We start from the raw sequence: 57,671 nt of genomic DNA, 5'->3' as shown, positions 1-57,671 counted from the left end.
ATTTAATAACGATCATCATACTTGTTCTGTTATTATGTGGAGGGGTTGTTTTATTCATTTATTATCCGGATTTATTCTCTTCGTCATCCGACAAGAATGCTCTTGATATGCCGCCCGTAACAACTCAGCCTGTCAAGCCGGAAGTACAGTTATCCGACACGATCGAACAAGACTCGGTGAAAGATATAAAACCGGAGACACCCAAAACCGCTATCACTCCGACACCGGTTGTCCCTCAAAAGAAAGAAGCAGTGACACCTGCCAAAACTGAAAATAAAGTTGTCCGGCAGCAGCCTTCAACATCTGTATATTTGGATTCCGCCTCTTATAAAATAACCGGAACCAAGACTAAATATACGGTCAAAGAAGGTGAAACTTTAACAAGGGTCTCCTTGCGATTCTATGGAACCAAGGCTATGTGGCCGTATATTGTGAAACACAATCCGGACGTTATTAAGAACCCGAATAATGTACCGTACGGCACAACAATAAAAATTCCGGAGCTTACAAAAGAATAAGTGATAAGAATTCCATTCACCCGGCCTTACAACCCTGTATCGGCCGGGTGAAGTGTTATGGATGTACAAAAGCGTATGAAAGTACCTTAATCTAAAGACTTCGCATTGTTTTTTAATAAAAATTAGTTGCAATCGTTAATTATATGGCGTACTTTTGGGGGCAAAATAAAAAGCCTTATGCTACTATTGGCAGGGCTTATATAGAAATAATGGGATTTAAATAATAAAATATTAAGTATTTATGGCTGAATCAATTGATATCCGCGAGTTGAATGAGCGGATTGAAAGACAAAGTGCTTTCGTTACCAATCTTACAACAGGTATGGACCAAATCATTGTTGGTCAGAAACATTTGGTTGAATCGCTGCTTATCGGATTACTCTCCGATGGTCATGTTCTTTTGGAAGGTGTACCCGGTTTGGCAAAGACTTTAGCTATTAAAACGCTTGCTTCTCTGATTGATGCGAAATATAGCCGCATTCAGTTTACACCGGACTTATTGCCTGCGGACGTCATAGGTACAATGGTCTACAGTCAAAAAGACGAATCTTTTAAAGTTCAAAGAGGACCTATTTTCGCTAATTTTGTATTAGCCGATGAAATTAACCGTGCTCCGGCTAAAGTACAGAGTGCTTTATTGGAGGCCATGCAGGAACGTCAGGTTACTATCGGTAAAGAAACATTTACATTGCCGGAACCTTTCCTTGTATTGGCTACTCAGAATCCTATCGAACAGGAAGGAACTTACCCGCTTCCGGAAGCGCAAGTTGATCGTTTTATGCTGAAGGTCGTTATTGATTATCCGAAGTTGGAAGAGGAAAAATTGATTATTCGTCAGAATATTAATGGAGAAAAGTTCAACGTAAAACCAATTCTGAAAGCTGACGAAATTATTGAAGCGCGTAAAGTAGTTCGCCAGGTATATCTGGATGAAAAGATCGAACGCTACATCGTAGACATTGTATTCGCTACCCGCTTCCCGGAGAAATATGACCTCAAGGAATTGAAAGATATGATCGGTTTCGGTGGTTCACCCCGTGCATCTATCAATTTAGCATTGGCTGCCCGTACATACGCTTTCATCAAACGCCGCGGTTACGTAATTCCGGAAGATGTACGTGCTGTCGCGCATGATGTTCTTCGCCACCGTATCGGATTGACGTATGAAGCGGAAGCTAATAACATGACTTCGGACGAAATCATCAGTAAGATTTTGAATAAGGTTGAAGTGCCCTAAATGGAAACAAGTGAAATACTAAAAAAAGTTCGTCAGATTGAAATTAAGACACGAGGATTGTCTAATAATATCTTTGCAGGCCAGTATCATTCGGCTTTCAAGGGTAGGGGTATGTCATTCTCGGAAGTCCGCGAATATCAATTCGGCGATGATATACGTGACATAGACTGGAATGTGACCGCGCGTTTCAACAAACCTTATGTAAAAGTGTTTGAGGAAGAACGTGAACTGACAGTTATGTTAATGGTTGATGTTTCCGGAAGTTTGGAGTTCGGTACCGTCAAGCAGTTGAAGAAAGATATGGTGACGGAAATTGCTGCCACCCTTGCTTTTTCTGCTATTCAGAATAATGATAAAATTGGAGTGATTTTCTTTTCAGACCGGATAGAGAAGTTTATTCCTCCTAAAAAGGGACGTAAACATATTCTATATATCATTCGTGAATTGATTGACTTTCAACCGGAAAGCCGTCGTACTAATATCCGTCTTGCATTGGAATATCTGACGAATGTCATGAAAAGACGTTGCACTGCATTTATTCTGTCCGACTTCATTGATCAGGAAAGTTTTAAGAATGCTCTGACTATTGCCAACCGGAAACATGATGTAGTAGCATTACAGGTTTATGACCGGAGAGTGAGTGATCTTCCTCCTGTGGGTCTCATGCGAATAAAAGATGCGGAAACCGGACATGAGCAGTGGATTGATACTTCATCAAAAGCTGTACGTCGAGCGCATCACGATTGGTGGATTCAAAAGCAGACGGAACTGAACGACACATTTACGAAAAGTAATGTGGATTCGGTTTCTGTCAGAACCGATGAGGATTACGTAAAGGCATTGTTGAACTTATTTGCCAAACGAAATTAATGAAATCAAAGATGAGTAGAAATATTATTCTGATAGCATTATTAGGTCTATTATCCATTGATAAAGTAGCTGCACAATCTGTTACGGTAGAGGCGAAGATAGATTCATTGCAAATACTGATCGGTGAACAGGCAAAAGTGCAGTTGCAAGTGGCTATGGATGCTAAACAACATGCTATTTTCCCTGCTTATACTGATACTTTAGTAAAAGGTGTGGAAATTATAGAAACAGTCAAACCGGATACGCAATTTTTGAATGACCGCCAGCGAATGTTGATCACACAGGAATATGTTATCACTTCCTTTGACTCGGCTTTGTATTATCTGCCGCCAATGCCTGTTACGGTAGATGGCAAAGAGTATAAGTCAAAAGCTTTAGCACTGAAAGTCTACTCAATACCGGTCGATACATTACACTCTGACCAATTCTTCGGACAAAAACCTGTAATGAAAGCTCCTTTTGCATGGGAAGACTGGTACGGTTTAATTTCCTGCTCATTCTTAGCTTTACCTTTACTCGGTTTACTGATCTATCTCATTGTTCGTATCCGTGATAATAAACCTATTATCCGTAAGATAAAAGTAGAACCGAAATTGCCGCCACATCAAGCTGCAATGAAAGAGATAGAACGTATCAAAACCGAGAAAGTATGGCAGAAGGGAAGATCGAAGGAATACTATACAGAATTGACTGATGCTCTTCGCACGTATATAAAGGATCGTTTCGGATTCAATGCATTGGAAATGACATCATCGGAAATTATTGATAAGTTATTGGAATTGAAGGATAAAGAAGCTATATCTGACCTAAAAGAACTGTTTCAGACTGCCGATTTAGTGAAGTTTGCCAAGCATGATCCTCAGATGAACGAAAATGATGCAAACTTAATTAATGCAATTGACTTTATCAATGAAACAAAACAACCGGAGGAGGAAAATCAAAAACCGCAACCAACGGAAATTACGATTATTGAAAAACGTTCTTTACGCGTTAAAGTAATGTTGATTTGCGGAATTGCACTTTTGTCTGCGGCATTGATTGGTGTCTTTATATATATAGGTATGCAGATATACAATCTTTTTGTGTAAAGAATGAGTAACTTGAATACTAAAAGTAAACTGTTAAATCATAAATAAAATGGTTTTTGCCAATATAGAATATCTGTTTTTGCTATTACTACTTATACCTTATATTGTATGGTATATCTTGAAGCAAAGGAAAAGTGAAGCTACTCTTCAGATTTCGGACGCTCGGGTATATGCGCATACACCTAAAAGTTATAAGAACTATTTGTTGCATGCTCCTTTTCTTTTACGTCTTTTTGCGTTAACATTGGTAATTCTGGTCCTCGCACGACCGCAAACAACCAATAAGTGGCAGAACAGCGAAATAGAAGGTATTGATATAATGCTGGCCGTCGACGTTTCTACCAGTATGTTGGCCGAAGACTTAAAGCCCAATAGATTGGAAGCAGCCAAAGATGTAGCGGCAGAGTTTATCAACGGACGTCCTAATGATAATATAGGTATTACTTTATTTGCCGGTGAGAGTTTTACTCAATGCCCGTTGACTGTGGATCATGCTGTATTGTTAGATATGATTCACAATATCAAATGCGGTCTTATTGAAGATGGTACTGCCGTAGGTATGGGAATAGCAAATGCTGTAACTCGACTGAAAGACAGTAAAGCAAAATCTAAAGTCATTATTTTGCTGACAGACGGTACTAACAATAAAGGTGATATTTCTCCTATGACGGCTGCTGAAATAGCAAAAAGCTTTGGAATTCGTGTGTACACCATCGGGGTTGGTACGAATGGAATGGCGCCTTATCCTTATCCGGTCGGAAATACTGTACAATATGTTAGTATGCCTGTTGAAATTGATGAGAAAACATTGACGCAAATCGCAGGTACTACGGACGGTAATTACTTCCGGGCTACAAGTAATTCGAAACTGAAAGAGGTGTACGAAGAAATTGATAAGCTGGAAAAGACTAAGCTGAATGTAAAAGAGTATAGCAAACGGGATGAGGAATATCACTGGTTCGCACTAGCTGCTTTCCTTTGTGTTCTATTGGAGGTATTATTGCGTAATTCTATACTGAAGAAGATTCCATAAGGTGGTCAACCGTAATTAGTCAATCGTAAAATAGTTAAGAAAGATGTTTCGATTTGGAGAACCTACATATTTATACCTATTGCTGCTATTACCATTTTTAGCAGCTTTCTACTTGTACTCCAACTACAAGAGAAGAAAGAATATCCGACGTTTTGGAGATCCGGTTTTATTGGCGCAGTTAATGCCCGATGTATCCAAATATCGCCCGGATGTAAAATTCTGGATACTTTTTGCCGCTATCGGTTTGTTTTCAGTATTATTGGCACGTCCTCAGTTTGGTTCCAAACTGGAAACAGTAAAACGTAAAGGCGTGGAAGTCATCATTGCACTGGATATTTCAAATTCTATGCTCGCTCAGGATGTACAACCCAGCCGTTTGGAGAAAGCCAAAAGACTGATATCCAGATTGGTGGATGAGCTTGACAATGACAAAGTGGGAATGATTGTATTTGCCGGTGACGCTTTCACTCAACTACCGATTACCAGTGATTACATTTCCGCTAAAATGTTTCTGGAATCTATCAATCCTTCATTGATATCCAAGCAAGGTACGGCTATTGGAGAAGCGATTAATTTGGCTGCACGTAGCTTTACTCCACAAGAAGGAGTAGGACGCGCCATTATCGTAATTACTGACGGTGAAAATCATGAAGGTGGTGCTGTTGAAGCGGCAAAAGCTGCTGCCGAAAAAGGTATCCAGGTTAATGTGTTGGGAGTAGGTATGCCCGATGGCGCTCCTATCCCGGCAGAAGGTACCAACGATTATCGACGTGACCGTGAGGGTAATGTGATTGTTACCCGCTTAAATGAAGCAATGTGTCAGGAGATTGCCAAAGAAGGAAAAGGTATCTATGTACGAGTAGATAATTCTAACTCAGCTCAAAAAGCAATCAATCAGGAAGTCAATAAGATGGCAAAATCTGATGTAGAATCTAAGGTATATACGGAGTTTAATGAACAGTTCCAAGCTATTGCCTGGATTATTCTATTATTGTTATTAGCGGAAATATTAATTTTAGATCGCAAGAATCCTTTATTTAAGAACGTTCATCTGTTTTCTAATAAGAAGTAGTTATGCGCATGTTAAAAAGTAAATATATTCTATTCGCTGTGTTTCTGCTGTCAGCCGCCTTTGTATCAGCTCAGAAAGCAGAACGTGACTATATCCGCAAAGGAAACCGCCTGTTTAATGACAGTGTGTTTGTGGATGCCGAAGTGAATTATCGGAAAGCTTTGGAGGTGAATCCTAAATCTACAGTATCTATGTATAATTTAGGAAATACACTCTCACAACAGCAGAAAATGCAGGAAGCTATGGAGCAATATGTATCGGCCAGCAATATTGAGAAGGATAAGATGAAGTTGGCTCATATATATCATAACATGGGCGTACTTCTTCAAGCCGGTAAAGATTATGCAAAGGCTGTGGATGCTTATAAGATGTCTTTACGCAATAATCCTGCTGACGATGAGACTCGGTATAATTTGGCTCTTGCACAAAAAATGTTGAAAGACCAACAACAAAATCAACAGAATCAGGATCAAAACCAGGATCAAAATAAAGATCAGCAAAAGCAAGATCAAAAGCAAGACCAGAACAAAGATAAACAGAACGATCAGAAGCAAGACCAAAAGAAGGATCAACAACAACCTCCAAAATCTGAGAAACAAAAGAATCAGATGTCAAAAGAGAACGCTGAACAATTGCTTAATTCTGTGATGCAAGATGAGAAAGACGTACAGGATAAAGTAAAGAAGCAACAGCAGGTTATGCAAGGTGGTCGTTTGGAAAAAGATTGGTAATATAAAGTTGACGATATAAATTTCATAAGCAATGAAGAAACTGATTATCATATTGATAGCATTGATAGTATATAGCACTCAGGCATTTGCCGATAAAGTGTCTTTTACTGCTTCTGCTCCTGACGCAGTAGTAGTAGGCGATCAATTCAGACTATCTTATACCGTAACTACACAAAAAGTAAAAGATTTCCGAGCCCCATCAATCAAAGGATTTGATGTGTTGATGGGACCAAGCCGTTCACAACAAAGTAGTACTCAGATTGTAAATGGCAATGTAACATCTACGAGTAGTATTACATTTACGTATATATTGATGGCCAATACTGCTGGGGAATACACAATTGGCGGTGCTTCAATTGTGGCCGATGGTAACCAAATGGTATCAAACTCCGTAAAAATCAAGGTTTTACCACAAGACCAAAACAGCAATGGTGGACAAGGAGGTTCTTCCGCCCATTCCTCTTCCGGTACGAGTGTATCCGATCAGGATCTATTTATTACTGCGACGGCTAGTAAAACGAATGTATTTGAGCAGGAGGCATTTGTCTTGACTTATAAAATTTATACCAGAGAGTCTAATTTGCAATTGAATAATGCAAAGTTACCCGATTTCAAAGGCTTTCATTCACAAGAGATTGAAATGACAACAAATGCCAGATGGACTCCGGAACATTATCGTGGACGTAATTATTATACAACTGTCTATCGTCAGTTTGTGCTATTCCCTCAACAATCCGGAAAATTGTACATAGATCCGGCACAATTCCAAATGACTATAGGCAAACCAGTACAATCGGATGACCCTTTTGATGCATTTTTTAATGGAGGAAGTAACGTTATAGAAATTAAAAAATCTATTGCTACCCCTAAGATAGCAATAAATGTAAGTCCGCTTCCGGCTGGTAAACCGGCTGATTTCTCAGGCGGAGTAGGAGAGTTTACAGTTTCTTCTTCTATCAATAGCCAAGAATTAAAAACCAATGATGCTATCACTATTAAGTTAGTGATTTCCGGTACAGGAAATTTGAAGTTAATTTCTAATCCGGAAATAAAATTCCCGGAAGATTTTGAAGTATATGATCCTAAAGTAGACAATCAAGTTAGGTTAACTCGGGAAGGACTTACAGGTAACAGAGTAATTGAATATTTAGCTATCCCTAGACATGCCGGCACATATAAGATTCCAGGGGTATCTTTTAGCTATTTTGACATTCGTTCCAAATCATACAAAACTCTGAAAACAGAAGAATATGTAGTGAATATTGAAAAAGGTGCAGGAAATGCCGACCAGGTAATTGCGAACTTTACCAACAAGGAAGACTTAAAAGTATTAGGTGAAGATATTCGTTACATCAAACAGAATGAAGTAACTCTCCAACCTAAAGGAAGTTTCTTCTACGGTTCCATGTCTTATTGGCTTTTCTATATTATTCCGGCTCTTGCCTTTATAATATTCTTTATCATCTATCGCAAGCAAGCTGCTGAAAATGCGAATGTCGCTAAAGTACGAACTAAAAAGGCCAACAAAGTGGCTACCAAACGTATGAAATTAGCAGGAAAACTGCTTTCTGAAAATAAAAAAGATGCTTTTTATGATGAAGTATTGAAAGCTTTATGGGGATATATTAGTGATAAATTAAATATTCCTGTATCTCGTTTGTCCAAGGACAATATAGAAGAAAAATTGAGAAATCACGGAGTAAGCGAGGAATTAATCAAGGATTTCTTGAATGCACTAAATGATTGTGAATTTGCCCGTTTCGCTCCGGGAGACGAAAGTCAAGCTATGGACAAGGTTTATGCATCTTCAATAGAGGTGATAAGCAAAATGGAGAATTCAATTAAACATTAACCTAGAAGAGATTATGTCATGAGAAAAATATTATTTTTTATATTAATGTCAATGTCAATCACTTGTTTTGGACAGGATTCACTGAATGTTGATTCCAAGCAAGTGAATGAAGGAGATTCCATCCATGCAGCAAGTACCACTATGTTCTCCAATAACACATTGGACAATGTTACGAAAACGGAAGGGGATTCTGCATATATAAAAGAAGATTATACCGCAGCCATTCAAATCTACGAAGCACTGCTCAAAAATGGAGAAGCGGCTGAGGTGTACTATAATTTAGGAAATAGCTACTATAAGATAGGAGAAATAGCCAAAGCTGTTCTTAATTACGAACGTGCCTTACTGCTACAACCCGGCAATAGTGATATTCGTGCTAACCTTGAAGTAGCGCGTGCAAAAACAATAGACAAGGTGGAAGCTATTCCTGAGATCTTTTTTGTTTCATGGATCAAGTCGTTGATAAATAGTATGAGTGTAGATGCTTGGGCTACATTAGGAATTATCTCTTTCATTTTATTAATTGTAGCTCTCTATTTTTTCATCTTTTCAAAGCAGATATTATGGAAAAAAACTGGATTCATCTCAGGAATCATCTTTTTAATCATTACTATATGTGCCAATCTGTTTGCTTCTGAACAAAAAGAGCATTTAGTAATCAGAAACGAAGCAATAGTGATGAATCCAAGTGTTACTGTTCGTAGTACTCCAAGCGAAAGTGGTACTAGCTTATTTATTCTTCATGAAGGGAGAAAAGTAAGTATTAAAGATGATTCAATGAAAGAATGGAAAGAAATTCGATTAGAAGACGGAAAAGTTGGATGGGTACCAGCTTCTGCCATTGAAGCGATATAAACAATAATAATAGATTTTATAAATTAAGAAAAAAAGATAAGCAAATAATTTGTTTTATCTTTTTTTTTGCTTAAGTTTATAGCGTGATAAAGATATCACATAGTATTAACCATTAAATTTACGAGACATGAGAACAATAACATTTAATGAACTTCGTAAGATTAAAGATTCATTGCCCAGCGGTAGCATGCATAGAATAGCAGACGAACTTGGTTTACACGTAGATACCGTGCGAAACTTCTTCGGAGGTCATAATTTCAAGGAGGGAAAAAGTGTCGGAATACATCTTGAGCCCGGTCCGGATGGTGGGCTTGTAATGATAGATGATACGACCGTTCTTGATCGGGCTTTAAAAATTTTAGATGAATTAAATCTGAGTATGCAAAAAGAACAGGCTACCGAATCTGTGCAAGTTTAAAATATAACAAACCGAATCCCAATTGAATAAAACAATTGGGATTTCTTATTTGTTCACCTTATAAAATATACATTTATGGAAGATAAATTAGTAACTCTAGCTATTCTGACGTATACTAAAGCTCAGATATTAAAGAATGTCCTCGAAAATGAAGGTATTGAAACATACATTCATAATGTTAATCAAATACAACCAGTCGTTTCTTCGGGGGTTCGTTTACGAATCAAAGAAAGTGATTTACCACGTGCACTAAAAATAACCGAAAGTTCTACCTGGTTATCTGAAAGTATAGTGGGAGAAAAGGAACCTAAAACAGAGAATAAATCAAATAAGATTTTAATTCCTGTCGATTTCTCTAATTATTCGATGAAAGCATGTGAATTTGCTTTTAACTTAGCAAAAACTGAGAACGCAGAAGTTATCTTATTACACGTTTATTTTACACCAATATATGCGTCTTCATTGCCGTATGGTGATGTCTTCAATTACCAAGTTGGAGATGAAGAGACTGTAAAAACTATTATTCATAGAGTTCATTCTGATCTCAACACCTTATCAGCTAAAATAAAAGAAAAAATAGTTTCAGGGGAATTTCCGGATATCAAATATAGTTGCATTTTACGAGAAGGCATTCCTGAAGAAGAGATTCTCAGATATGCAAAGGAAGAACGTCCTATTGTTATCATCATGGGAACTCGTGGAAAAAACCAAAAAGATATTGATTTGATCGGTAGTGTAACCGCTGAGGTCATTGATAGAAGCCGTGTTCCAGTATTAGCTATTCCGGAAAATACTCCATTTAAACAATTTAGTGAAGTAAAGCGGATTGCTTTTATAACTAATTTTGATCAAAGAGATTTAATAGCTTTTGAGACATTCTTTAACACTTGGAAATCGTTCCATTTTTCTGTGTCTTTGATACATCTTACGGAATCTAAAGATACGTGGAATGAAATAAAACTTGCAGGAATAAAAGAATATTTCCATAAACAATACCCAGGTCTGGAAATCCATTATGATGTTGTGATGAATGATAATTTATTGAAAGGGCTTGACCAATACATCAAGGATAACCAAATAGATATAATTACATTGACTTCATATAAAAGAAATATATTTGCTCGATTATTTAATCCTAGTATTGCCAAAAAGATGATATTTCATTCCGATACGCCATTGCTTGTTATTAACGGATGATCGAACAGAAGCAAAAAAAGAAACTATATTGGAGGAATAATCGATATTATGTTTAATATATAAAAGGAGTAAATAATAAAACTTTGCTCCTTTTCTGTTTTATTAGCCCTACTTCAATCTACAAAAAGTTCTGTATCTCCATTTAAACATAAAAAAAGAAGGCCACTAAGGAAGCGGCCTTCTTTACTAATCTCATATGGAGAAAGAATTATTACTTCATCATCTTATCAATTTCTTCAAATTCCGGTCCCATATTCAAGTTATAATAAACACGGTAAAGTCCTTGCAACCACAAATCTTTCTGGTCTGGTTTCAAAGCACGGGCTTTCTCATAAAAAGGCTTAGCTTCTTCATAGAACTTCTTTACTACAGCCTGTGCTTCAGCATACTTAGGATCATTAATATCCGTCGTTGCTTTATCAGCATAATCCTGCGCTTTCATCAAATACACCAAACCTACGTTAGAGTATGCTTCTGCATATTCCGGATCAGCAGCAATAGCCTTTTTATAGAATTCAATTGCATTATCATATTCTTTCATGTTATGATAAAGATATGCCTTTACATATAAATACAGCTTATTATTCGGATCATTAGACAGCATTCTGTCAGCAAACTCCATAGCCTTAGAGGCTTGATTAGAACTATTATAATAATCAACCAAATTGGCAAAGAAATAATCATTTCCTGGAAATTTAAGAATACCTTCTTCCAAAGCTTTGATCCATGCTACTGTGTCCCCCTTAGCTTTATAAGCATCAGCCATTAATTGCATTGCAAACTTGCCACCATCTTTATCTGACAAAGCCATCGGAGCATACTTAATAATCGCATCTTTATTACCTACTCTATCAGCTGCCAATGTTGCATAATAAGCAATCTGCGGAAGAAGAGTATCGTTTTTAGCAATCTCTTTATCAGCTAACATAGGATATGAAGCTGACTCTACGTATGTTGCGAAGAATTTCAACGCTTCTTTATTCTTATCCAAATTAAAATATTGAATACCACCATTGATCAAATTCGGACGTTCGGCCAACATACTAGAAGCATTCGCCTTCCGATATTTGTTTTTAATTTTGCCCTTTTCATTGGGTACTTGAGCCAAATCGTCACACTTAGTATAATACTCATACATCTTCAATATACTATTATACACTTTCAATGTATCATACGGTTTTCTCAAAAAAGCATTTTTCATCTGCTCTTCGTTGATACGTTTCTGGATAAATCCAGCAACATCCCATGTTTCAGCAAGATCCTTTGTTTCAGGATTCTTCATAGCTTCCTTAATAAGCTGTTCAGCCTGCTTAAAATTAGGTTTTACGTCATTAGCTATGCTCTTCGCTTCTTTTACATTTTTCATTTGAGCAAAAGAGAAGCTAACAGCCATCAATAAAACCATAGAAAATAATACTCTTTTCATGATTGTTGTTTGATTAATTATTAATATTATGTCTATTCCTCAATGTTATTACTTTCGTTCTCATTTACATCTGACGTATCATCATTGTCAATATCAGGAGCATCAGTATTAGGATCACTCACAATAGTACCCTCTACTTCTTCTTCCGGTATTTCATCCTCAAGACTTTCAGTCATGACTTTACATACTGAACCAATCTGATCATTGCGTTTTTCCAGATTAATCAAACGGACACCTTGGGTAGCACGCCCCATGATACGAACATCTTCTACCTTCAAACGAATTGTGATACCGGATTTATTGATAATCATCAAATCATTTTCATCTGTTACAGATTTAATCGTTACCAATTTACCCGTTTTTTCAGTAATATTCATTGTTTTCACACCCTTACCTCCACGGTTGGTCTTACGATAGTCTTCAATTTCAGAACGTTTACCATATCCTTGCTCAGAAACAACCATTACAGATTCTGTCTCCAAGTCCTTAATACAAATCATTCCCACAACTTCATCCTGGCCATCGTTATCTAATGTAATACCACGCACACCCGTTGCTGTACGTCCCATAACGCGCACTGCTGCTTCATGGAAACGAATTGCACGCCCATTACGGTTGGCAATGATAATTTCATTATTTCCATTCGTCATACGAACTTCGATAACACTGTCATCTTCACGAATCGTAATAGCATTTACACCATTCTGGCGAGGACGAGAATATTGTTCTAACAATGTTTTCTTTATTACACCTTTCTTAGTACAGAATAATACATAATGGCTATTGATGAACTCTGAATCCTCTAAACTCTTCACACGCAAATATGCCGTTACATTATCATCTGAATCAATATTCAACAAATTCTGAATAGCACGCCCCTTAGAGTTCTTCGTTCCTTCAGGTATCTCATACACTTTCAACCAATAACACTTACCTTTTTGTGTAAAGAACATCATGGTATTGTGCATGGTAGCCGGATAAATATGCTCTACAAAGTCTTCATCACGAGTTTCTGTTCCCTTAGAACCTACCCCACCACGATTCTGTGCGCGGAATTCTGTTAAAGGAGTACGCTTGATATATCCCATATGAGAAATGGTGATAATCATCTGGTCATCAGCGTAGAAATCTTCCGGATTAAACTCTTCAGAAGAATATACAATCTCAGAACGGCGTTCATCCCCATATTTTGCTTTCACTTCCAGCAATTCATCTTTCATTACCTTACGGCATACTTCATCATCAGCCAGAATACTTTCCAAATAAGCAATCTGCTTCATGATTTCCTCGTATTCCGCATGAAGCTGATCCTGCATCAAACCGGTCAACTGGCGCAAACGCATTTCTACAATAGCACGCGACTGAATTTCTGTCAGGTTGAAACGTTCTATCAAGCCTGCTATAGCATCATTGGGCGTTTTAGCAGCACGGATAATACGAATTACTTCATCAATATTATCCGAAGCAATAATTAAACCTTCAAGAATATGTGCCCGCTCTTTTGCTTTACGAAGTTCGAACTGAGTACGACGAATTACGACCTCGTGTCTATGTTCTATGAAATATTTTATTAAATCTCTCAGATTTAATGTCTTTGGACGTCCGTGTATCAAAGCAACATTATTCACACCAAAAGATGTCTGTAAAGCTGTCATCTTATAAAGTTTATTCAGCACTACACTTGCATTTGCATCACGTTTTACGTCAATAACGATACGCATACCATCACGGTCAGACTCATCATTAGCATTCGAGATGCCTTCTATTTTCTTATCGTTAACAAGGTCAGCGATATACTTAATCAATTCTGCCTTATTTACATTATAGGGAATCTCGGTGATTACAATTTTATCATGTGCCTGCCCGCTTTCAATTTCAGCTCTCGCACGCATAACCACACGTCCACGACCTGTCAGATAAGCCTCACGCACACCACTTACACCATATATATATCCACCTGTAGGAAAGTCCGGAGCTTTCACAAACTCCATCAACTCTTCCACTGTAATTTCCGGATTATCAATATATGCATCACAAGCATCTATAACTTCAGAAAGATTATGTGGAGGCATATTGGTAGCCATACCCACGGCAATACCAGATGCACCATTCACTAAAAGATTAGGAATTCGAGTTGGCATTACCTTAGGTTCAACCAAAGTATTATCAAAGTTAGGCTCAAAATCTACGGTTTCCTTATACAAGTCATCCATCATCGCTTCACCCAACTTATTAAGACGTGCCTCCGTATAACGCATAGCAGCAGGGCTATCACCGTCTACCGAGCCAAAGTTACCCTGTCCATCTACCAAAGGATAACGCATCGCCCACTCCTGAGCCATACGAACCATTGCAAGATAAACAGAAAAATCTCCATGAGGATGATACTTACCAAGTACTTCACCAACAATTCTGGCCGATTTCTTATAAGGTTTATCTGAAGTATTACCCAATTCCATCATTCCGTATAAAATTCTACGGTGAACGGGCTTAAATCCATCTCTAACATCCGGAAGGGCACGCGAAACGATGACCGACATAGAGTAGTCAATGTACGATGACTTCATTTCCTCCTCGATGTTAATCTTTATAATTCTGTCTTGTTCAAGCATTTAAAATGATTATTAATTATACATTCTACGGTTTGTAAAAAACCACGCTAAAGTACTACTTTTCCCGGATATACGAAAGTTTTTGGAAAGAAAGTTTTATTATGAATGGAATGATACCCAACTAAGCTTTAAAATACGAAAACAAAAAGAGAAAAATAATAAATTAGGCTATAAAGGCTATGGAATATCGGCAAAAAACATCCAGCCATTTGTTATACCTTATTATATATAACGCAAATGTAGCATTTTTATGGCACGCCATTTGTAGATATAAGAAATAAAGCAAATATTGCAATACAAACTTGATTTAATGCGTATATTTGCGAGTGAATAACCCTTAGAAAAGAAGGAAGAAAGTATGAATAATCAATTCTCACAAAGAGTTTCCGACATTATCGTCTATAGTAAAGAAGAAGCGAATCGGTTGAGAAGTAGGTACATAGGTCCAGAACACCTGCTTCTGGGTATGCTCCGTGACGGTGAAGGAAAAGCTATCGAGATATTGTCTAAACTCAATCCCAATCTGACTACCATCAAACAGCAGATTGAAGCTCAGCTAAAGGTAGAAGCTGATGATATGTTATTACCTGACGCAGAGGTGTCGTTGTCTAATGACGCGGCAAAAATATTAAAAATGTGTATTTTAGAAGCACGTGGAATGAAAAGTAACATCGCTGACACAGAACATGTTCTGTTGGCAATTTTAAGAGAAAAGAAGAATGTAGCAGCCTCCATACTTGAAGCAAATAACATCAATTATGCAAAAGTATTGGAACAGGTGACATTGCAACCAGACATAAATGCTGGAATGTTTACTGAAGATGACGATGAAGACGAAGAAATGTCTTCCCCCCGCTCAAGCGGAAGAGACAATTCTGAAGAGCGCCAACAGGCACAAACAGCTTCGAAAAAGCCATCTAATGACACACCTGTACTTGACAATTTCGGTACGGATATGACAAAAGCGGCAGAAGAAGGAAAATTAGATCCAGTAGTCGGCAGAGAAAAAGAAATTGAACGTTTGGCTCAAATCTTAAGCCGCCGTAAAAAAAACAACCCTATTCTAATAGGTGAACCGGGTGTAGGGAAATCAGCTATTGTTGAGGGACTTGCTTTAAGAATTACCCAGAAAAAGGTTTCACGAATTTTGTTTGATAAACGAGTTGTGGCTCTGGATATGACAGCTGTCGTAGCGGGTACCAAATATCGCGGACAATTTGAAGAGCGTATTCGTTCCATTCTAAATGAGTTACAGAAAAATCCCAATGTAATTCTGTTTGTCGATGAGATTCACACAATTGTAGGTGCAGGGTCGGCTGCAGGCTCTATGGACGCTGCAAATATGTTAAAACCGGCATTGGCTAGAGGAGAAATACAATGTATTGGCGCTACCACCCTTGATGAGTATCGTAAGAATATTGAAAAAGACGGTGCTCTTGAACGTCGTTTCCAAAAAGTAATAGTAGAACCAACTACGGCTGAAGAAACTCTTCAAATTTTACATAACATCAAGGACAAGTATGAAGACCATCATAATGTTTTTTATACTGATGAAGCATTGGAAGCATGTGTCAAGCTGACAGACCGCTATATCACAGATCGCAATTTCCCTGATAAGGCTATTGATGCTTTGGATGAAGCCGGTTCACGGGTACATCTTACCAACATTAATGTTCCTAAAGAGATAGAAGAGCAGGAAAAATTGATCGAAGAAGCTAAAAGTAAGAAAAATGAAGCAGTTAAATCTCAGAACTTTGAACTTGCAGCCAGCTTTCGGGATAAAGAAAAAGAATTCTCTCTTCGATTAGACGAGATGAAAAAAGAGTGGGAAGCCAGTCTGAAGGAAAATAGACAGACTGTTGATGCAGAAGAGATCGCCAACGTTATATCAATGATGTCAGGTATTCCTGTACAACGTATGGCGCAAGCCGAAGGTATTAAGCTAGCCGGCATGAAAGAAGATCTGCAATCTAAAGTCATAGCGCAAGATACGGCCATAGAAAAGTTGGTAAAAGCAATATTGCGAAGCCGTGTAGGATTAAAAGATCCCAATAAGCCAATTGGCACATTCATGTTCTTAGGCCCAACGGGGGTTGGTAAAACCCATTTAGCCAAAGAATTAGCCAAATATATGTTTGGTTCAGCCGATGCACTGATTCGTATAGACATGAGTGAGTATATGGAAAAATTTACGGTTTCACGACTGGTCGGAGCACCTCCGGGATACGTAGGATATGAAGAAGGGGGACAATTAACAGAAAAAGTACGCCGCAAACCATATTCTATTGTATTGCTTGATGAAATAGAAAAAGCGCATCCGGATGTATTCAATATCTTGCTTCAAGTAATGGATGAAGGACGTCTGACTGACAGTTATGGCAGGATGGTAGACTTTAAAAACACTGTTATCATCATGACCTCCAACATCGGAACCCGTCAGTTGAAAGAATTTGGACGAGGGGTCGGATTTGCAACACAAAGCCGACTTGATGACAAGGAATTCTCGCGAAGTGTAATCCAAAAAGCTTTAAATAAATCATTCGCTCCTGAATTTATTAATCGAGTAGATGAAATTATCACATTCGACCAACTCTCTCTGGAAGCAATTACAAAGATTATTGATATAGAGCTGAAAGGATTATATAATAGAATTGAATCTATTGGATATAAATTAATTATCGAAGATAAAGCGAAAGAATTCATAGCAACCAAAGGATACGATGTGCAATATGGTGCCCGTCCTTTAAAACGAGCTATTCAAACCTATTTGGAAGACGGGTTATCAGAACTCATCATTTCTTCGTCTTTAAAAGAAAAAGACATCATTCAAGTCTCTCTTAATGGAGAAAAAGGTGAATTAGAAATGAAAGCTATTACTCAAGAATAAGATTATATTGTCCATGTTTGGAATCAATATTAAGTATGTCATAATGTCAGACCTTCGGGTCTGGCATTTTTTTTGTTTCTACCTGAGTAAGTATCAATTAAAATTAATCAATAGATAAACTAAAAATATACGTATTATGCAGAAAGGTAATATTGGAGTTACAACAGAGAACATTTTTCCTATTATCAAAAAGTTCTTGTACAGTGACCATGAGATTTTTCTTCGTGAGTTAGTATCCAATGCAGTAGACGCTACTCAGAAGCTAAATACACTAGCTTCTATCGGAGAGTTTAAAGGTGAGTTAGGTGATTTAACCATTCATGTTGAACTAGGCAAAGATACTATTACCATTTCCGATCGCGGTATTGGTCTGACTGCAGAAGAAATCGAAAAGTATATCAATCAGATTGCATTCTCCGGAGCAAATGATTTCCTCGAGAAATACAAAAATGACGCAAATGCCATCATTGGTCATTTCGGATTAGGTTTCTATTCTGCTTTTATGGTTGCAAAGAAAGTAGAAATAATCACTAAGTCATATAAAGACGGTGCACAAGCTGTAAAATGGACTTGTGACGGTAGTCCTGAATTTACAATTGAAGAAGTGGAAAAAGCAGATCGAGGCTCGGATATCATCTTGTACATTGATGATGACTGCAAGGAATTTCTTGAAGAAGCCCGCATTTCCGGACTTTTGAAGAAATATTGCAATTTCCTTCCTGTTCCTATTGCATTTGGGAAGAAAAAAGAATGGAAAGATGGCAAACAGATAGATACAGCCGAAGATAATATCATCAATGATACAACTCCCCTATGGACTCGCAAACCTAGCGAACTATCGGATGAAGATTACAAATCATTCTATAGTAAGTTGTATCCGATGTCTGACGAACCACTTTTCTGGATTCATCTGAATGTCGACTACCCATTCCATTTGACTGGAATTCTTTATTTCCCGAAAGTAAAAAGCAATATTGAACTAAATAAAAACAAGATTCAATTATATTGCAATCAGGTATATGTTACAGATTCTGTTGAAGGTATTGTGCCGGACTTCTTGACACTGTTGCATGGAGTGATAGATTCTCCAGATATTCCGTTGAATGTTTCCCGGTCATATTTACAGAGTGATTCAAACGTGAAGAAAATCTCAACCTATATCACAAAGAAAGTTTCCGACCGTCTGCAATCCATCTTCAAGAATGATCGCAAACAATTTGAAGAAAAGTGGAATGATTTAAAAATATTTATCAATTATGGAATGCTCACACAAGAGGATTTCTATGATAAAGCGCAAAAATTTGCCCTTTTCACCGATACAAATGACAAACATTACACATTCGAAGAATACCAGACTCTTATTAAAGATAATCAAACAGATAAAGATGGAAATCTGATCTATCTGTATGCTAACAACAAAGATGAACAATATAGTTACATTGAAGCTGCCACCAATAAAGGATACAATGTTTTGCTTATGGATGGTCAGTTAGACGTAGCTATGATAAGCATGTTGGAACAAAAGCTGGAGAAGTCCCGCTTCACCCGTGTTGATAGTGATGTTATCGACAATCTTATCGTTAAAGAAGATAAGAAAGGCGAAATATTGGAAGCAGACAAGCAAGATGCTATCACAACAGCCTTCAAAAGTCAACTTCCTAAAATGGACAAAGTCGAGTTCAATGTCATGACACAAGCATTGGGAGAAAATTCTGCTCCGGTAATGATTACTCAAAGCGAATATATGCGTCGTATGAAAGAAATGGCGAACATACAAGCCGGAATGAGTTTCTATGGCGAAATGCCTGATATGTTCAATTTAATACTGAATTCCGATCACAAACTGATAAAGCAGGTATTAAATGAAGAAGAAGGAGCTTGCCATGCAGAGGTAACCCCGATACAATCTGAAATGGATAGCATCAACAAAAAACGCAATGAGCTGAAAGATAAGCAGAAAGGTAAGAAAGATGAAGATATCCCAACAGCTGAAAAAGATGAACTAAATGATTTAGATAAGAAATGGGATGATCTGAAGAGTAAGAAAGAAGCTATCTTCGCAGGTTATGCCAGCAATAATAAAGTTATCCGTCAACTGATTGACTTAGCTTTATTGCAAAATAATATGTTAAGAGGTGAAGCATTGAACAACTTCGTAAAACGTAGCATTGAGCTGATTTAACATCGCCCCTTTTAAAATTACATAACTTTCAAAAGAGCATTCAACGTTAAATACACGTTGTAATGCTCTTTTTCATTTTAAAACAAGTGGCAAAATATCGATAAATTGAAAAGTATTGCATATATTTGAACACTTAATAGACAGAAATATCAATTGCTTGACTTGGGTTATGAGAAAAATTCTTTTGGTGTTAATTACTTTATGGCTGACTATTCCGGCTATCCATGCCCAAAAAGTAGGATTAGTATTAAGCGGTGGCGGCGCAAAAGGATTAACGCATATTGGTATTATCCGCGCTTTAGAAGAAAACAATATACCTATTGATTATATTGCAGGTACCTCTATGGGGGCCATCATCGGCTCCTTATATGCTATGGGATATTCTCCCGATGATATGGTGGAACTGTTAAAGTCTGAAGACTTCAAACGATGGTATTCCGGAGAAGTGGAAGAAAAGTATGTATATCATTTCAAGAAAAATCTCCCGACTCCTGAATTCTTTAATATTCGTTTTTCATTCAAAGATTCGCTAAAGAACCTGAAACCACAGTTTCTTCCCACTAGCGTAGTGAATCCGATTCAGATGAATCTCGTTTTTGTTGATCTGTACGCACGTGCTACAGCTGCATGTAAAGGAGATTTTGATAAGCTCTTCGTTCCTTTCCGTTGTATTGCGTCCGATGTATATAACAAGCAGCAATTGATAATGAGAAACGGAGATCTAGGAGATGCGGTCAGAGCTTCAATGAGCTTTCCATTCATGTTCAAGCCTATTGAAATAAACAATGTGTTAGCATATGATGGAGGGATTTACAACAATTTCCCTACAGATGTCATGAAAGAGGATTTTCATCCTGACATTATTATAGGAAGCATTGTATCCACCAATCCCACCAAGCCTAAAGAAGATGACCTTATGAGTCAGATAGAAAATATGGTAATGCAAAAAACCGACTATTCCATTCCCGATTCTGTAGGAATATCTATGACTTTCAAATATGACAATGTCAATCTGATGGATTTCCAACGCATTGACGAACTGCATGATATAGGATATAATCGTACTATCAGCATGATGGACTCGATCAAGAGTCGCATTCAACGGCGTGTAAACGCAGACAATATACGTTTAAGAAGAATGGTGTATAAAAGCAATTTTCCCGAATTACGCTTTAAAAATATTATTATTGATGGCGCCAATCCCCAACAACAAGCCTACATAAAAAGAGAATTTCATAAATCGGACAATAAAGAATTCACCTATGAGGATTTAAAACAAGGCTATTTTCGACTGCTTTCAGACAAAATGATTTCTGAAATCATTCCTCATGCGATTTACAATCCGGAAGATGATACTTACGACCTGCATTTAAAAGTCAAACTAGAGAATAATTTTGCGGTAAGATTGGGTGGGAATATATCTACTTCCAACTCCAATCAGATTTATCTAGGACTGAGTTATCAGGATTTGAATTACTATGCTAAAGAATTTGTTCTTGATGGACAACTTGGAAAGATCTATAACAATATCCAATTTATGGCAAAAATAGATTTCGCCACAGCTATACCTACGTCATATCGTCTCATAGGTTCAATCAGCACTTTCGATTATTTCAAAAAGGACAAGCTTTTTTCTAGAAATGACAAGCCGGCTTTTAACCAAAAAGACGAACGCTTTTTAAAGTTACAAGTAGGCTTACCTTTTCTTTCAAGCAAACGAGCTGAATTCGGCATAGGAATCGCAAAAATAGAAGATAAATATTTTCAGAAAAACATCATAGATTTCGGGAATGACAAATACGACAAAAGCCGTTATAATTTATTAGGGGGATCCATTAGCTTTAATGGAAGCACCCTTAATGCCCGCCAATATCCCACACGGGGATACAGAGAAGCTCTTGTAGCCCAAATTTTTGTTGGAAGAGAACGATTCTATCCTGGTGAAGGGACAACTAGCGATAATAGTAATAGGAAACACCATTCTTGGCTGCAATTATCCTATATGAAGGAAAAATACCATAATATGAGTGAGCATTGGGTTCTAGGCTGGTATTTGAAAGCATTATATGCCTCCAAAAACTTTTCTGAGAATTATACAGCAACAATGATGCAAGCTGGAGAATTCTCTCCCACATTACATAGTAAAATGACATATAATGAAGCTTTCCGTGCCAATCAGTTTGTAGGTGCCGGCATTCGACCGGTTTACCGTTTAAATCAAATGTTCCATCTTCGAGGAGAATTCTATGGATTTATGCCGATTTATCCGATTGAGAAAAACTCACTAAATAAAGCATACTATGGAAAAGCGTTTTCTAAATTCGAATATCTGGGAGAAATTTCTGTGGTATGCCAGTTACCTTTCGGAGACATCTCTGCGTATGTAAATCATTATAGTTCACCAAGAAAAGAGTGGAATGTGGGGTTAAGCATAGGTTTGCAACTGTTTAATTATCGGTTTATAGAATAATTTTTCTACAAAAAAGTCGTTGAAAAGCTTGCTAGTTCGGGAAAAGTCCGTATCTTTGCACCCGTTAAAACAAAATAATGGTCGCGTAGCTCAACTGAATAGAGTAGCTGACTACGGATCAGCCGGTTACAGGTTTGAATCCTGTCGCGATCACTTTTTGAATTAACAGAATGGCCGCGTAGCTCAACTGAATAGAGTAGCTGACTACGGATCAGCCGGTTACAGGTTTGAATCCTGTCGCGGTCACAAACAATTACTTATAAAAGGTCGCGTAGCTCAACTGAATAGAGTAGCTGACTACGGATCAGCCGGTTACAGGTTTGAATCCTGTCGCGATCACGAATCCTCTGCATTTCATGTGGAGGATTTCTTTTTTTGCCCCATTTCATCGAAAAAATTCACCCTTCACCTTCGTCCAACTATTGATAATAGAGAATGAAAGGTGAAGGGCGAACCCTTGTTAGATAAATATATCAGAAATTGATAATATCTCCTGTAATCAGCATTTAATATTCAGCTCATTCAAAACTTTACGAATAGCTTCAAACGTAGTAATGCGCGTAGGTACTAGTGGCAACCGAAGTTTATTTTCAATCATTCCCATTGCATTCAACATTGATTTCACACCGGCCGGATTCCCATCTACAAATAATAGATTAAACAATTCTGTAAATCGATGGTGGATAGCCAGCGCGTTAGCAAAGTCTCCTTGAAGAGCCAAGCGAGTCATACGGCTAAACTCACGGGGAAAAGCATTTCCTATTACCGAAATAACGCCAACAGCTCCTAAAGTAATAAGAGGGAAAGTGATGCCATCATCTCCGGATATAACATTAAAATTCTCAGGTTTATTTTTAATGATATCATCCATCTGTGTAATATTACCGGAGGCTTCTTTTATAGCAATCACATTACTGAAGTTACGTGCGATACGCAAAGTCGTTTCAGCAGTCATATTCACACCTGTACGTCCCGGAACATTATACAACACAATAGGAAGTTCCGTTGCTTCGGCAATAGCCTTATAATGCTGATAAATACCTTCTTGAGAAGGCTTGTTATAATATGGCACGACAGACAATATAGCATCGACTCCTGTGAAATCATCATTCTTCAATGCCTCCACAACAGCCCGAGTGTTATTACCACCTACACCTAGCAGAATAGGGACTCTTCCGTTAACGCGGTCAATCACCATTTTTTTAATAGTTTTCTTTTCTTCCTCAGTAAGAGTCGGCGTTTCAGCCGTAGTTCCCAGCACACACAGGAAATCCGCATTATTCTGTAATAGATAGTCTACCATACGCATTAGCGCGTCATAGTCAACACTCTCATCCTCTTTGAAAGGAGTAATCAGTGCTACCCCCATTCCTTTCAATTTAGTCTGTATCATGAGTTTTAATTATAATCTCTAATTTATTTAGCCGCAAAAGTACGAATATTTTTCATATCTTACGATATAAGTTTCAGAAATTCGTCTTCGCTTAATATGGTTATTCCTAATTTTTGCGCTTTTTCCAACTTTGCAGGTCCCATATTATCTCCAGCAAGAATAAAACTTGTTTTTGCGGAAATACTTCCCACATTTTTCCCTCCGTTTTTCTCAATAAGTTCTTTATATTCGTCACGCGAATGGTGGATAAACACACCGCTGATAACAATAGACTGTCCCGCTAACTTATCAGTATACCCACTCAAGTCTTCTTCAGTACGATAAAGCTGCAGCCCAGCTTCTTTCAACCTGTTCACCAACTCGCAATTAGCCTCATTTGCAAAATACGTAAGAATACTCTGGGCTATTTTCTCACCGATTTCATCGATGCTTACTAATCTTTCAAGATCCGCCCGTTTCAACTCATCTATATTCTCAAACGACTTCGCAATCTTTTTTGCAACAGTTTCACCCACAAAGCGGATTCCCAGAGCAAAAATAACACGTTCGAAAGGAACTGTTTTGCTCTGGGCAATTCCTGTTACAATATTCTCAGCTGATTTTTCCCCCATACGCTCCAATCCTTTAATGTCGTCTATTGTGAGTTTATACAAATCAGCGGTATTATGAATTAAACCTAAGCGATAGAACATATCAACCGTCTCCGGACCTAAACCATCGATATCCATAGCTTTCCGACTAATAAAATGCTCTATCTTACCTTTAATCTGAGGAGGGCAAGCCGTTTCATTAGGACAATAATGAGCAGCTTCCCCTTCATACCTGACTAATTTACTGCCACATTCAGGACAGGTAGTGATGAACCTGACCTTCTCACCAACCATAAAACTACGTGCATCTACATCCACACCCGTGATTTTAGGAATAATTTCACCACCTTTTTCCACATAAACCATGTCTCCAATGTGCAAATCGAGTCCTTCGATTATATCAGCATTATGTAAGGATGCACGTTTCACGACAGTTCCCGAGAGCTGTACCGGATCCAAATTAGCCACAGGAGTAACAGCCCCCGTTCTACCGACTTGATAAGTCACTTTATTCAAACGAGTCAAAGCCCGCTCCGCCTGGAACTTGTAAGCGATAGCCCATCTGGGAGATTTAGCCGTAAACCCCAAATTCTTCTGCTGCCTCAAGCTATTTACCTTTAACACAACCCCATCCGTAGCAACCGGCAAATTCTTACGTTCTACATCCCAATAATTTATAAATTCAAAAACCTCCTCTAATGTTTGGCATTTACGCATTAGATCAGATATTTTAAAGCCCCATTTTGCCGCTTCCTGAAGATTTTCATAATGTCCGTCGCAAGGCAGATTATCTCCTAAAAGATAATATAAATACGCATCCAGTTTACGGGAAGCGACAACTGAAGAATTTTGCAACTTCAATGTTCCGGAAGCTGCATTTCTTGGATTAGCAAAAAGTGGTTCCTCACGGGCCTCCTTTTCTCGATTCAATGCCTCAAATACTTCCCACGGCATAAGAATCTCCCCACGAATTTCAAATGAGGCAGGATAGTTATCACCGTGAAGCACAAGCGGAATAGAACGAATCGTTTTCACATTATCCGTCACATCATCACCTTTCTCACCATCTCCACGAGTAACCGCCCGAACTAATTTTCCATCCTCATAAGTCAATGAGATTGATGTTCCGTCATATTTCATCTCACAGCAAATCTCAAAATCTTCATTAAGAGCCTTACGGACACGTTCATAGAAATCGGTGACTTCCTCCTCCGAATATGTGTTCGCCAATGATAACATAGGATATTTATGTGCTACCTGCGTAAAGTTCTTGTTCAAATCACTACCCACACGCATAGTGGGCGAATTCTCATCTTTATATTCCGGGTGAGCCTCCTCCAAATCCTGAAGTTCACGCATCTTGTCATCAAACTCCTTATCCGATATTTCAGGAGCATTCAACACGTAATAATTATAGTTATGCCGATGAAGTTCAGCACGCAATTCCTCTATTTTTCCTTTTATATCCATATTTCTTTGATTGTTTAAGGCAAAAATACAGGTTTATCTTTGAATATTTGTACTTTTGCGAAAAATTAAAGATTATGCGTATTGATATTATAACGGTTTTGCCCGAAATGATTGAGGGATTCTTCAATTGTTCCATTATGAAACGGGCTCAGAACAAAGGACTTGCAGAAATCCATATTCACAATCTGCGTGACTACACTGAAGACAAATACCGCCGTGTCGATGATTATCCTTTTGGCGGCTTTGCCGGAATGGTCATGAAAATAGAGCCTATCGAGCGTTGTATCAATGCTCTCAAATCGGAGCGAGAGTACGATGAAGTAATCTTCACAACCCCCGACGGAGAACAATTCAACCAGCCTATGGCCAACAATCTGTCTTTAGCACAGAATCTTATTATCCTTTGCGGACATTTCAAAGGAATTGACTATCGTATCCGCGAGCACCTGATCACTAAAGAAATCAGTATCGGAGATTACGTCCTGACAGGTGGCGAATTAGCTGCGGCAGTCATGGCCGACGCTATTGTACGCATCATTCCGGGAGTCATCTCCGACGAACAATCTGCACTTTCCGATTCTTTCCAAGATAATTTGCTGGCAGCACCTGTATATACTCGCCCTGCCGACTATAAAGGCTGGAAAGTTCCCGAGATTCTTTTATCCGGTCATGAAGCCAAGATTAAAGAATGGGAACTGCAACAATCTTTGGAGCGTACAAAGAAACTTCGTCCCGACTTGCTGGAAGAATAAAAACAATATGTAAATAAAAGCGACAGCAGGAAATAAGTTATTTCCTGCTGTCGTTTTTATTATATCCTCCGCTTGGAGATTTTAGCCCTCACTCTTCACACTAAACACAAACATCTTATTCGTTCACCATTTCATATTCAATCTCACAGATCAAAACTTGAAGGCAGAATAGCATTTTTCTCATATATCTAGTGCGAATAGTTATTGTATGTTTGCAGTTATACCTCAAGCGCACCTATAATTTCCTTCACAGACTTATATCCATGTCTATCTAAGTAATTATTTATACCATCTTCCACTTTGATGGTAACAGCCGGATCTATGAAATTTGCCGTACCGATCTGGATAGCAGATGCACCCGCAAGCATGAATTCAACCGCATCTTTCCAATCCATAATCCCGCCTAATCCTATGACAGGAATATTTACCGCTTTAGCAACTTGCCATACCATACGTAATGCGATAGGTTTTACGGCAGCTCCGGACATTCCACCTGTTATAGTGGATAAAATGGGACGTCTACGCTCCGCATCGATTGCCATTCCCAATAATGTATTGATTAATGATACACTATCTGCACCACTTTCTTCCGCTGCACGAGCTATTTCAGTGATATCTGTGACGTTTGGAGAGAGTTTTACGATAAGTGTCTTTTTGTAAGCAGAACGTACTGCTTTCACCACTTCTGACGCACCTTTTGCTGACACACCAAAAGCCATACCACCTTGCTTTACATTGGGGCAGGAAATATTTAACTCTATAGCAGGAATTTTGTCAAGTTCATTAATAATTTCGGCTGTTTTCACATAATCTTCGATAGTAGAACCCGAAACGTTTACAATCATATTCGTTTCTATGTCTTTTATGCGAGGATATATATGTTCTACAAAGTACTCAACGCCCTTATTTTGCAGTCCCACAGCGTTTAACATCCCCGAAGGAGTCTCAGCCATACGTGGATAAGGATTCCCTTCACGTTTGTGAAGAGTAGTACCCTTTACAATAATACCACCTATTCGCGCTATATCAATGAAGTCAGAGAACTCTTCACCGTATCCAAATGTACCGGATGCTGTCATCACCGGATTCTTCATTTTCAATTCGCCAATATTTACACTTAAATCTGCCATAATAGTTTATTTATATTAAAAACAGGACCTTCTTTACATACACATAAGTGACCTTCTGTCGTATTTTCCACACAACATAAACATGCACCGATACCACAAGCCATCGTATTTTCCAAAGAGACTTCACATTCTATCTGATTACTTTTGGCATATTTTGCCACAGCCATCATCATAGGTTTGGGACCACAAGTGTAAATCTGCTCAAATTGTACTTTGCCTAATATAGAATGTTGAGTAACATATCCCTTTTCTCCGTAACTACCATCTTCAGTAGTAGTATACACCTCACCATATTTAGCGAATTCTTCCAACTGCAAAAGATCCTTATCACTACGAGCGCCTAAAAGAAAGGTAGGTTTATGGCCGTTTTTAGCCAATTGCTCACCCAAAAACAACATAGGAGCTGTTCCGACACCTCCACCCACTAGCAGGAGCTTATCAGAGGCCTTTAGAGGCATTGTGTAGCCATTTCCTAACGGAAGTACCGTATTAATCACATCGCCTGATTTTACCTCTGCCAAACGCCTTGTACCATCTCCGACTAACTGGATCAGAAACCATACTTCATTTCGTTGTTTATCTACAAAGTTAATAGAAATAGGACGACGCAAGAATGTAGTAGGCGAACCGTCCACCCGGAGTTCGGCAAACTGCCCAGGAAACATTTCGGGCAGCAACGATGGAGATGTCAATTTTAGCAATACATAATTAGTATGCAATTTAATATTCTCCGTAACCGTCAGATCTAAAATAAATTTCTTCATGTATGGATATAAAAAGTATAAATTCGTATTCCGGGTGCAAAGATACAGGAATTTGCTCAAACGAGCGATTTTACCTCTTATTTTTCAGGTCTAAACGTTTCATAGGTATTATCATCAAAGAAAATTCTTATTTCAGTGATTTTCCTAACAGGCTTTTCTATATACCTAATTTCCTGTTTTACAACCTCTTTAGCTACATTTTCAGTGCCTCTTAATGCAATTTCCTTGCGATTTTCCAGACCAATCGTCTCTTTGGTCGAATTTACAGGATTCTCGTCAAACAAAGAAGGTTGATAATCTCCATTAGAAGATACCAATGAAGCACTTTCTGCAGAAGCGAGCATTTCACCTTTTCCATATAATAGCCATTCGAGATTTACATAGCTATAAGTCTGGTGAACTTTCATGACTACTTCCAGACTCGGTTTATTTCTATCATTTAAAATATGAGAAAGAGTAGACTGCTGAACCCCGATTGTCTCGGCAAAAACTCTGGGGGGAACCTTTTCCCTTTCCATAATCATTCTAATTCTGTCTTTTATTTCCATACTGCCTTTATTGAAAGTTATAATTCCACGCACTAAATGATGTTTTCACAAAAATATATCAAAGTTTAAACACAATACAAAAGTAAATATTTAAATTCACAAAAGCAAATTACAATTATAAAAACACTAATATCACAAAACTATATCATTATTCACATTTGAAATATCACGATTGTACACATAGATAAAAGAGCCTACTTACATATCATAGTCATTATTTAACAAATACACATTACTATCTGATAATAAGCGAATTACACATAGAAATAATGAGTAGAAACAGTGATATTCACAAAAATAAATATCACATAAAGTTCTAATTTACAGTTCAAAATCAAATAACTGTATATATATAACTGATATTTAATGATATGGCATACCTATAAATAACTATTAATCACTCTCCTACTACATTTATACTAAAATACTTTATCTTTGTAAACTATCTATTTTACATTTATACAACCAGCTAATAATGTATAAATGTATAGCATTCACAAGAGTATTAATTACAAATATATAACACGAAATACACAAACGTAAATAGAAGAAGTTGCACTTGCAATAAAATAAAGAAAAAAAGCTATTATTCACGAATGTATATTATGGTTTCTTCAAATCATCTTTGACATTCTAACCTAAAATACCAAATCCTTGCAATATTTCCGTCCATTAGCCCATTTCGATGTTTTTTTTCAATTCTAGGAAGGTCTAATTCTGCATAATACATTGTTATACAAATATTTACTTCACATTTTATGACTCTGTTTTTTAGTTTAAATAGAGAAAAGCAAGAAAATCACCACTATTAATCTCCAAACTATCAAAATGATATTTAAAGCAAGATAGGAATTCAAATTTTTCTGTGAAGTTTCTTGTGAAGAGAAAAACGCCTATTCGACGAAAGAATGATATTGGTTGGGGACACCACCGAATAAAATTGAGATGAATGAATAAATGAAAAAGTCCAAAGGATGAGGAAGTAGCCATGAAAAGATAAGGAAAGTATATAGAAATTATTGTTCGTTTTTTTATTCAAAATATAGACTTACACCGTCCAAAAGAAAACATATTTCAGAGGATATAGAAAAGACATCTACTTTATTCTATTTATAGTAAAAGTAGATGTCTTTTCTTATATACCAAAAACGCTCCTACTAATGCAAAATATTAAACACTAATTCGCGAAGAATATCTCCATCTGTCATTGAACTGTTCTTTACTCCCTTTGACTTTGCATCCGCATATCGTATTTCACCAACGATTTGCATTGTCTTTACACCAGTATATTTTCTCATAGCAGCTATATAATCTTTAGCCTGCCAAGTCGTTTTCAGTCCTAACATATTAGCAACTCCCTGCTCTGATTTATCAGGCGCATAATATGCCAACATCAGATTAGAATAGAAGTTGAACAACAGTGACAAAGTCATCTGTATTGGATTCGTTTTCGGGTTTTCTTCAAAATATTTTATTATCTTATTTGCTTTAAGGATATCCTTTTCGACAAGTGCGCTCCGCAATTCAAAGTTATTATAATCCTTGCTTATACCGATATTCTTTTCTATCTGCTCAGGTGTTACACGTCTCTGACCAGCAGGTAAAGTGATGATCAGCTTTTCCAGTTCCCCCGTCAGTCGGCTCAAATCAGAACCTACAAAATCAGCCAACATGGCTGTTGCCTTAGGTTCCATATCCACACCTTTACGCTTCATATAAGAAGATATGAAAGCAGGAAGTTGGGCCTCTTTTATTTTTTTCGATTCAAACAATACGCCCACCTTTTCAATTTCGGCTGCTAACTTCTTTCTACGATCCAACGTACCATGCTTATGGCATATTACCAGAATAGTAGACAGGAGTGGTTTTTGAAGATAATAAGACAACTCTTCCATATTGCGGATTGCCTGCGCCTCCTTTACCACTACCACCTGATGTTCGGACATCATCGGATAACGCTTTGCTGCATTTATGACAGTAGCCACATCTACATCGGCACCATATACCACGGTTAGATTGAACTCCTTCTCCGTTTCATTCAACACATTATTTGTTATATAATCTGCAATCAGGTCGATATAATACGATTCTTCCCCCATCAAATAATAGACAGGACGATATTGTTTAGCACCCAACTCCTTGAGAATATCATCACACGTCAGTTCTTGTTTTGCCATAATATCTTTCAAGACCGGGAATTACCAGTCAAATTTCAAGTGTTTTACAGTTTTCTTTTCATCAATAATCATACGCAAAGAGGCAATACCTATTTCCACATGCTCTTCCACATAATTTTTGGTAACCAGGCTATCGCTCTTGTCTGTTTTCACCCCATCCGGAGTCATCGGTTGATCGGAAACCAACAGCAATGCACCGGTAGGAATATGATTGGCAAAGCCACAACTAAACAATGTTGCCGTTTCCATATCAACTGCCATTGCGCGAGTCTTTTTCAGATACTCCTTGAATGTTTCATCATGTTCCCAAATACGACGATTCGTAGTATAAACAGTTCCTGTCCAATAGTCACGTCCATAGTCACGAATAGATGAAGAAACGGCACGCTGCAACATAAATGCAGGCAACGCCGGAACCTCAGGCGGAAAATAGTCATTGGAAGTTCCCTCGCCACGAATTGCCGCAATGGGAAGAATCAAATCTCCAAGATGATTCTTCTTGTCGATACCACCGCATTTACCAAGAAACAGACATGCCTTCGGGCGGATAGCACCCAGCAAATCCATGATAATGGCGGCATTAGGGCTCCCCATACCAAAATTAATCATTGTAATTCCTTCGGCACTGGCAGAAATCATATTAGCATCCCTACCCAATATTGGGACATCAAATTGATTGGCGAAAATCTCTACGTACTTGTTGAAGTTAGTCAACAGTATATACTCTCCAAAATCCTCCAAGTTACGTTTTGTGTAACGTGGCAGCCAATTAGCTACGATTTCTTCTTTTGTTTTCATAATTTCATTAAATTTGCGGTTCCAAATAAAGGAACCCGTTATTTAACTTACAAAAATAATAAATGTTATCGTTAAACCTACCAGTATTCGACACTAAAATAAACGTACGAAACGGAAAAAATGTAATTTTTGACGTGATTCGCAAACGATATGTCGCCCTTACTCCCGAAGAATGGGTACGACAACACTTTGTACACTTTCTCATTGCACACAAAGGATACCCATCCGCTCTATTAGCGAACGAAGTAATGGTGAAGCTGAACGGTACAACTAAAAGATGCGATACAGTACTCTACCGGAGAGACCTGTCCGCCCGGATGATTGTGGAGTATAAAGCTCCCCATGTAGAAATCACGCAAGCAGTTTTCGATCAGATTACCCGATACAATATGGTACTGAAAGTAGATTACCTGATTGTCAGCAACGGAATGCAGCACTATTGCTGCCGCATGGATTATGAAAATCAGAGCTATACTTTTCTGAGAGATATTCCGGACTATGCTTCTTTATAAATCGATCATTACATGAAACCTACGGGATGATTACATCATCCCGCCACTTTCTTTTTCCCACCGAATTTTTCTTGCAATTTCTGCATCAGCTCATAGAAATTAGGTACATAAACCGTAGCCAGCAACGTATTCATTGCCATACCGAATACCACTGCAGCTCCCAGTGCGATACGGCTTTCCGCACCTGCACCGGTAGCAAACAGCAACGGCATTACTCCCAAAACGAAAGCAAATGATGTCATTAAAATCGGTCGCAGACGAACATGTCCCGCTTCAAACGCCGCATCACGGATAGAATTCCCCTCAGCGCGGAAATCACGGGCAAACTCCACAATCAGAATTCCGTTCTTTGCCGAAAGCGCAATCAACAGGATAATACCAATCTGCGTATAAATACTTACCGGAGTCCCCATTATCAGACAACCAATCATCGCTCCCAACAATGCTACCGGCAAACCAATAACCGCCGCTACCGGACTGGTCCAACTTTCGTACTGCGCAGCCAACACTAAAAATGCGACAATCAAAGCCATGACCAGAACAATGGTCGTTGTATTCCCAGCCTGCGTTTCCTGGTATGCAACAGAAGTCCATTCATACCCGAATTCATCACCTAACTGTTCCTTGAACAAAGCCTCCATCTCTTGAATAGCCTGCCCCGTACTGCTTCCCGGAGCCACATTGCAGGTCAAAGCCGCAGTAGAATACATATTATACCGGTTAATCTGATCTTGCCCCAACTGTTCTTCTACTTTAGTAAAAGAAGAGAAAGGCACCATCTCTCCCGCAGAATTCGGCACACTCAACTTCAGCACATCATCAATCACCCTTTGCGCCTGATCACGCGCCTCGATCTTCACCTGATAGATACGTCCGAACTCTACAAAATCATTCACATACGCCGCTCCCATATAATATCCCAGCGTAGAAAAGACATCATTCAAGGCAATACCCATAAATTGAACTTTATCCCGATCGATATTCAAAAAATACTGCGGTACATTTGCTTGATACTGGCTGGATATAGAAGCCAGAGCAGGTTTGGTATGGTAAGAAACCAATAAAGCATCGATAGCCTGCTGCATCTCCGTAGGTCCCAGATTTTTCCTATCCTCTACCTGAAGCTGCAGACCTCCCGAAGCTCCTAATCCCGGAATAGCCGGTGGAACCATAGCAAACACCTGCCCGGCTTGAATTGTCATATACGCCTCACCGTTGAAACGGTTGACTACAGCGGCAGCCGTGTGCTCCTTCCCTTTCCTTTCGTTCCAGTTTTTCAGTACGACAAAATAAGTAGCCGAATTACTCTGCTCACCACCTCCCATAACGGAAAAACCAGTAATACCTATATAGTTCTGTACCTCAGGATACGAATCAAGTATGGCATTAATTTGATTTCCAACCGCTTGTGTACGCTCCAGACTGGCAGCAGGAGGCAATTGAACCACAGCAATGAAATATCCGTCATCTTCATCGGGAACAAACGTAGAAGGCCAGCGCATAAATAGAAGAACGGCAATAACTGTCAAAATGGCATAAGAGATAAAACTAAATCCCGGTCGTTTAAGCAGCCATTTAACGATTCCGTCATATACTCCCTGCGTTTTATCATAAGCCTTATTGAATCCCCGATAGATAAAAAACTTGGAAGGTTTGCTCTTTTCGAGAAAAAGCGCGCAAAGCGCAGGTGTCAACGTCAATGAATTAAAACCGCTCAACACGGTCGAAGCAGCAATAGTCAACGCAAACTGCTTATATAGCTGGCCGGAAATTCCACTAATCAACATAGTAGGAACAAATACGGCAAGCAACACAAGAACCACGCCGACAATAGGGCCGGTAATCTCTCCCATCGCTTTTGTCACCGCTTCGCGAGGCGAGTATTGTCCGGTTTCCAGTAACCTCGAAGCGTTCTCCACCACCACTATCGCATCATCCACCACAATGGCGACTGCCAAAATCAATCCGAACAACGTCAATGTATTGATAGAGAAGCCAAATGCCGCCATCACAGCAAGAGTACCAATCAAAGAGACCGGAATGGTGAGACAAGGAATAATAACCGCCCTCCAATTCTGAAGGAACAAGAAAATAACAAGCACCACCAGCAAAGTAGTCTCAAAGAACGTCACCATCACTTCATCAATGGAAGCATGAATCACATCCGTTGTATCCAACGTAACGTTATAAGTAACACCTGACGGAAAGTTCGCTCCCAATTCCTCCATTTTGGCTTTCACCCCTTTCGATACATCCAATGAGTTGGATCCCGGTTGCTGATAAATAGCGATGGCAGCCGTAGGTTTCCCATTCAGCCGGGATACCACTCCATAAGAAGCAGAACCCAGATCAATCCGTGCAATATCTTTCAGGCGAAGCATTGCTCCGTCCTTTTCCGTACGGATGATGATATTGCCAAACTGTTCCGGTGAGGTAAGTCTCCCTTGCACATTCAACGTATACTGAAACGCATTCTTATTATCCTGTCCGATAGGTTGACCGATATACCCGGCAGAAACCTCTACGTTCTGCGCCTGAATGGCCTGATAGACCTGTTGCGGTGAAATATTGCGAATCCGCATAGCTTCAGGATCCAGCCAGACACGCATAGAATAATCTCCGGCTCCCATGACATTTACCGCACCGACTCCCGGCACACGGGTTAACTGGTCGACAAGATTTAATTTCGCATAGTTGGTAAGGTACAAACTGTTATAGACAGAATCCTGCGAAGCCATCGTCAAGAACATAACGATGTTCGAAGATTGTTTCTGTACAGTCACTCCCTGCACCACCACCGGTTCCGGAAGTGATGATTGCGCGATACTCACCCTGTTTTGCACTTGCACGGTTGCCATGTCAATATCCGTTCCAACGGCAAAAGTGATAGTCAGGGAGTATGCTCCCGAAGATGAAGAGTTGGAAGACATATAAAGCATACCATCTACTCCATTCACCTGCTGTTCGATAGGAATACCTACCGTTTGGGCTACCGTCTCGGCATTTGCACCCGGATAAACGGCCGATACTTGTACCGTCGGTGGTGTAATCTCCGGAAATTGCGCTACCGGTAATATATTTAGTGTCACCAGACCGGCTACCACAATAAGCAGTGCAAGCACCGTAGCGAAGATCGGTCGGTTTATGAAAAATTTAGAAAACATAGATCTATAAGTTTAGGATTAATACTTGAAATGAAAGAACTACTCTTTAAGGTACAGGCTTTACCTTCATTCCATCTCTGACTTTCATCAGAGCTTCCGTGACATACCGCTCTTGAGGAGAAATGCCCTCCAATACCTGACGCAGGGTATCACCCATTAACTGCCCCACCTCAATATGACGGTAACGAACTATGTTCGAGTCATTTACGACATACAGAAATTTACCTAACTGATCCGTTCCTATAGAAGCTTCCTTCACCAATACAGCATTTGAGGCTTCGCCATAAGGAAGAGTTATGCTCACATACAACCCGCTTTTCAAAAGCCCTTTCGGATTATCAAAATTAGCGCGTACCATCAATGTTCCCGTACTCATATCCACATTCGGGGATAAATAATCCAACACGGCAGGATAAGACTCCGTTCCATCCTTACCCAATTGTACCATAATCTTTTGCGGCAGGTTCTTTGCCGATTGATTATCATTCATCGCCATGCCCAACCACTGATTGTCCGCTACATTAAAATACGCATACATCTGATTATCCTTATAGATAGTAGCCAAAGTAACGGGCTGTAAAGAGCCGCCCACATAACTTCCTATGTCCACAGTCGATTTCGTGATAGTCCCGTCAAACGGAGCACGCACATAACAATATCCCAGATTCGTATGCGCCGTACTCAAAGCGGCTTCCGCATTATTCACAGCCGCGATCCCCTCTGTCACATTGGCTTCCGACTGTAGCAGTTGTATCTGACTCACCGCATCACTTTTGATAGCCTCTTTCATACGGCTGTAATTACTGCGTGCGTACTCCAGCTGCGCCTGAGCTGTTTGCAGATCCGCTTTCGCCTGTTCCACCTTATCTTTATATAATGTAGGCTCGATGACAAAAAGTAACTGTCCTTTCTTCACCCTTCCTCCCGGAGTATAGGAGGTGGACTGCAAAGTCCCGTTTACCCTAGCCACAAGATTTACCGTTTGCTCCGTTGTCAGGTATCCCGGGTAATCTTTCGTCAGAGTAATGTCCTTCACTACCGGTTTAGCCACGCTAATTTCAGGAGTAGGCATTCCTCCCATTGCTCCTGTGTTTTTCTTCTCCTTGCATCCTGTCAATATGGGTAGCGCAAGAAAGATATACATTAGTTTTTTCATATCCGTTCGGTTATATTTTTTATTTATAGATTCTTTTTTATTCTCTCCAGCCTCCGCCCAATGCTTTATAAAGGGTTATCAGTTGCAATAACGAACTGCCTTCCGCTTGCACCAGCTGATTCTCATAAGATAGCAGAGAACGTTGGGCGTCGAGCACATTCTGGAACGGTGAAAGCCCCTGTTTATAAAGTTCTAAAGAAAGTTTCAACGTCTCCACACCTTGATTGCGCACCTCCCTCAACGCCACAATCTGCTTGATGGAATTACGATAAGCATTCATCGCATTATCCGTTTCCTGCACAGCAGTCAGAACCGTTTGATTAAATTGATTGATCGTTTCGTCTAATTGAGCTTTTGCCAGTCTGGTGGCATTTACCAATTGTCCTCCACTGAAGATTGTCCAACTCAATGCCGGAGCAATCTCATAAGTCATGCTTTTACTCTTCACCAGATCCTTTAAATCGCGGGCAGCATAGCCAAACGAACCTTTCAGAAAAACTTTCGGCAACCAATCGGCCTTAGAAGCTCCGAGTAACGCTGCCTGCGCATTCACATTCCGTTCCGCACTCCGTACATCGGGTCTTCTCAATAATAAATCGACAGGCATACTCACTCCGATCGGTTCCATATAATCGGGTAAAGTCCCCACCGTTTCCAGCACCGGACGAATCTCCTGAGGATACATTCCAAGCAAAACGGCCAGTGTCGTGATATACTGGTTGATACCTGCTTCCAATTGTGGAATGGAAGCTCTCGTGCTATACAAAACCGATTTAGCCTGTGCCACGTCCAATTTAGCCACAAGTCCGGTGTTATAACGTACTTCCGTGATTTTCAGCACTTTTTCCTGCGAAGCGACATTCTTCTTCACCACCTCAAGCTGCTGCTGAAATTCCCGTAGATTGATATAAGCTGAGGCCACCTCGGCCGCCATAGAAATCATCACCCCCGTATACTCCTCTTTACTTGCAGCAAAATTCTCTTTCTGCGCTTTCACACGCTTACGGATACTGCCGAATACATCCACTTCCCAACTCATACTGAGTGATGCGCCATAATAATGTTCCGTAGATTGAGGAGCGGCACTGATATTGCCGCTTGTCTCCTCGCGAGTCCATCCGGCATTCAATCCGATAGAAGGGAAAAAGTTACTGCGCTCCATCCAAAGATTGGCACGGGCAGCAGATATGCGGTTAATAGCCATCGCAACAGAGAAATTGCGGTCTACCGCCAAAGCGATCAGAGAATCCAACTTGGTGTCCCGGAAAGATTTCCACCAATAATCATCCACAGGAAGCGTCTGTTGAAATACTTGTCCACTCTCCTCCCATTCATCAGGAAGAGGCGCCTTCAGATAACGGTTTGCAGTTTGCCCAACCGCAGATACAGTAGAAAGAAACATAAAGAGCGATATGCCCCACATTCGTATATTCATATCAGTTCAGGTTTTTATGAAATGATATGATAACAACCAAAGGTTTGGTTTGTTTATTTTGGGTATGTTAAGAAAGGGAGATAAAAAAAGCCCCGCATGATGCGGAGCTTTGAAATATATAATCAAAAAGCGGTAGATTATTCTGCACTTTTTCTTCTGATCGCTCTTTTGGTTGTTGGTGCGGGAGCTTCTTCAGCCTTGTGTTCAATCTGTACACCAGCCAATTCCGGGTCAATCATGATACGTCCGCAATATTCGCAAACGATCACCTTCTTACGAGAGCGAATATCCAATTGTCTCTGAGGCGGAATCTTGTTAAAGCAACCACCGCACGCGTCACGTTGTACATATACGATACCCAGTCCGTTACGAGAATTTTTACGTATACGTTTGAATGACTGCAATAGACGCGGCTCAATTTTAGTTTCCAGATCTTTGGCTTTGTCTCTCAACTTTTCTTCTTCCTGCTTGGTTTCAGAGATAATCTCATCCAACTCGCTCTTCTTCTGTTCGAGGTCTTTTTGTCTTTCATCCAAGACCTGTTCGTTTTTCACAACTTCACCCTCTTTCTCTTCTTTGTCTGCAGAATACTCCTTGATTCTCTTCTCACAAAGCTCGATCTCCAACGTCTGGAATTCAATTTCTTTTGTCAGGAAGTCATATTCACGGTTGTTGCGAACATTGTCTTGCTGTGACTTATATTTTTCAACCGAAGCCTTAGCCGTTTCAATCTCTACCTTCTTACCGGCAATAGCAGCTTTCAATTCATCTACTTCAGCTTTAATCTTGTCGATACGAGTACTCAAACCGGCAATCTCATCTTCAAGGTCTTGCACTTCCAACGGAAGTTCACCTCTCAATGTTTTGATCTCGTCAATCTTAGACAACATAGTTTGCAGCTGGAACAGTGTCTTCAGTTTCTGTTCTACCGTCAACTCATTCGGATCTTTTTTTGCTTCTCTAGCCATTTTACTTATAAATATTTTATGGGATTCGTATTTATTTTACTCGATTGGAGTGCAAAATTTGGAAATAAATCCCGGATTATAGAATAAAAAATTTCTTTTGTATATTGTTCGCTTTCATAATGACCGATTTCCGCCATCAGAATATCGCCCTCATGACCAAAATAATCATGATATTTAATTTCACCCGTGATAAAGACATCCGCACCTGCCCGGATGGCCTGTGGAAGCAAAAAAGCTCCTGCACCACCACACAACGCTACTTTCTGTATCTCCCTGCCTGTCAGTCTATTATGTCGGACACAGCCTACCTCAAAAGTTTTCTTTATACGTTTCAGGAATTCAAGCTCTGTTTCAGGTTCATCCAATTCGCCCACAATACCCGCACCTGCCTGCGTCAAGTCGTCTTGCAGGCTGTTCTCTTTCGGTTCGAGCACTTGCAGATTCTTCAAACCTATTTTTTCAGCTATCTTATAGTTAACTCCCCCGTATGCATTATCCAGATTAGTATGCGCTGAATAGATCACAATATCATTCTTTATTGCCTTCAGTATGCAACGTTCCACATAATCTTTGCCCGTAATGGATTTATAGCCTTTGAAAATGAGCGGATGATGTGATATAACGAGGTTGTACCCCAATGCGATAGCTTCATCCAGCACTGCTTCGGTAACGTCAAGACACAACAAAGCCCCTGTTGCTTCCGCTTCTGTCAATCCGATTTGCAGGCCGGCATTATCAAATCCGTCTTGCAATGGCAGAGGCGCGAATCGTTCAAGGGCGCTTACTATTTGCTTAATTTTCATTATTGATAGAAAATTTGGTTGCAAAGATAATAAATTAAATAGTTATGCGCATAACTTCCTCATCGTTTTTTTCGTGTGACTGTCATTTCTTGGATTCTTTAGTCACTTCCAACAGTTTTCCGTATGCATCGAACGAACGTCGTGAAGCCAATGAGATAGTAATCATCAACGACAACATGGATGCGGCGAAAGTAATCACCATAATCATCATTTGATATTTGATAGCGACATTCGGGCTGCTTCCCCCCAGAATCTGCCCGATCATCGTACCGGGAAAAGCAACCAGCCCCATAACCGCGATATTCGCAATCAAAGGACTGAAAGATTTAATAATGGCCTGCCGGATAAATGGAGCTTGGGCTTCCTGCCTTGTAGCCCCATTCCCCAATAAATACCGATACAATTGTTGTTCACGTTTCAGCCCGCTATAATAGGTATTCAAAGCGATAACATTGCTCGACAACATATTCCCCATCAGAATGCCGAATATCGGAATAAAATATTGGGCACTGAAAATATTATCCAATTGAAGGACACCCCCGATAAAGTAAAACCCTATTAACACAACACTACAGAAAAAGCCGACCGTAATAGGGATCAACAGAATACTTCGTTTCAACTGGGTACGTACCAATGCGGTTTGTCCGGCTACAAATATCATAACGACCACCCAAAGGAAATTAATAAAAGGATTATTCCATAAAAAGAGGTATTTCAGATACATACCGATAAGAAACAGTTGGATAATCATCCGTAATGTGCCAATCACAGCAGGTTTTAGCAGTCCTGTCTTGAATTTCCACAGATAAAAGAATGGAATGGCAAGCAGAAGCAAACCTACAAGAAGATTATAATATGATATGTCAATCGTTCCCACTATATAGTTTAGTATTCTATCTGGTTCTTAATTATAGTTCTATTACATAATGACATCCCGCTGCAAAGTCTTTGTCGTGAGATACCGCCAACACTGCCGCCCCTCTTTCTGCCTGCCGTCGAAAAAAAGACAGTACTTTATCAGTCGCCCCCGCATCCAATGCAGACGTCGGTTCGTCAATGATAATCAACGGTTTATCAAGCATTGCAGCCACAGCCAATGTTATACGCTGGCGCTGTCCGCCGGATACCTCATTCACTCTCTTTGCATATAATTCGTGTTCCAAACCCAATTCGTCAAAACAAGCGTATAATCTCTCCTCCGAAAAGGGTACGGAACGATTCACTTTCAGCTCAAACGGAAGGGTAACCATATCTTTCACCCACTCAAACGGCAGTGCCAATTCTTGGGGAATCCATGCAATCTGTCGCCGGACGACATCTATGGTCGATATATCCAGCAACGTCCCTCCCACTTGAATGGTCCCTTCTCTTAACGGCACAAATCCCATCACCGCATTCAACAATGAAGTTTTTCCGCAACCGGACTGCCCCACGATGCAAGCGGTTTCTCCCTGTTCCAGATTCAGATTAAAACCGGAGAAAAGCACTTCTGTCCCAAAAGCAATACAGGCATTATTGATATGCAACATGACTCATCTTTCTAAAATTCTCATCAAAAGTACATAAAAAAACACGACTTATGAATATAAAACCCCAATAATATCGCTAGCTATATATTTTGCTGTCTATAAAAGTAGGTTTACTATACCATTATTGTCATATTTCTCAACCATTCCGGAAAACAATAAGAGTTGAAGCGCGCATACCTTACATTTCATACAAAAGCTAACGGTAATTCATGTATCAATCAACATACAATATATTGTATATCAACTAGTTTGTCACATTATCAAATAAACATTCAAACCGTTCTACTCCAGTGAACAGATCTGTTTACTAGAGTAGACAGTATTGTTCACTCTAGTGCACGAAACCATTCACTCTAGTGGAACGATTGAAATGCAAGCTAAATAATCCATCAATGATGGCTAAATAATCCGTCAATGGCGGCTAGATAACCCAACAATATAAGTAGCTTCACCTATAAACAACCGTTAGATTGTAATGAAAGATATATGAGAGATGTATGAAAAATATATGAGAGATACATGGAAAAACCATGAGAGATGCATGAAAACAAAACATCTCTCATTGCAGTATATTACTGATAATATGAACATTACATCCAATTTATGAGAGATATGAGAGATGAAATAAAAATAAATCTCTAGTAGTGTGCTGAATTCAATTTGTAAATGCGACACCTCCTTATTTTATAAGTTCAATTTTTTCTTGAGCTGCTTAATCTTTCTAAAATTTTGTGCCTCTTTGGGTGATAAAAATCCCAATCTTTTTCTTGGTCTTTGATTAATTTCTAATGTAATTTCCTCTATATATTGGTGTGTAATATATTCGAACGAAATGCCTTTCGGTATATATTGCCTGACTAATCCATTTAGGTTTTCATTTGCTCCTCTTTCCCATGGGTGATGTGGTTTTGCAAAGTAAAAATCTATCCCTAATTCTTTCGCAATATATTGGTGGTCTGCAAATTCTGATCCATTGTCTGAAGTAATTGTATGTATTCGCCCTTTATATGGTCTCAATAGTTGCACGGTTGCTGCCGCCACATATTTAGCTTCCTTACTTGGCAACTTGTATGTCCATAGCCACCCAGTTTTTCTTTCATTTATTGTAAGAATAGCCCCTTTATTATTCTTTCCAATAATAGTATCCATTTCCAAATCTCCCCATCTCTTTTTTTTCTCCACAATAGCAGGTCTTTCCGAAATATCCTTGCGATTGGGAATACATCCTCTACTATTATGTGCGGAACCTCTCTTTCCATGCTTCCGCCCCTTTCTTCTAAGTGACCGATATAAATCCCCGCCTTTTCGTTTATCGTCCCATATCCACTGATAAAGCCTCTCCACGGAAACCATCGGGAAGCCTAGCCCCTTACATCTTCCTACTATTTGTTCCGGGCTATAATTCAGCTGGACAAGCATGGCTGTGGCTCTGGCCTTGACACACTCTGTGAATTTCTGTGGACGAATACGTTGCTCTTTACGACGTTCGTAACGATACTGTGCATAGTCAGCATCATAAGAGTCCGTGGGATTCCATTTATTGCGACATAACTCACGATAAAGGGTACTACGATGAATACCCAGCAAATGGGCTATTTCATCTTTTTTAATTCCTGCTTGCAGATACGCTTGTAATTTGTATCTTTGTCCTTCGGTTAATTGTTTCATCATGCGACTGATTTGGTAGGAGATTGAGGGAGCAAGATAGAAACTTTATTCCAAGGGAGAAGCAAGATGAAGATTTTTTTCATCCGCTTCTCTCTAAAAATATTTTTCTAAACTATATTCTCACTCAACTGTCGCATTTATAACTTGAACTTAGGTGTAAATTCCTTAAGATTCAAATTCAAAATGCGACACTATTTCCTTTTATATCAGTGGCTTTTTCAATAACCTCTATTATTTAAACAAAGCACTTATTCATCTCTTCGAATAAAATATTATCTTTGCCTGACTAATTAATTCTAGAAAAGTTATGATACTAAACGAAAGAGACGCTCGCCATGAGCACATACTGCAAGCAGCACGCCAGATAATGACCGCTGCACGCACTGCCCCCAAAGGAAAAGGGATAGATATTATTGAAGTGGCGCTAATTACCGATGAAGAAATCAAGCAATTATCGGACACTATGATAAAGATGGTGGAAGAACATGGAATGAAATTCTTTCTACGGGATGCAGACAACATACTAAATGCCGAATGCGTTATATTAATAGGAACGCGCGAACAAGCACAGGGACTGAATTGCGGTCATTGCGGATTCTCGACTTGCGCCGGACGTACAGAAGGCGTTCCATGTGCCCTGAATAGTATTGACGTAGGTATTGCGATAGGCTCTGCCTGTGCAACAGCAGCCGATCTGCGTGTAGATACACGGGTAATGTTCTCTGCCGGACTTGCAGCACAACGTTTGAACTGGCTGAAAGACTGCAAAATGGTAATGGCGATTCCGGTAAGCGCATCATCAAAAAATCCGTTCTTCGACCGGAAGCCAAAACAGGAGAACAAAGATTGATATCATACTCGCAAAAAAGAAATGGATATAAATAACTAAATAGAAAAGTCTGATGGGAATCATGGTTGGATTGCCCAGCCCTAGCGGCTCGGAGAAAGATTTGCAATTAAACTTCGGTAAAAATATGACCGTACAGGTAGAAATGAGAGCACCTTATCTGCCTGCCGAATGGCATACGCAAAGCGGCATACAACTGACGTGGCCGCACGCCGGTACGGATTGGGCATATATGCTGGAAGAAGTACAGCAATGTTTCATAAATATCGCCCAAGAAATAGCAAAACGAGAACTGTTACTAATCGTCACCCCCGAACCTGAAAAGGTGAAGCAACAAATAGCTGCTACCGTCAATATGAACAATGTACGGTTTCTGCAATGTGCCACCAATGACACTTGGGCACGTGACCACGGAGCTATAACCATGATTGACACAGGTACTCCCTCATTGCTAGACTTCGCATTTAACGGCTGGGGACTAAAATATGCTTCCGAACTGGACAATCAAATCACCAGGCAAGCTGTAGAAGCCGGAGCTTTAAACGGTCAATACGTCAACCGGCTTGATTTCATACTCGAGGGCGGTTCTATCGAGAGCGATGGAATGGGCACACTGCTTACCACTTCCGAATGTCTGCTCTCTTCCAACCGTAATGAGCGTCTTAACCAAGTGGAGATAGAAGATTATTTAAAATCGGTTTTCCATCTCCAGCAAGTCCTTTGGTTGGATCACGGCTACCTTGCAGGCGACGATACCGACAGTCATATTGATACTTTAGCCCGTTTCTGCTCTACCGACACCATCGCCTACGTGAAATGTGAAGACAAAGAGGACGAGCATTATGGAGCGCTACACGCTATGGAAGAACAATTAAAAACATTTCGCACATTGGCCGGAGCTCCCTATCGTCTGTTAGCTTTACCTATGGCGGATAAGATAGAAGAAGATGGAGAGCGTCTTCCCGCCACATACGCCAATTTTCTGATTTTAAATGACGCCATCCTCTATCCGACTTACAATCAGCCGCAAAATGACAAGAAAGCAGGTGAAGTGTTGCAACAAGCATTTCCGGGACGGCAAATAGTCGGAATAGATTGTCGAGCCCTAATCAAACAGCATGGTTCTTTGCATTGCGTCACCATGCAATATCCAACAGGAGTTATAAAATAAATAATTATTCATCATGAGAAAAATAAAAGTCGGACTTATCCAACAGTCTAACACTTCGGACATTCGTGTCAATCTAATGAATCTCGCCAAAAGCATAGAAGCGTGTGCTGCGCACGGCGCACAGTTAATCGTTCTTCAGGAATTGCACAATTCGCTTTACTTCTGCCAGACAGAAAATACAAACTTATTCGACCTCGCAGAAACGATTCCCGGACCTTCCACCGGATTTTACTCGGAATTGGCGGCAGCCAATAAGGTAGTTCTTGTAACTTCCCTCTTCGAGAAACGCGCGCCGGGACTTTATCACAATACAGCCGTTGTCTTCGACCGTGACGGAAGCATCGCCGGTAAATATCGGAAAATGCACATTCCCGATGATCCTGCATATTACGAAAAGTTTTATTTTACTCCCGGAGATATAGGTTTCGAACCGATCCAGACTTCTTTAGGAAAACTGGGGGTCTTGGTATGTTGGGATCAATGGTATCCGGAAGCTGCCCGCCTGATGACACTGAAAGGCGCCGAACTTCTAATCTATCCTACGGCTATCGGCTGGGAAAGTAGCGACACGGATGACGAGAAAGCGCGTCAACTCAATGCCTGGATTATCTCACAACGTGCTCATGCCGTTGCAAACGGTCTTCCTGTTATTTCCGTCAATCGTGTAGGTCATGAGCCCGATCCTTCCGGACAGACAAATGGTATCTTATTTTGGGGAAACAGTTTTGTTGCGGGTCCGCAAGGGGAATTTCTCGCACAGGCCGGAAATGACCGTCCGGAGAATATGGTAGTGGAAATTGATATGGAACGTTCTGAGAATGTACGTCGCTGGTGGCCATTCCTGCGCGATCGTCGCATCGACGAATACGAGGGACTGACTAAGCGATTCTATTGAAAAGTCAGTTTCTTATTAGCCATGAAGTTGACACCTCCGTAAATAAACAATCCCAAGAATTGTGCGAGGTATTCATTCACGTCTAATCCTTCAACCAATAAAATAAGAAACAGGAATTGTGCCGTGTAGGCCAGACCAAAAGCAGAACAAAAGAGCAGTATCTGTTTCCAGATACTGTTCTTTTTGTTTTCTATAGGGAATATCCAGTATTTACACCAAACGAAGTTATGGATTTGAGCAATCAGATACGCTGTTATATTAGCCACTATATAGTCACCGTTGAATGATATTTCCTTCATCATCAACCATACAACCAATGCCATTATCAAGGCATTCATCGTACCGATTACCATAAAACGAAATATACGTACCGATTCTTTCACTCCCACCCTTTGCTTCACTCTTTGATATCAACAATCAAATTCAGTTCGTCAAGTTGAGTCTGGTCAATCGCAGATGGCGCATCCAGCATCACATCACGTCCGGAATTGTTCTTCGGGAACGCGATACAGTCACGGATAGAGTCCAGACCGGCAAATAAAGACACCCAACGATCAAGCCCGTATGCAAGACCACCGTGAGGCGGTGCACCATACTTAAAGGCATTCATCAGGAAGCCGAACTGCGCTTCCGCCTTTTCCGGAGTAAAGCCCAGAATCTCGAACATCTTGGCTTGCAGTTTCGCATCGTGAATACGGATAGAACCTCCACCTACTTCGACACCATTGACTACCATATCGTATGCATCAGCACGCACTGCGGCCGGATCAGTATCCAACAATGGAATATCTTCATCTTTCGGATGTGTAAAAGGATGATGCATTGCCATCAGACGACCTTCTTCCTCGCTCCATTCAAACATCGGGAAGTCAATCACCCAAAGACAAACGAATTTATTCTTGTCACGCAAGCCCAATTGAGAACCCATTTCCAAACGAAGTTCACAAAGTTGCTTACGGGTTTTCATGGCATCGTCACCGGAAAGAATTAAAATCAAGTCACCCGGCTTAGCTCCGAACGCTTCCTTCATTTTCTGAAGTACCTCTTGCGTATAGAACTTGTCTACGCTTGATTTCACCGTACCGTCCGCTTCTATACGGGCATAGACCATACCTTTTGCGCCGATCTGAGGTTTCTTTACAAACTCAGTCAACGCATCCAGCTGTTTACGGGTATAAGTCGCAGCACCTTCCGCACAGATACCACCGATATATGCAGCATTATCAAATACGGAGAATCCATGTCCTTTCATGATGTCCATCAATTCGACGAACTTCATGCCGAAACGCAAATCCGGTTTATCGCTACCATAATATTTCATGGCATCAGCCCAAGCCATTCTGGGGAACGGTTCGGTCAGTTCCACACCGCGAAGAGTCTTAAACAGATGTTTAGCCATCCCCTCGAAAGTAGTAATAATATCTTCTTGCTCAACAAAGCTCATTTCACAGTCAATCTGCGTGAACTCCGGTTGACGGTCGGCGCGCAGGTCTTCATCACGGAAACATTTCGCAATCTGGAAATAACGGTCGAACCCGGATACCATCAACAATTGCTTCAATGTCTGCGGAGATTGCGGAAGTGCATAAAATTGTCCCGGATTCATACGTGAAGGAACAACAAAGTCGCGCGCTCCTTCCGGAGTAGAACCGATCAGAACCGGTGTTTCCACTTCGATAAAACCAAGACTATCAAGATATTTGCGGACTTCGATAGTCATTTTATGACGTAATTCCAGATTGGAACGAACGGCATTACGACGCAAATCCAAATAGCGGTATTTCATACGGATATCATCACCGCCATCCGTGTTGTCTTCAATAGTGAACGGAGGAGTCATGGCCGTGTTCAGCACATTCAGTTCGGAAACAATGATTTCAATGTCTCCCGTAGGAATATTTGCATTCTTGCTGAAACGTTCATTCACCGTTCCGGTGATTTGAATAACGAACTCACGTCCCAACTTATTGGCACGCTCACAGAGTTCTGCATTGATTTCTTCGTTAAATACTAATTGAGTAATTCCATAACGGTCGCGGAGGTCGATGAAGGTCATTCCTCCCATTTTGCGACTACGCTGTACCCATCCGGACAGCGTCACTTGCTTATTTGCATCAGAGATTCTCAGTTCTCCACATGTGTGTGTTCTGAACATATATTTTTTTAATTAAACGATTATCCACTCGCGTTTTTATTTTGGCTGAACCAAAACTCCGCAAAAGTACGCAATAATTTGTAATTCGTAATTAGTTATCCATTATTTTATCAGACTTTCTTCGTCAGCTTTTTCAAGATTTTCTTGTTTTTGTCTGTTATATTGTCAACAATAGCTTCATTCATCAATTTAATTCCATTCATATATTCTTGTGCTCTCTGAAGTACATTGGCGGCATCCTTCTCCGATGCGCGTGGCACTACTACGCGCAATCCTCTTTGAATCAACCTGATATCCACATCAGCATCCGTCTCCATAGGATCTCCGTCAAAATGCACCACTCCGGGAGTAGCCCGACGAATACACAGCCGCCTACATCGGAAAGTCTTGATGCGGCTATTCTGGTCAATCGTCTTATTAAACAGTTGAAAAGCAAGCGAAGGCACGTCCAATACGGTAAACGGCTCGAGAATGGTCACATCCAGCAAACCATCCGTCAGCGTGGCTTGCGGAGCAATGTAGGCATTGTTTCCATATTGCGACGCGTTTCCACAGGCAATAAGAAAGGCTTTATATTTGGATACTCCATTTTCAGTTTCCAGTTCGTATGTCTCCGGCTGGTATTTAAGGCTTTCTTGCAGCGTCTTTTCCAAATAAGTCAGCAACCCACGCTTACCGGCATGTGCAAACTTCAGACTGACAAACGCGTCGAATCCGACACCACAGGTACAGAAAAAATCCGTTCCGTTGATTTTACCATAATCTATAATATCCGTGCAGCCTTCATTGAGCACTTCCAATGCCTTCTTCGGTTCCATAGGTATATGCAAGTGACGTGCAAGTCCGTTTCCTGACCCACAAGGAATAATTCCCAAAGCAGTATCAGTATGCACTAATGAACGAGCTATTTCATTGATTGTCCCGTCTCCTCCGATAGCTACCACCATATCCGTTTTTTCTTCCGCAGCTTGGGCAGCTATCTCTACCGCATGACCGGCTCTCTCCGTATACACTACTTCCCAAGAGTATTTCGTCTTGTCTATTTTTTCATCCAACAAACTAAGAATCAATTCTTTACTTTGTGTTCCCGAAATAGGATTGACGACGAATTTTATTTTTTTCATATTATCGTTCATGCTATTCTTGTCGATTGTAGACGACAAAAGTAATATAAATATCTCAAATTTTAATCTATTAGAGGTTTCGAATCGCATAGGAGCAACTTTTTTCTCTTAAAAAGAACATATGAAAGCAAAAATTGTTATCTTTGCCCCCTGTTTTAAACACTTGTTAAGATAAAAGTATATTTGATCGTCAGTGAACGATCTGAGTATGAGCATAATAAATTATAATTCAATGGGATTATTACAAGAGAAGTTAGCTAAGTACGACTTGCCACAACAATTTATGGCAAAGGGCGTTTACCCATATTTCCGTGAGATTGAAGGGAAACAGGGTACAGAGGTAGAAATGGGCGGACACGAAGTGCTGATGTTCGGTTCCAATGCATACACTGGCCTTACGGGAGATGAAAGAGTGATTGAAGCCGGTATCAAAGCCATGCACAAATATGGTTCCGGTTGCGCAGGGTCACGCTTTCTGAATGGTACACTTGACCTGCATGTTCAATTGGAGAAAGAGTTGGCCGCTTTTGTTGGAAAGGACGAAGCTCTCTGTTTTTCTACCGGTTTTACAGTAAACTCAGGTGTTATTCCGGCTTTGACCGACCGTAACGATTATATCATCTGTGACGACCGCGACCACGCCTCTATCGTAGATGGCCGCCGCCTCTCCTTCTCACAGCAATTGAAATACAAACACAACGATATGGCGGATCTGGAAAAACAACTTCAAAAGTGTAATCCGGATTCAGTGAAGCTGATTATAGTGGACGGTGTGTTCTCTATGGAAGGCGACTTGGCAAACCTGCCCGAAATCGTACGTTTGAAACATAAATACAATGCGACCATCATGGTAGACGAAGCACATGGCTTGGGAGTATTCGGAAAACAGGGACGTGGTGTTTGTGACCATTTCGGTCTGACTCACGAAGTTGACCTAATCATGGGTACTTTCAGTAAATCATTGGCTTCTATCGGTGGATTCATCGCTGCTGACTCCTCTATTATTAATTGGTTACGCCATAACGCACGTACATATATATTCAGTGCATCCAACACTCCGGCTGCTACCGCGTCCGCCTTGGAGGCTCTCCACATCATCCAGAATGAACCGGAAAGACTCGAAGCCTTGTGGGAAGCTACCAATTATGCTTTGAAACGTTTCCGTGAAGCCGGTTTTGAGATTGGCGCAACAGAGTCACCTATCATCCCTCTTTACGTACGCGATACGGAAAAGACATTCATGGTAACCAAACTGGCTTTTGACGAAGGTGTATTTATCAATCCGGTTATTCCGCCCGCATGTGCTCCACAAGACACATTGGTACGTGTGGCATTGATGGCTACCCATACAAAAGAACAGATTGACCGTGCTGTAGAGAAATTAGTAAAAGCATTCAAGGCTTTAGACCTCTTATAATCAGCACTCGAAATCATAAATAAAAAGCAGAGGATGAACTCATCCTCTGCTTCCCAAGCTGTTCGTATCAGGATTTAATTCCCTGACAGCCTCTTTTACTACCCTTTGAGTCGGATTCCTATAAGTTTCTGTCTGCTGTACAGGAACAATCTCATTCAGCATTCTCTCATATCCCTTCTGTTCCAACAAAGGCATATCTTTCTCATCTACCTTCTTTTGATTTTTAGTCTTCATATATCTCCTTATTTTTAGTTTCTTATCTTAAGAACAGAAAATGATAAAAGATAGTTCATTGTTACACCAAATTATATCACTCTATAATATCTCTGATTTCTAACAAGAAAAAAAGTACAGGCACAAGAGTATGATATTCAATGAATTGAGAATTAATCAATAAAAAACATTCGTTTGCCTATTGTTAATTAAAAAATACTCCCTATCTTTGCACCGCTTTTGAAAAGAACAACCCTTCAAAAAGTAGCGGGGTGTAGCGCAGTCCGGTTAGCGCACCTGCTTTGGGAGCAGGGGGTCGTGGGTTCGAATCCCGCTACCCCGACTACAAAGAAAAAAGGAAGTTCGGTTAAAAGTTTTCGGGGTGTAGCGCAGTCCGGTTAGCGCACCTGCTTTGGGAGCAGGGGGTCGTGGGTTCGAATCCCGCTACCCCGACGGAAGAGACAAATCGAAGATTATAAAATGAGGCTAATACAATAAATATTAGCCTCATTTATTTTACATCTTCAAATAATACTCCCGAGTCAACATTATATATTCCTCGCTATATTTGTGACGTGCTATTTCTGTCAACAGTTCTTCGACCACACACTCCCGATTACCAAAAGAAAAAGCGAACAACACTCTTTTGGGAACACCTCCGGGCTTAGTTATCACATTCAGTTGGCGGACTGCATACAGATTCCACATAGAAGCTATACCCTTCACCCTATCTGTCACATCCGCCGGAATCACAACCGTAAAAGTCCCATCCTCAGCCAATAATCCGGCAACTCCTTTCAATAGTTCCTCATAAGTCAGAGAAGTGTCATGACGCGCGGCATTCCTTTGTACATCCGGACATTTAAGTGAGCCTACAAAATAAGGAGGATTTGAGACAATCACATCAAATTTACCGGAAGAATGATACTGATTAAAATCTGCCTGAACCACTTCTATCTGTTCTTTCCAAAAAGAACGGGCTACATTTTCTTTAGCCTGCTCCACAGCTGCCGTATCTACTTCCAATGCTACAATTTTCACATCTGCCGGACTGCGTTGAGCCAACATCAGAGCAACCAATCCTGTTCCCGTACCTACATCCAATACCCGACGCGCTCCTTGAACCGAAGTCCAGGCGCCTAAAAGTACTCCATCCGTGCCAACTTTCATAGCACATTTGTCATGCCACACTGTAAACTGCTTAAATTGAAAATAAGGATTCGACATTTTATTCGCTGATCTTAAAACCCGTTTTATTCCACTAATTTATTATGTACCGCCAAAAATAAATAATTATTATGGAAGTTACCCTTTATCACCCTACATTTTGGCATTGTTTTTGTGTTTTTATTCAAACCTGTGCTTTATTATTAAAGAGAATCGATTAACTTTGCAAACGATTTATGCATATTTGTATGGCATAAACTAAATTAAAACGAAAAGATGAAAGAAAGATACTTATTGGAAGATGTCAGTGACAACGGTTTCTCGTTAATTACCGACTATGATGGTAACGATGAACATGCATTTGATGTAAACATAAAATCTGGTGAAATTCTTCCGGTTCTCCCCCTCCGTAATATGGTATTATTTCCCGGAGTATTCCTGCCTATCACGGCTGGCCGAAAGTCTTCATTAAAGCTCATACGTGATGCTGAGAAAAAGCATAAAGACATAGCAGTAGTGTGTCAAAGAGCTGCGCATACGGAAGACCCCAAATTGGAAGATTTGCACAACATAGGTACTGTAGGACGAATTGTCCGGGTATTGGAAATGCCGGACCAAACGACAACCGTCATACTTCAAGGTATGAAGCGTCTAAGTTTGAAGAGTATTACCGATACACATCCATATCTCAAAGGCGAGGTTGAGATTTTGGAAGAAGAAATTCCTGGTAAGGACGATAAGGAGTTCCAAGCTTTGGTTGAAACCTGCAAAGACCTGACAATGCGTTACATCAAGTCGTCAGATGCAATGCATCAGGATTCTGCGTTTGCCATTAAAAATATCAATAGTCCGATGTTCCTGATCAACTTTATCTGCTCGAATCTCCCGTTTAAAAAAGACGAAAAGATAGATTTATTAAGTATCAAGTCTTTGCGCGAACGTACTTATCACTTATTGGAGCTTCTGAATCGTGAAGTGCAGTTAGCCGAAATAAAAGCCTCCATCCAAATGCGTGCTCGCGAAGATATTGACCAGCAGCAGCGTGAATATTTCTTGCAACAGCAGATCAAAACCATTCAAGATGAATTAGGTGGCGGCGGTCAAGAGCAGGAAATTGAAGAAATGCGCAATAAAGCGGAGAAAATGCATTGGAATATGGAAGTTAAAGAGACTTTCCTGAAAGAGCTGGCTAAATTGGAACGCACCCATCCGCAGTCACCGGACTACAGTGTACAACTTAACTATCTGCAGACAATGCTTAACCTCCCATGGGGCATTTATACAACCGACAATCTGAATCTTAAGAATGCAGAGAAGACGTTGAATAAAGACCATTACGGATTGGAGAAGGTAAAAGAACGTATTTTGGAACACCTGGCTGTGCTGAAGCTAAAAGACGACATGAAGTCACCGATTATCTGCTTATATGGCCCTCCGGGAGTTGGTAAGACATCACTCGGAAAGTCCATCGCATCCGCCCTTAAACGAAAATACGTGCGTATGTCTTTAGGAGGTGTGCATGACGAAGCGGAAATACGTGGACATCGCAAGACATACATCGGCGCTATGCCGGGACGGATTATCAAGAGCCTTATTAAAGCAGGAGCTTCTAATCCGGTATTTATCTTGGATGAAATAGATAAAGTCAGCGCAGACCGCCAGGGAGATCCTTCATCTGCATTATTGGAAGTTCTCGACCCGGAACAAAACACTTCGTTCCATGACAACTTCCTGGATGTGGACTATGATCTCTCAAAGGTATTGTTCATTGCAACAGCTAATAACCTGAATACAATTCCCGGTCCATTGCTCGACCGTATGGAGCTGATTGAAGTCAGCGGATATATCACAGAAGAGAAAATTGAAATTGCCCGCAAACATCTAGTCCCGAAAGAACTGGAAGCCACCGGGCTTAAAAAGACAGATATAAAACTTCCCAAAGATACGCTGGAAGCCATTATCGAATCGTACACTCGTGAAAGCGGTGTTCGTGAATTAGAGAAGAAAATAGGTAAGATTCTCCGTAAATCAGCCCGTCAGTATGCAACCGACGGATATTTTGCTAAAACGGAAATTAAACCGACCGACCTATACGATTTCTTGGGAGCACCGGAATATACACGAGACAAGTATCAAGGCAATGAGTATGCCGGTGTAGTTACCGGACTGGCATGGACAGCCGTAGGAGGTGAAATCCTATTTGTTGAGACGAGCTTGAGTCGTGGTAAAGGCGGACGTCTTACATTGACCGGTAATCTGGGAGATGTGATGAAAGAATCTGCCATGCTGGCACTGGAATACATCAAGGCACACGCTTCTATCCTTGACCTGGACGAAGACATCTTTGAAAACTGGAACATCCATATTCATGTTCCGGAAGGGGCGATTCCGAAAGACGGTCCGTCGGCAGGTATCACTATGGCCACTTCTTTAGCTTCCGCTCTGACCCAACGAAAGGTAAAAGCCAATCTGGCTATGACAGGAGAAATCACCCTTCGCGGCAAGGTTCTTCCGGTTGGCGGAATCAAGGAAAAGATTCTTGCCGCCAAACGTGCCGGAATAAAAGAAATCATTATGAGCGCCGAGAATAAAAAGAACATAGATGAAATTCAGGATCTGTATTTGAAGGGATTGACTTTCCACTATGTGAATGATATAAAAGAAGTATTCGCCATTGCATTAACCAATGAAAAAGTAGCGGATGCCATTGATTTATCTGTAAAGAAACCCAGCCAGGAATGACATTTGAGTTACAATATACAGACACTAAAAGTAATGCCCGTGCCGGTCTGATAACCACTGACCACGGGCAGATACAAACCCCTATCTTCATGCCGGTGGGAACATTGGGCACTGTCAAAGGGGTGCATCTGACAGAACTGAAAGAAGACATCCAGGCACAGATCATTCTAGGGAATACTTATCATCTCTATTTACGTCCGGGATTGGATGTTATCGAGAAAGCCGGCGGCTTGCATCGCTTCAACGGTTTTGATCGCCCCATGCTGACAGACAGTGGTGGTTTTCAAGTATTTTCGCTAGCCGGAATCCGGAAACTCCGTGAAGAAGGAGCCGAGTTCCGTTCACATATTGATGGCAGCAAGCATATCTTCACTCCGGAAAAAGTGATGGATATCGAACGTACCATCGGAGCGGACATCATGATGGCTTTCGATGAATGCCCTCCCGGAGATTCAGACTATGCGTATGCTAAAAAGTCGTTAGGGCTGACCCACAGATGGCTCGACCGCTGCATACAACGTTTTAATGAAACCGAACCTAAGTATGGCTACAATCAGTCGCTATTCCCTATTGTGCAAGGATGTGTTTACCCCGATCTGCGCAAACAATCTGCGGAGTTTGTGGCTTCCAAAGGAGCGGACGGAAATGCTATCGGTGGATTGGCAGTAGGCGAACCCGTCGATAAGATGTATGAGATGATCGAAATTGTCAACGAGATTCTGCCTAAAGACAAGCCCCGTTATTTGATGGGTGTCGGTACTCCTGTCAACATCCTTGAAGGGATAGAACGCGGCGTAGATATGTTCGACTGCGTAATGCCTACACGCAACGGACGAAATGGAATGCTGTTTACCAAAGACGGTATCATCAATATGCGAAACAAAAAATGGGAAACGGATTTCTCCCCCATTGAAGCGGACGGTGCTTCCTATGTAGACACGCTGTACAGCAAAGCGTATTTGCGCCATCTTTTCCATGCACAAGAACTGTTGGCCATGCAAATTGCTTCCATACATAATCTGGCATTTTATTTATGGCTGGCAGGCGAAGCACGAAAACATATTATCGCCGGAGATTTCTCAACCTGGAAACCGATGATGGTCAGAAAAGTATCAACTAGATTATAAGGAATGAAAAGCAATCGATTCATAAAGCGGCTGGACTGGTATATCATCAAGAAATTCTTGGGAACATACGTATTTGCTATTGCATTGATCATTTCTATTGCAGTAGTATTCGACTTTAACGAGAAGATGGATAAACTGATGGAACATGAAGCACCATGGAGTAAAATCATTTTCGAATACTACATGAACTTTATCCCCTACTTCTCCAATCTGTTCAGTCCGTTGTTCGTGTTCATTGCCGTCATTTTCTTTACTTCAAAACTAGCGGAGAACTCAGAGATTATCGCCATGTTCTCCACCGGAATGAGTTTCAAGAGAATGATGCGTCCTTATATGATTTCTGCGGCCATTATCGCATTAACGACCTTTATGCTAAGTTCGTACGTAATCCCTAAAGGAAGCGTCACCCGCCTGAACTTTGAAGACCGGTATATCAAACCCAAGAAACAGAATACGGCACGCAACGTACAACTGGAAGTGGATAGCGGTGTCATTGCATACATTGACAATTATAATAATGCCATGAAAACAGGCAACCGTTTCTCGTTGGATAAATTCGTCGACAAGAAGCTGGTTTCTCACTTGACAGCACGTCGTGTAACGTATGATACAACCACCGTCCATAAATGGACGATTCATGACTACATGATACGTGAGTTGGACGGCTTGAAAGAAAAAATCACCAAAGGAGACCGGATAGACTCGATTATCAATATGGAACCGTCCGACTTCCTCATCATGAAGAATCAACAGGAAATGCTCACCAGCCCTCAATTGAGTGACTATATTGAGAAACAAAAACGAAGAGGATTTGCCAATATCAAAGAGTTTGAAATTGAATATCATAAACGAATCGCCATGTCGTTCGCCTCTTTCATCCTGACAATTATCGGTGTTTCTCTTTCGTCACGAAAGACCAAAGGAGGTATGGGTCTCCACTTGGGTATCGGACTGGGACTGAGCTTCTCATATATCTTATTCCAGACAATTACTTCTACATTTGCCATCAACGGTAATGTACCTCCTGTGATTGCAGTCTGGATTCCCAATATCCTTTATGCAGGTATCGCCTTCTTCCTGTATCAAAAGGCGCCGAAGTAGATGATAAGATTCTCTTAAATAGAAGTTCCGCCTATTCTTACCAAACGGCAAGTATAGGCGGAACTTTTTTGTTGTATTCATTTCCTCTTTTGTCTATTCTACATTGTCAACCAATCTCCTTTACATAAGCAGAAAGATCCGCAGCAGAGATGTTTTTGGCTATAATTACACCATTTCCATCCAATAAATAGTTAGTGAACCCCCGGTTCAAACGGTATTTCTTAAATAATCCGGAGTCCTCGCCTTCTGTTTCCACGAAACAAGTGGGCGTAACTATTTGGTCCTTACGAACGGTTTCCTTAAAAATTGACTGATATTCGTCAAACGAAATAGAAACCATTTCCACATTATGAGAAGAACGAAGCGCATTGCTTAAACTTACGTTTTGCATCCGGGATTGCGCGTCA

General features: G+C 40.2%; 46 protein-coding genes and 5 tRNA genes (2 of these 51 running past the window's edge). 28 read left to right on the top strand and 23 right to left on the bottom strand.

Annotation, left to right across the window (positions count from 1 at the left end; genetic code table 11):
- From ACNOGP_RS15675 to ACNOGP_RS15625, 11 genes are all read left to right on the top strand, one after another.
- Positions 1 to 518: the end of an HU family DNA-binding protein gene (locus tag ACNOGP_RS15675; protein WP_418213150.1), read on the top strand. The gene continues 808 nt to the left of window position 1, outside the view; 518 of the gene's 1,326 nt are visible here — the last part of the coding sequence; its start codon lies off the left edge, out of view; its stop codon occupies positions 516 to 518.
- A 241-nt stretch (positions 519 to 759) separates the two neighbouring features.
- Complete coding sequence (locus ACNOGP_RS15670; protein WP_007758227.1) at positions 760 to 1,755, top strand: AAA family ATPase; 996 nt, start codon at positions 760 to 762, stop codon at positions 1,753 to 1,755.
- Entirely contained in the window at positions 1,756 to 2,625 is an 870-nt protein-coding gene (locus ACNOGP_RS15665; protein WP_007758226.1) for a DUF58 domain-containing protein, read from the top strand. It abuts the gene before it with no gap.
- Positions 2,625 to 3,713: a hypothetical protein gene (locus ACNOGP_RS15660; protein WP_418213149.1), complete on the top strand. Its 1,089-nt coding sequence runs from the start codon at positions 2,625 to 2,627 to the stop codon at positions 3,711 to 3,713. The genes ACNOGP_RS15665 and ACNOGP_RS15660 overlap by 1 nt, the downstream gene beginning before the upstream one ends.
- Before the next feature lie 49 nt (positions 3,714 to 3,762).
- On the top strand, positions 3,763 to 4,746 hold the full coding sequence (locus ACNOGP_RS15655; protein WP_007758221.1) for a vWA domain-containing protein: 984 nt from the start codon (positions 3,763 to 3,765) through the stop codon (positions 4,744 to 4,746).
- A 43-nt stretch (positions 4,747 to 4,789) separates the two neighbouring features.
- Complete coding sequence (locus ACNOGP_RS15650) at positions 4,790 to 5,818, top strand: VWA domain-containing protein (RefSeq protein WP_007760416.1); 1,029 nt, start codon at positions 4,790 to 4,792, stop codon at positions 5,816 to 5,818.
- Between the two features lie 8 nt (positions 5,819 to 5,826).
- Positions 5,827 to 6,549 (top strand): tetratricopeptide repeat protein, encoded by a 723-nt coding sequence (locus tag ACNOGP_RS15645; RefSeq protein WP_182505761.1) that lies wholly within the window; start codon positions 5,827 to 5,829, stop codon positions 6,547 to 6,549.
- Positions 6,550 to 6,580: 31 nt separating this feature from the next.
- A complete protein-coding gene (locus ACNOGP_RS15640; RefSeq protein ID WP_418213148.1) occupies positions 6,581 to 8,401 on the top strand; it encodes a BatD family protein in 1,821 nt (606 codons plus the stop codon).
- Positions 8,402 to 8,419: 18 nt separating this feature from the next.
- Positions 8,420 to 9,256 (top strand): tetratricopeptide repeat protein, encoded by an 837-nt coding sequence (locus ACNOGP_RS15635; protein ID WP_195476314.1) that lies wholly within the window; start codon positions 8,420 to 8,422, stop codon positions 9,254 to 9,256.
- A 127-nt stretch (positions 9,257 to 9,383) separates the two neighbouring features.
- The gene (locus ACNOGP_RS15630; protein ID WP_007758208.1) at positions 9,384 to 9,674 is read left to right on the top strand and encodes a hypothetical protein; all 291 of its coding nucleotides are present in this window, start codon (positions 9,384 to 9,386) and stop codon (positions 9,672 to 9,674) included.
- Positions 9,675 to 9,749: 75 nt separating this feature from the next.
- Positions 9,750 to 10,871, top strand: a complete 1,122-nt coding sequence (locus tag ACNOGP_RS15625) for a universal stress protein (RefSeq protein ID WP_418213147.1) — start codon at positions 9,750 to 9,752, stop codon at positions 10,869 to 10,871.
- Positions 10,872 to 11,082: 211 nt separating this feature from the next.
- Here ACNOGP_RS15625 and ACNOGP_RS15620 read toward each other — a convergent pair whose 3' ends face one another.
- Both ACNOGP_RS15620 and gyrA read right to left on the bottom strand, forming a co-directional pair.
- Positions 11,083 to 12,297 (bottom strand): tetratricopeptide repeat protein, encoded by a 1,215-nt coding sequence (locus tag ACNOGP_RS15620; protein WP_007758206.1) that lies wholly within the window; start codon positions 12,295 to 12,297, stop codon positions 11,083 to 11,085.
- Positions 12,298 to 12,329: 32 nt separating this feature from the next.
- Positions 12,330 to 14,909 carry a DNA gyrase subunit A gene (gene gyrA / locus ACNOGP_RS15615; RefSeq protein ID WP_143866050.1) on the bottom strand — a complete coding sequence of 860 codons (2,580 nt, stop codon included), beginning with the start codon at positions 14,907 to 14,909 and terminating at the stop codon, positions 12,330 to 12,332.
- Positions 14,910 to 15,267: 358 nt separating this feature from the next.
- On the opposite strand from gyrA, the gene ACNOGP_RS15610 reads away from it, so the two are divergent.
- The 6 genes from ACNOGP_RS15610 (at position 15,268) to ACNOGP_RS15585 (ending at position 22,787) form a co-directional block, all read left to right on the top strand.
- Positions 15,268 to 17,796, top strand: a complete 2,529-nt coding sequence (locus ACNOGP_RS15610; protein WP_418213146.1) for an ATP-dependent Clp protease ATP-binding subunit — start codon at positions 15,268 to 15,270, stop codon at positions 17,794 to 17,796.
- Between the two features lie 136 nt (positions 17,797 to 17,932).
- Positions 17,933 to 19,978: a molecular chaperone HtpG gene (gene htpG / locus ACNOGP_RS15605; protein ID WP_418213145.1), complete on the top strand. Its 2,046-nt coding sequence runs from the start codon at positions 17,933 to 17,935 to the stop codon at positions 19,976 to 19,978.
- Positions 19,979 to 20,147: 169 nt separating this feature from the next.
- Entirely contained in the window at positions 20,148 to 22,448 is a 2,301-nt protein-coding gene (locus ACNOGP_RS15600; protein WP_418213144.1) for a patatin-like phospholipase family protein, read from the top strand.
- Between the two features lie 79 nt (positions 22,449 to 22,527).
- A tRNA-Arg gene (locus tag ACNOGP_RS15595) sits at positions 22,528 to 22,601 on the top strand.
- A gap of 19 nt (positions 22,602 to 22,620) precedes the next feature.
- Positions 22,621 to 22,694: transfer RNA gene (locus ACNOGP_RS15590), tRNA-Arg, on the top strand.
- 19 nt (positions 22,695 to 22,713) lie between these two features.
- Positions 22,714 to 22,787, top strand: a tRNA-Arg gene (locus tag ACNOGP_RS15585).
- Positions 22,788 to 22,947: 160 nt separating this feature from the next.
- On the opposite strand, the gene dapA is transcribed toward ACNOGP_RS15585, so the two are convergent.
- Both dapA and ligA read right to left on the bottom strand, forming a co-directional pair.
- On the bottom strand, positions 22,948 to 23,841 hold the full coding sequence (dapA, locus tag ACNOGP_RS15580; protein ID WP_418213143.1) for a 4-hydroxy-tetrahydrodipicolinate synthase: 894 nt from the start codon (positions 23,839 to 23,841) through the stop codon (positions 22,948 to 22,950).
- 59 nt (positions 23,842 to 23,900) lie between these two features.
- The gene (gene ligA, locus ACNOGP_RS15575; RefSeq protein WP_418213142.1) at positions 23,901 to 25,901 is read right to left on the bottom strand and encodes an NAD-dependent DNA ligase LigA; all 2,001 of its coding nucleotides are present in this window, start codon (positions 25,899 to 25,901) and stop codon (positions 23,901 to 23,903) included.
- A 74-nt stretch (positions 25,902 to 25,975) separates the two neighbouring features.
- On the opposite strand from ligA, the gene trmD reads away from it, so the two are divergent.
- Positions 25,976 to 26,653, top strand: coding sequence for a tRNA (guanosine(37)-N1)-methyltransferase TrmD (trmD, locus tag ACNOGP_RS15570; protein ID WP_186967648.1), 678 nt, complete (start codon positions 25,976 to 25,978; stop codon positions 26,651 to 26,653).
- A gap of 218 nt (positions 26,654 to 26,871) precedes the next feature.
- On the opposite strand, the gene ACNOGP_RS15565 is transcribed toward trmD, so the two are convergent.
- The 5 genes from ACNOGP_RS15565 to ACNOGP_RS15545 all read right to left on the bottom strand — a co-directional run bounded on the left by ACNOGP_RS15565 (position 26,872) and on the right by ACNOGP_RS15545 (position 32,070).
- On the bottom strand, positions 26,872 to 27,783 hold the full coding sequence (locus ACNOGP_RS15565; RefSeq protein WP_143866056.1) for a dihydroorotate dehydrogenase: 912 nt from the start codon (positions 27,781 to 27,783) through the stop codon (positions 26,872 to 26,874).
- The gene (locus ACNOGP_RS15560; protein ID WP_287669234.1) at positions 27,771 to 28,547 is read right to left on the bottom strand and encodes a dihydroorotate dehydrogenase electron transfer subunit; all 777 of its coding nucleotides are present in this window, start codon (positions 28,545 to 28,547) and stop codon (positions 27,771 to 27,773) included. The genes ACNOGP_RS15565 and ACNOGP_RS15560 overlap by 13 nt, the downstream gene beginning before the upstream one ends.
- 77 nt (positions 28,548 to 28,624) lie before the next feature.
- The gene (locus tag ACNOGP_RS15555; protein ID WP_143866060.1) at positions 28,625 to 29,095 is read right to left on the bottom strand and encodes a helix-turn-helix domain-containing protein; all 471 of its coding nucleotides are present in this window, start codon (positions 29,093 to 29,095) and stop codon (positions 28,625 to 28,627) included.
- A 1,157-nt stretch (positions 29,096 to 30,252) separates the two neighbouring features.
- A complete protein-coding gene (gene holA / locus ACNOGP_RS15550; RefSeq protein WP_007760473.1) occupies positions 30,253 to 31,272 on the bottom strand; it encodes a DNA polymerase III subunit delta in 1,020 nt (339 codons plus the stop codon).
- Positions 31,273 to 31,293: 21 nt separating this feature from the next.
- Entirely contained in the window at positions 31,294 to 32,070 is a 777-nt protein-coding gene (locus ACNOGP_RS15545) for an AMP nucleosidase (protein ID WP_007760475.1), read from the bottom strand.
- 62 nt (positions 32,071 to 32,132) lie between these two features.
- On the opposite strand from ACNOGP_RS15545, the gene ACNOGP_RS15540 reads away from it, so the two are divergent.
- Positions 32,133 to 32,582, top strand: a complete 450-nt coding sequence (locus ACNOGP_RS15540) for a type I restriction enzyme HsdR N-terminal domain-containing protein (RefSeq protein WP_007753411.1) — start codon at positions 32,133 to 32,135, stop codon at positions 32,580 to 32,582.
- A 35-nt stretch (positions 32,583 to 32,617) separates the two neighbouring features.
- On the opposite strand, the gene ACNOGP_RS15535 is transcribed toward ACNOGP_RS15540, so the two are convergent.
- The 8 genes from ACNOGP_RS15535 to ACNOGP_RS15500 form a co-directional block, all read right to left on the bottom strand.
- Positions 32,618 to 35,746 (bottom strand): efflux RND transporter permease subunit, encoded by a 3,129-nt coding sequence (locus ACNOGP_RS15535; protein ID WP_418213141.1) that lies wholly within the window; start codon positions 35,744 to 35,746, stop codon positions 32,618 to 32,620.
- Between the two features lie 46 nt (positions 35,747 to 35,792).
- A complete protein-coding gene (locus tag ACNOGP_RS15530) occupies positions 35,793 to 36,902 on the bottom strand; it encodes an efflux RND transporter periplasmic adaptor subunit (RefSeq protein ID WP_418213140.1) in 1,110 nt (369 codons plus the stop codon).
- Between the two features lie 37 nt (positions 36,903 to 36,939).
- Complete coding sequence (locus ACNOGP_RS15525; RefSeq protein ID WP_418213139.1) at positions 36,940 to 38,337, bottom strand: efflux transporter outer membrane subunit; 1,398 nt, start codon at positions 38,335 to 38,337, stop codon at positions 36,940 to 36,942.
- A gap of 137 nt (positions 38,338 to 38,474) precedes the next feature.
- Positions 38,475 to 39,305: a zinc ribbon domain-containing protein gene (locus tag ACNOGP_RS15520; RefSeq protein ID WP_007760483.1), complete on the bottom strand. Its 831-nt coding sequence runs from the start codon at positions 39,303 to 39,305 to the stop codon at positions 38,475 to 38,477.
- Between the two features lie 5 nt (positions 39,306 to 39,310).
- Complete coding sequence (locus tag ACNOGP_RS15515; protein WP_143866066.1) at positions 39,311 to 40,108, bottom strand: Nif3-like dinuclear metal center hexameric protein; 798 nt, start codon at positions 40,106 to 40,108, stop codon at positions 39,311 to 39,313.
- An 82-nt stretch (positions 40,109 to 40,190) separates the two neighbouring features.
- On the bottom strand, positions 40,191 to 40,985 hold the full coding sequence (locus tag ACNOGP_RS15510; protein ID WP_418213138.1) for an ABC transporter permease: 795 nt from the start codon (positions 40,983 to 40,985) through the stop codon (positions 40,191 to 40,193).
- 31 nt (positions 40,986 to 41,016) lie between these two features.
- On the bottom strand, positions 41,017 to 41,637 hold the full coding sequence (locus ACNOGP_RS15505; protein ID WP_007760496.1) for an ABC transporter ATP-binding protein: 621 nt from the start codon (positions 41,635 to 41,637) through the stop codon (positions 41,017 to 41,019).
- A gap of 684 nt (positions 41,638 to 42,321) precedes the next feature.
- The gene (locus ACNOGP_RS15500) at positions 42,322 to 43,308 is read right to left on the bottom strand and encodes an IS30 family transposase (RefSeq protein WP_195477624.1); all 987 of its coding nucleotides are present in this window, start codon (positions 43,306 to 43,308) and stop codon (positions 42,322 to 42,324) included.
- Positions 43,309 to 43,612: 304 nt separating this feature from the next.
- On the opposite strand from ACNOGP_RS15500, the gene ACNOGP_RS15495 reads away from it, so the two are divergent.
- The 3 genes from ACNOGP_RS15495 to ACNOGP_RS15485 are packed head-to-tail and all read left to right on the top strand — an operon-like array spanning position 43,613 to position 46,218.
- The gene (locus ACNOGP_RS15495; RefSeq protein ID WP_007753389.1) at positions 43,613 to 44,155 is read left to right on the top strand and encodes a ferredoxin domain-containing protein; all 543 of its coding nucleotides are present in this window, start codon (positions 43,613 to 43,615) and stop codon (positions 44,153 to 44,155) included.
- Positions 44,156 to 44,207: 52 nt separating this feature from the next.
- Entirely contained in the window at positions 44,208 to 45,323 is a 1,116-nt protein-coding gene (locus tag ACNOGP_RS15490) for an agmatine deiminase family protein (RefSeq protein ID WP_195630372.1), read from the top strand.
- A 13-nt stretch (positions 45,324 to 45,336) separates the two neighbouring features.
- The gene (locus ACNOGP_RS15485; RefSeq protein ID WP_007753383.1) at positions 45,337 to 46,218 is read left to right on the top strand and encodes a carbon-nitrogen hydrolase; all 882 of its coding nucleotides are present in this window, start codon (positions 45,337 to 45,339) and stop codon (positions 46,216 to 46,218) included.
- Here ACNOGP_RS15485 and ACNOGP_RS15480 read toward each other — a convergent pair.
- From ACNOGP_RS15480 to ACNOGP_RS15470, 3 genes are all read right to left on the bottom strand, one after another.
- Complete coding sequence (locus ACNOGP_RS15480) at positions 46,212 to 46,601, bottom strand: GtrA family protein (RefSeq protein WP_029425870.1); 390 nt, start codon at positions 46,599 to 46,601, stop codon at positions 46,212 to 46,214. The two genes, ACNOGP_RS15485 and ACNOGP_RS15480, sit on opposite strands and share 7 nt — an antisense overlap.
- A gap of 14 nt (positions 46,602 to 46,615) precedes the next feature.
- On the bottom strand, positions 46,616 to 48,373 hold the full coding sequence (gene aspS, locus ACNOGP_RS15475; protein ID WP_007753377.1) for an aspartate--tRNA ligase: 1,758 nt from the start codon (positions 48,371 to 48,373) through the stop codon (positions 46,616 to 46,618).
- 110 nt (positions 48,374 to 48,483) lie between these two features.
- Positions 48,484 to 49,509: a diacylglycerol/lipid kinase family protein gene (locus tag ACNOGP_RS15470; protein ID WP_017142787.1), complete on the bottom strand. Its 1,026-nt coding sequence runs from the start codon at positions 49,507 to 49,509 to the stop codon at positions 48,484 to 48,486.
- A gap of 220 nt (positions 49,510 to 49,729) precedes the next feature.
- Between ACNOGP_RS15470 and spt the strand changes: the two genes are divergently transcribed.
- A complete protein-coding gene (gene spt, locus ACNOGP_RS15465; protein WP_007753371.1) occupies positions 49,730 to 50,914 on the top strand; it encodes a serine palmitoyltransferase in 1,185 nt (394 codons plus the stop codon).
- Positions 50,915 to 50,953: 39 nt separating this feature from the next.
- Here spt and ACNOGP_RS15460 read toward each other — a convergent pair whose 3' ends face one another.
- A complete protein-coding gene (locus ACNOGP_RS15460; RefSeq protein WP_143866085.1) occupies positions 50,954 to 51,148 on the bottom strand; it encodes a hypothetical protein in 195 nt (64 codons plus the stop codon).
- A gap of 247 nt (positions 51,149 to 51,395) precedes the next feature.
- Between ACNOGP_RS15460 and ACNOGP_RS15455 the strand changes: the two genes are divergently transcribed.
- Positions 51,396 to 51,470: transfer RNA gene (locus ACNOGP_RS15455), tRNA-Pro, on the top strand.
- 35 nt (positions 51,471 to 51,505) lie between these two features.
- Positions 51,506 to 51,580: transfer RNA gene (locus ACNOGP_RS15450), tRNA-Pro, on the top strand.
- A 63-nt stretch (positions 51,581 to 51,643) separates the two neighbouring features.
- On the opposite strand, the gene ACNOGP_RS15445 is transcribed toward ACNOGP_RS15450, so the two are convergent.
- The gene (locus ACNOGP_RS15445) at positions 51,644 to 52,354 is read right to left on the bottom strand and encodes a tRNA1(Val) (adenine(37)-N6)-methyltransferase (protein WP_418213137.1); all 711 of its coding nucleotides are present in this window, start codon (positions 52,352 to 52,354) and stop codon (positions 51,644 to 51,646) included.
- A gap of 216 nt (positions 52,355 to 52,570) precedes the next feature.
- Here ACNOGP_RS15445 and lon point away from each other — a divergent pair, with 216 nt between their 5' ends.
- The 3 genes from lon to ACNOGP_RS15430 are packed head-to-tail and all read left to right on the top strand — an operon-like array spanning position 52,571 to position 57,264.
- Entirely contained in the window at positions 52,571 to 55,036 is a 2,466-nt protein-coding gene (gene lon, locus ACNOGP_RS15440; protein ID WP_418213136.1) for an endopeptidase La, read from the top strand.
- On the top strand, positions 55,033 to 56,163 hold the full coding sequence (gene tgt, locus ACNOGP_RS15435; protein WP_007753359.1) for a tRNA guanosine(34) transglycosylase Tgt: 1,131 nt from the start codon (positions 55,033 to 55,035) through the stop codon (positions 56,161 to 56,163). The genes lon and tgt overlap by 4 nt, the downstream gene beginning before the upstream one ends.
- 3 nt (positions 56,164 to 56,166) lie before the next feature.
- Complete coding sequence (locus ACNOGP_RS15430) at positions 56,167 to 57,264, top strand: LptF/LptG family permease (protein ID WP_007753357.1); 1,098 nt, start codon at positions 56,167 to 56,169, stop codon at positions 57,262 to 57,264.
- Between the two features lie 106 nt (positions 57,265 to 57,370).
- On the opposite strand, the gene ACNOGP_RS15425 is transcribed toward ACNOGP_RS15430, so the two are convergent.
- Positions 57,371 to 57,671, bottom strand: partial view of a thioredoxin-like domain-containing protein gene (locus ACNOGP_RS15425; protein WP_195477392.1) — the 3' portion only. The gene runs 203 nt beyond the window's last position; 301 of the gene's 504 nt are visible here — the last part of the coding sequence; its start codon lies off the right edge, out of view — the gene reads right to left on this strand; it ends in the stop codon at positions 57,371 to 57,373.

The sequence above is a fragment of the Bacteroides difficilis genome (assembly GCF_048319815.1).
GTDB classification, from domain to species: Bacteria; Bacteroidota; Bacteroidia; order Bacteroidales; family Bacteroidaceae; genus Bacteroides; species Bacteroides zhangwenhongii.
This window is presented reverse-complemented; position numbering and strand designations above follow the sequence as displayed.

Bases quoted from the DNA above. Each gene is read 5' to 3' on its own strand.
- ACNOGP_RS15670 (WP_007758227.1), top strand. From the start codon at position 760: ATGGCTGAATCAATTGATATCCGCGAGTTGAATGAGCGGATTGAAAGA.
- ACNOGP_RS15665 (WP_007758226.1), top strand. From the start codon at position 1,756: ATGGAAACAAGTGAAATACTAAAAAAAGTTCGTCAGATTGAAATTAAG.
- ACNOGP_RS15660 (WP_418213149.1), top strand. From the start codon at position 2,625: ATGAAATCAAAGATGAGTAGAAATATTATTCTGATAGCATTATTAGGT.
- ACNOGP_RS15655 (WP_007758221.1), top strand. From the start codon at position 3,763: ATGGTTTTTGCCAATATAGAATATCTGTTTTTGCTATTACTACTTATA.
- ACNOGP_RS15650 (WP_007760416.1), top strand. From the start codon at position 4,790: ATGTTTCGATTTGGAGAACCTACATATTTATACCTATTGCTGCTATTA.
- ACNOGP_RS15645 (WP_182505761.1), top strand. From the start codon at position 5,827: ATGTTAAAAAGTAAATATATTCTATTCGCTGTGTTTCTGCTGTCAGCC.
- ACNOGP_RS15640 (WP_418213148.1), top strand. From the start codon at position 6,581: ATGAAGAAACTGATTATCATATTGATAGCATTGATAGTATATAGCACT.
- ACNOGP_RS15635 (WP_195476314.1), top strand. From the start codon at position 8,420: ATGAGAAAAATATTATTTTTTATATTAATGTCAATGTCAATCACTTGT.
- ACNOGP_RS15630 (WP_007758208.1), top strand. From the start codon at position 9,384: ATGAGAACAATAACATTTAATGAACTTCGTAAGATTAAAGATTCATTG.
- ACNOGP_RS15625 (WP_418213147.1), top strand. From the start codon at position 9,750: ATGGAAGATAAATTAGTAACTCTAGCTATTCTGACGTATACTAAAGCT.
- ACNOGP_RS15620 (WP_007758206.1), bottom strand. From the start codon at position 12,297: ATGAAAAGAGTATTATTTTCTATGGTTTTATTGATGGCTGTTAGCTTC.
- gyrA (WP_143866050.1), bottom strand. From the start codon at position 14,909: ATGCTTGAACAAGACAGAATTATAAAGATTAACATCGAGGAGGAAATG.
- ACNOGP_RS15610 (WP_418213146.1), top strand. From the start codon at position 15,268: ATGAATAATCAATTCTCACAAAGAGTTTCCGACATTATCGTCTATAGT.
- htpG (WP_418213145.1), top strand. From the start codon at position 17,933: ATGCAGAAAGGTAATATTGGAGTTACAACAGAGAACATTTTTCCTATT.
- ACNOGP_RS15600 (WP_418213144.1), top strand. From the start codon at position 20,148: ATGAGAAAAATTCTTTTGGTGTTAATTACTTTATGGCTGACTATTCCG.
- dapA (WP_418213143.1), bottom strand. From the start codon at position 23,841: ATGATACAGACTAAATTGAAAGGAATGGGGGTAGCACTGATTACTCCT.
- ligA (WP_418213142.1), bottom strand. From the start codon at position 25,901: ATGGATATAAAAGGAAAAATAGAGGAATTGCGTGCTGAACTTCATCGG.
- trmD (WP_186967648.1), top strand. From the start codon at position 25,976: ATGCGTATTGATATTATAACGGTTTTGCCCGAAATGATTGAGGGATTC.
- ACNOGP_RS15565 (WP_143866056.1), bottom strand. From the start codon at position 27,783: ATGGCAGATTTAAGTGTAAATATTGGCGAATTGAAAATGAAGAATCCG.
- ACNOGP_RS15560 (WP_287669234.1), bottom strand. From the start codon at position 28,547: ATGAAGAAATTTATTTTAGATCTGACGGTTACGGAGAATATTAAATTG.
- ACNOGP_RS15555 (WP_143866060.1), bottom strand. From the start codon at position 29,095: ATGGAAATAAAAGACAGAATTAGAATGATTATGGAAAGGGAAAAGGTT.
- holA (WP_007760473.1), bottom strand. From the start codon at position 31,272: ATGGCAAAACAAGAACTGACGTGTGATGATATTCTCAAGGAGTTGGGT.
- ACNOGP_RS15545 (WP_007760475.1), bottom strand. From the start codon at position 32,070: ATGAAAACAAAAGAAGAAATCGTAGCTAATTGGCTGCCACGTTACACA.
- ACNOGP_RS15540 (WP_007753411.1), top strand. From the start codon at position 32,133: ATGTTATCGTTAAACCTACCAGTATTCGACACTAAAATAAACGTACGA.
- ACNOGP_RS15535 (WP_418213141.1), bottom strand. From the start codon at position 35,746: ATGTTTTCTAAATTTTTCATAAACCGACCGATCTTCGCTACGGTGCTT.
- ACNOGP_RS15530 (WP_418213140.1), bottom strand. From the start codon at position 36,902: ATGAAAAAACTAATGTATATCTTTCTTGCGCTACCCATATTGACAGGA.
- ACNOGP_RS15525 (WP_418213139.1), bottom strand. From the start codon at position 38,337: ATGAATATACGAATGTGGGGCATATCGCTCTTTATGTTTCTTTCTACT.
- ACNOGP_RS15520 (WP_007760483.1), bottom strand. From the start codon at position 39,305: ATGGCTAGAGAAGCAAAAAAAGATCCGAATGAGTTGACGGTAGAACAG.
- ACNOGP_RS15515 (WP_143866066.1), bottom strand. From the start codon at position 40,108: ATGAAAATTAAGCAAATAGTAAGCGCCCTTGAACGATTCGCGCCTCTG.
- ACNOGP_RS15505 (WP_007760496.1), bottom strand. From the start codon at position 41,637: ATGTTGCATATCAATAATGCCTGTATTGCTTTTGGGACAGAAGTGCTT.
- ACNOGP_RS15500 (WP_195477624.1), bottom strand. From the start codon at position 43,308: ATGATGAAACAATTAACCGAAGGACAAAGATACAAATTACAAGCGTAT.
- ACNOGP_RS15495 (WP_007753389.1), top strand. From the start codon at position 43,613: ATGATACTAAACGAAAGAGACGCTCGCCATGAGCACATACTGCAAGCA.
- ACNOGP_RS15490 (WP_195630372.1), top strand. From the start codon at position 44,208: ATGGGAATCATGGTTGGATTGCCCAGCCCTAGCGGCTCGGAGAAAGAT.
- ACNOGP_RS15485 (WP_007753383.1), top strand. From the start codon at position 45,337: ATGAGAAAAATAAAAGTCGGACTTATCCAACAGTCTAACACTTCGGAC.
- aspS (WP_007753377.1), bottom strand. From the start codon at position 48,373: ATGTTCAGAACACACACATGTGGAGAACTGAGAATCTCTGATGCAAAT.
- ACNOGP_RS15470 (WP_017142787.1), bottom strand. From the start codon at position 49,509: ATGAACGATAATATGAAAAAAATAAAATTCGTCGTCAATCCTATTTCG.
- spt (WP_007753371.1), top strand. From the start codon at position 49,730: ATGGGATTATTACAAGAGAAGTTAGCTAAGTACGACTTGCCACAACAA.
- ACNOGP_RS15460 (WP_143866085.1), bottom strand. From the start codon at position 51,148: ATGAAGACTAAAAATCAAAAGAAGGTAGATGAGAAAGATATGCCTTTG.
- ACNOGP_RS15445 (WP_418213137.1), bottom strand. From the start codon at position 52,354: ATGTCGAATCCTTATTTTCAATTTAAGCAGTTTACAGTGTGGCATGAC.
- lon (WP_418213136.1), top strand. From the start codon at position 52,571: ATGAAAGAAAGATACTTATTGGAAGATGTCAGTGACAACGGTTTCTCG.
- tgt (WP_007753359.1), top strand. From the start codon at position 55,033: ATGACATTTGAGTTACAATATACAGACACTAAAAGTAATGCCCGTGCC.
- ACNOGP_RS15430 (WP_007753357.1), top strand. From the start codon at position 56,167: ATGAAAAGCAATCGATTCATAAAGCGGCTGGACTGGTATATCATCAAG.